This window comes from Patiriisocius sp. 208BN25-11 (assembly GCF_058147145.1).
Genome location: NZ_JBYVJY010000015.1, coordinates 1 through 57,671 on the forward strand (window position 1 = coordinate 1; position 57,671 = coordinate 57,671).

Below are 57,671 nucleotides of genomic sequence, written 5' to 3' on the forward strand. Positions count from 1 at the left end.
TAAATATATTCATATCCATTATTTTAATCTAAAATACAAAATAATTATCAATTATGAGTGTTTACGGACAATCAAAATTTTAATACCGATTTAAAGCAAAAAAGCAAAACAAGCTTAGTTTTCGCTTAAAAACACATAAATACGATTAAAGTCGTATTCAAATTAAATTTTTCGACAAAAGAGATGTTTTTTTAACATTTACAAGACAATATATTTCTATTCTACATCAAAAAACAATTAAAAAAGTAAGTGCGTACACGTATAAAGTATACACCTTCATTTTTTCTAAACTCTAAAATTTCAGAAGAGAAAAAAAGAAGCAAAAAATGATAGCTAACAAAAAACAAAAATTACAATAAGACGATTTTAGAATAATTTTACTGAAAACATACTATAACACATTAATTTAAATTAAATCCCTTAAAACCTCTTAAAACAATTATTTTTTAATAGTTTAATATTATTAAAAGATAAAAAATGATCATAATTTCTTATAGTAATAAATTTTAGAAATCTCCAAAAATTTCCACAAAAAGCGCTTTGTACTTTCTATAAATGTTTTATTTTTGCATCCGCTTCTAGTAAGAAATCATCTTACAAAAAGCAATGTATTGACATATTGAAAAAGAATATTGCGAAAACACTATTCTTAAACTACGCGAAAATAGCTCAGCTGGTAGAGCGCCACCTTGCCAAGGTGGAGGTCGCGGGTTCAAATCCCGTTTTTCGCTCTATATAACATACCAATGCTGATCCCGATAGCTATCGGGAGTAGTAGCAATCTCTAAACTGCTGAAGTGGTGGAATTGGTAGACACGCTGGACTTAAAATCCAGTGGACAGTAATGTCCGTACGGGTTCAAGTCCCGTCTTCAGTACTAAGCCTCATCTTATCATGAGGCTTTTTTTGTTTAAAAAAATCCAAAGGACAGCAATATCAGTAAAGGTTCATCCCGATAGCTATCGGGACCCGTCTTCAGTACTAAGCCTCATCTTATCATGAGGCTTTTTTTGTTTAAAAAAAACCAATAGACAGCAATATCAGTAAAGGTTCATCCCGATAGCTATCGGGACCCGTCTTCAGTACTAAGCCTCATCTTATCATGAGGCTTTTTTTGTTTTATAAAATTAAATTTTTCAAAACAAAAAAACATCTCCCCCCGAAGTAAATGCGGGGCAGGCTCTAACCCCTCTTCAAAGTGGGGAACTATTGAAAAAAGCTTACCACTGCCCTAAAGGGTGGCTTTTTATCACATCAACACTTCGACTTCGATTTCAGATTTCTCCCGAAGCTTCGGGATCGATTTCATAGCGCCCTCACCCCTAGCCCCTCTCCCAGATACATGTATTGATATTTTATGAGACTATTGTTTGGGAGAGGGGGATTTTTGTTTTGTGTTTACAATAAAGTAATGGAAGGGAACATCCCTCTAAATCTCCCTTGCGCCACCGCTATAGCTTGAACGCACGCGGTCAAAGGGAGACTTCTTGAAGAAAAAATAAAAAAAGCTTTACTCCTCCCGAAGCTTCGGGACTAAAGGGTGGCTTTCTATCACATCAACACTTCGACTTCGATTTCAGATTTCTCCCGAAGCTTCGGGATCGATTTCATAGCGCCCTCACCCCTAGCCCTCCCGTTTTGATAACGGGACAGGCTCTTCAAAGGGGGAATCCGATTTTTATTTGAAATTGGTTTTACTTCTTCGCTTTCACAGTGGCAGTTCGCTGCAACATGCGCTTCATTTCATTGAGCTTCATTAAAGCTTCAACTGGCGTAAGGGTGTCGATGTCTACTTCTAGAATTTCATCGCGCAGTTCTTCTAAGAGAGGGTCGTCTAGCTTAAAGAAACTTAATTGCATCTCATCTTCCGAAAGCTGTTTCATTTGGTCACTTAACTCTTCGCTGGAATGACTTTTTTCTAAACGCTTTAAAATTTTGTTGGCTCTTTGCAATACCGCTTTTGGCATCCCTGCCATCTTTGCTACGTGGATTCCGAAGGAATGATGCGATCCACCCGGTATCAATTTCCGAAGAAACAATACATCATCTTGTAGCTCTTTTACCGAAACATTGTAGTTTTTAATCCTACCAAAGGTCTCTGTCATTTCATTGATCTCATGATAATGGGTCGCAAATAACACTTTGGCTTTGCTCGGATGCTCATGCAAATACTCGCTTATCGCCCAAGCAATTGAAATTCCATCGTAAGTACTGGTACCCCGACCAATTTCATCAAGCAAGACCAGACTGCGTTCAGAAATGTTATTTAAGATACTCGCCGTTTCGTTCATCTCTACCATAAAGGTGGACTCGCCCATAGAAATGTTATCACTCGCGCCTACCCGCGTAAAAATTTTGTCTACCGTACCCATACGCACCGATCCTGCTGGAACAAAACTTCCCATTTGCGCCAACAATACAATTAAAGCAGTCTGCCTCAATATGGCACTTTTACCACTCATGTTAGGCCCCGTAATCATGATAATTTGTTGGTTCTCGCGATCCAAAAACACATCGTTACTTATAAAAGGAGCATCTGGGGGTAATTGTTTTTCTATCACAGGATGCCGGCCTTCTTTGATATCTAGATCGGTACTATCATCAAAAACGGGTCTGGTATACTTTGAAGTTTTAGCATGACTCGCAAAAGAACATAGACAATCTAAGGTTGCAATTTGCTGGGCATTTTGTTGCACCGGTGCAATGTATTGTAACATCCATTGCACGAGTTTGGCAAAAATATCTTGCTCTAAGGCGGCAATTTTTTCTTCGGCACCTAGAATTTTAGCCTCGTACTCTTTTAGTTCTTCTGTAATGTAACGCTCTGCGCTCACCAAGGTCTGCTTGCGTATCCACTCCTCAGGTACTTTATCTTTATGGGTATTACGCACCTCTATATAATAACCAAATACATTATTGCTCGCAATCTTTAAGGAGCTAATCCCCGTGCGTTCTGTTTCTCGCGCTAGCATTTGGTCTAGATACTCTTTCCCTCCTGTAGCAATGGCGCGTAACTCGTCTAATTCTGGATGAAATCCAACCGCTATTGCATTTCCTTTTGCAATATTTACAGGGGCTTCTTCATTAATAGTCTCTTTTATTTTAGCACGCAATACTTCACATTCTTGCAACTGTTCTCCAAGTACACGAAGTGATTCGTTATTACTTTTTTCTGAAATACCCTTCACCGGCACAATAGCCTCTAAGGAATTTTTTAACTGAATGACTTCTCTCGGACTAATCTTACCCGTAGCCACCTTCGAAATTAAACGCTCCAAATCGCCAATGCGTTTTATGTTGGTCTGTATTTTTTCTAGCTCAACTATATTTTCCAATAAATAACTTACCACCTCATGACGACGAATAATCGCATCCTTATTTTTTAGCGGCAATGCCATCCAACGCTTTAGCATACGCCCACCCATAGGAGAAATGGTTTGGTCTATTACATCTAATAAGGTCACCGCATTTTGTTGATTGCTATGGTAGAGTTCTAAATTACGAATGGTAAAACGATCCATCCAAACATATTGATCTTCTGCAATACGCGATATCTTGGTAATGTGTTCTAGTTTGTTGTGTTGGGTCTCGCCTAGATAGTGTAACGCTGCTCCACTGGCAATAACACCTTGTTCCATATGGTCTACACCAAAACCTTTTAAGTTTTTAGTGCCAAATTGTTTGTGCAAGGTTTCTATTGCATAATCTTTCTGGAACACCCAATCTTCGAGATGAAACACATGAAAATTATCACCAAAGGTATCCGAAAACAGGTTTCTTTTTTGCTTGCTAAATAATACCTCACTCGGATTAAAATTCTGCAATAATTTATCGATGTATTCTGCACTCCCTTCCGAAGTCAAGAACTCACCCGTAGAGATATCTAAGAAGCTAACACCAATCGTTGCAGGTTTCGAACCTTTAACATTTCCGAAGTGCACCGCAGCCAAAAAGTTATTAGAAGTCGCTTTTAAAATATCATCATTCAACGCCACCCCAGGTGTCACTAATTCTGTAACACCACGTTTCACGATAGTCTTAGTTTGTTTGGGGTCTTCAAGCTGGTCGCAAATTGCCACACGACAGCCTGCCATAACCAATTTTGGTAAGTAGGTATTTAAAGAATGATGCGGAAACCCAGCCAATTCTATATTGTCGCCTCCATTGTTTCTCGCGGTCAAAGTAATGTTTAAAATTCCCGCTGCTTTTACAGCATCTGCTCCAAAGGTTTCATAAAAATCTCCTACTCTAAATAATAACAAGGCATCAGGATACTTTGCCTTGATGGTATTATACTGCTTCATTAAAGGGGTTACCTTTTTTGCTTTTGACATCTACTTCGGAAATTTTAATGCTCGTAAAAATAGCCATTAATTGAATATTTCAGAAGAAATGATCCCTAAGAGTTATGCACTTTTTGATAGCCAAAACTGGGATTTATTAACAACGCCCTTCGACAAGCTCAGGGTGACAGTAAATTACAACCACAATATTGAAAAACACGTTGTCAGTCTGAGCCTGTCGAAGACCAATCCTCCCTAACTAATCAAAACCATCATAAAATGCCCTTCAACAAGCTCAGGCTGACAAGGAATATATTCCAAACCCATAACATTTCCGAAGTTTAAAAAAGCCTTCTGGCAATGGCGGCGATGTTATCACTTTTTCCCATAGAATAATAATGCATTACTGGCACACCTGCTGCGATTAATTCTTTGCTTTGTTGCACACACCACTCCACCCCTACTTGACGTACTGCTTTGTTGTCTTTGCATTTCACCACCTCCATGATTAAGTCGTCTGGGAGTTCTACACTAAAGCGATGTGGGATTAAATTCAACTGTTTCTTTGTGGCCACTGGTTTTAATCCTGGAATAATGGGTACGGTAATTCCAGCAGCACGACATTTATCTACAAAAGCAAAATACCTACTATTATCAAAAAACAATTGTGTGACGATGTAGGTAGCTCCATTTTTAATTTTCTGCTTTAAAAAATGAATATCGCTATCCAAACTAGGGGCTTCTATATGTTTTTCTGGATAGCCCGCTACGCCAATACAAAAATCTGTAGCCGTACAATTTTGAATTTCATCATCCAAATAGATGCCTTTGTTTAAATCTGAAATTTGCTGCACCAGTTCACTTGCATAGCGATGTCCCTCTTGCTCTGGAGTAAAATAGGTTTCATTTTTAACGGCATCACCACGTAATGCTACTACATTATCAATACCCAAAAACCCAAGATCTATCAAGAAGTTTTCTGTGTCCTCTTTGGTAAATCCTCCGCATAAAATATGTGGTATGGCATCTACATTATACTTGTTTTGTATGGCTGCGCAGATCCCAACAGTTCCAGGACGCTTACGTACCACTTTCTTTTGCAATAAACCATTTTCCAATTCTTTGTATATATGTTCTTCTCGATGATAGGTAACATCAATAAAAGGTGGTTTAAACTCCATCAACGGATCTATGCTTTCAAATATCTCGTTGATATTTTGTCCTTTTAAAGGCGGTAATATTTCAAATGAGAATTGTGTGTTTCCGTTGGCATTTTGTATGTGATCTGTTACTTTCATGAATTCCCGCGTAGGCGGGAATCTCACCCAACTACTCATTTAATTTTAATAGTATATTTTAAAATAATCCTTCTTAAACCTACAAGGATCGTCGTGCATCCTCAAACCTTGCTGGTTTTACACCCTTACGTCTAGAAGGTTTTGTCAAAAAAAATTAAACTCTTGCTTAAACCTACAAGGAGGCCTGCGGCAACACCTTGCAGGTTGAGTTAAAAACATCCCTCTAAATCTCACTTGCTCCACCGCTAAAGCTTTAGCGCACGCGGTCAAAGGGAGACTTCTTTCTCTACCTACAAGGATCGTCGTGCCTCCTCATACTTTGCTGGTTTTTTTCTTCAATCTCCTTAGCTACTTGTGAGATCCCTGCCTACGCAGGGATATTGGGCGCGAGCCACTTGATTGCTTTTTCTTCTGAAATTCCCTTGCGTTGCGCATAGTCCTTTACTTGATCTTCTTTTATTTTTCCGAGTCCAAAATAGCGTGCTTCAGGATTTCCGAAATAATATCCAGATACTGAAGCTGCCGGCCACATGGCCAATCCATCAGTTAATTCAACTCCAATGGTTTCCTTTACATTTAAAAGCTCCCAAATGGTTTCTTTTTCGAGATGATCTGGACAGGCTGGATAGCCAGGTGCGGGTCTAATTCCTTTATAGCTTTCATTTATTAAATCATCATTGCTTAGATTTTCATTTGCTGCATAGCCCCAGTGTTTGGTTCGGACTTCTTTATGTAAATATTCGGCAAAGGCTTCTGCCAATCTATCTGCTAGGGCTTTTACCATGATGCTGTTATAATCATCATTTTCTGCTTCGTATTGTTCAGCTAATTCTTTGGTGCCAAAACCAGTACTCACACAAAAACAACCCATGTAATCTTGAATATTGGTTTCTTTTGGTGCAATAAAATCTGCTAAGGCAATGTTAGGTCTTCCTGCTGCTTTTTTTGATTGTTGGCGGAGGGTTCGGAAAATAAAATTGTTATTGGGTTTCCCTCTCTGCCCTGCGGGCATCTCTCCCAGAGGGAGAGAATCAACCGTTATTTGAATGTCATCATCGTCAATTGTATTGGCCTCAAACAAGCCAAAAACAGCCTTGGCTGTCAAGAGCTTTTCAGAAATAATTTTATCCAGAATCACCTTGGCATCTGCAAATAATTCGGTGGCTTGGGTTCCTACTACTTCGTCTTCTAATATCTTCGGAAATTTTCCGTGCAAGTCCCAACTTCTAAAAAAAGGAGACCAGTCTATATATTCACGTATTATTGCAATATCAAAATTAGTAATGATCTGTTTCCCTAATTGGTTGGGCTTTAAAATTTCCGAAGCACTCCAATCTACATTAAACTTATTGGCTCTAGCATCTTTAATTGACAAATACTCTTTGGTTCTTTGCCTGCCTAAAAACTTATCTCTAAAAACTAAATATTCCTCTTTTAAGTCATTTTTATAGGCTTCTTTCTTTTCTTTTTGCAACAAATCGCCCACTACTGTTACCGCTCTTGAAGCATCATTTACATGAACCACAGCGTGTTTGTATTGCGGATCTATTTTTACTGCTGTATGTGCTTTACTTGTAGTAGCACCACCAATCATAAGCGGTACCGCAAAATTTTGGCGCTGCATTTCTTTGGCTAAAAAAACCATCTCATCTAAAGACGGCGTAATTAAGCCACTCAAACCAATAATATCAACTTGCTGTGCTTTGGCTTCTGCAATAATTTTTTCTGGCGGCACCATCACACCCAAATCAATAATATCGTAATTATTACATGCCAGCACCACCGATACAATATTTTTACCTATATCATGTACGTCACCTTTCACGGTTGCCATCAATATTTTACCAGCCCCTTGTTGTTGGACTACTGCATCTTTGTCTGTGAGTAAATTTTGTTGGTGTTGTTTTTGTTTTTCTTCTTCAATATATGGTTCTAAGTATGCCACAGCCTTTTTCATAACACGGGCACTTTTTACTACTTGGGGCAAGAACATTTTACCGCTTCCAAAAAGGTCACCTACCACATTCATTCCCGTCATTAAATGCCCTTCAATCACTTCAATAGGGGCATCAGCTTCTTGTCGAGCTTGTTCCACATCTTCTATGATATATTGATCGATTCCTTTTACAAGGGCACGTGTAACTCTATCTTGAAGTGGAGCTTCACGCCAGCTTAGATCTACTTTGCCCTCTTTTGCTTTTCCTACAACTGTTTCTGCAAAGGCAAGCAAACGCTCGGTGGCATCGGCGTTTTTATCTAGAATAACATCTTCAACATGCACAAGCAAATCATTGGGAATATCATCATATACCTCAAGCATGGTTGGGTTTACAATTCCAATGTTCATACCTGCATTTATAGCATGGTACAAAAACACGGAATGCATGGCTTCTCGAACGGTATTATTACCTCGAAAGCTAAAACTCACATTACTCACCCCACCACTTACGCTACAGTAGGGTAAATTCTCTTTCACCCAACGAGTAGCTTCTATAAAATCGATGGCATTTTTGCGGTGTGCTGACATGCCCGTTGCTACTGGGAAAATGTTTAAATCGAAAATGATGTCTTCTGGAGCAAAATTTACTTTTTCAACGAGTACATCATAAGAACGTTTGGCTATTTCACATCTACGGGTATAGTTGTCTGCCTGTCCTACCTCATCAAAAGCCATGACGATAACAGCGGCACCATATCTTTTTATCAAAGTAGCCTGTTGTATAAATTCTGCTTCTCCTTCTTTTAAGCTAATAGAATTCACCACACATTTACCCTGCACTACCTGCAAGCCAGCCTCAATGATTTCCCATTTAGAACTATCAATCATAATAGGCACTCGTGCAATATCTGGTTCTGCCATGATTAGGTTTAAAAAGGTCACCATGGCTTCTTTGCCATCAATCAAACCATCGTCCATATTGATGTCGATGATTTGAGCGCCCCCTTCTACTTGATGTCTTGCAACAGATAAGGCCTCTTCAAATTTTCGTTCTTTTATAAGTTGTAAAAACTTTTTGGACCCCGCCACATTGGTGCGTTCACCAACATTAATAAAATTACTATCTGGTGTAATAACGAGTGGTTCGAGTCCTGATAATTTCAAGACTCGAGTACTCGCTGGGAAAGGCACCAAGTGTGTTGTTTCTTTCATGAATTTATTTAAAAGTTAGCTGTAGTAAGGCAATTTCATTGGATAACACTCTTGGTGAGTAGGTAGCTGCAATCTTAGCAATTGCTGCTATGTGAGTTGGTGTGGTGCCACAACATCCTCCAATAATATTTATTAATTTTTTGTCTAAGTATTCTTTAATTTGGCTTGCCATGTGCTCTGGACTTTCATCATATTCACCAAATGCATTGGGCAATCCAGCATTGGGGTATGCCGAAATTGCCGCATTTGTTTTGTTTGCGATGGCTTCAAGATGCGGTGTTAATTGCTTTGCTCCTAAGGCGCAATTAAACCCTACACTCAATAGAGGAATATGAGATATAGCGATTAAAAACGCCTCGGCTGTTTGACCAGACAATGTTCTTCCAGAAGCATCTGTAATGGTTCCGCTTATCATGATGGGCACATCAATCGAGCGTTCTGCCTTTACTTCTTCTATGGCGAACAATGCAGCTTTAGCATTTAAGGTATCAAAAATGGTTTCTACCAGCAATACATCTACACCTCCATCCAATAAGGCTTCTGCTTGTTGTTTGTAGGCAATACGCAAAGCATCAAAAGTGATGGCTCTATAGCCAGGGTCATTTACATCTGGAGACATACTAGCTGTTTTATTTGTAGGTCCCATAGCACCTGCAACAAATCTTGGTTTATGAGGCTCTTTTGCCGTAAAAACATCTGCCACTTCTCTAGCAATTTTAGCGCTTTCATAGTTGAGTTCATAGACCAAATCTTCCATATCATAATCTGCCATGGCAATGTTAGTTCCTGAAAAGGTATTGGTTTCTACAATATCTGCACCTGCTTCAAAATACTTGGCATGTACTTCGGCAATGGCTTTGGGTTGGGTGATGCTCAACAAATCATTATTTCCCTGAACAGGTTTATGAAAATCTTTAAATCTATCTCCTCTAAAATCTGCTTCAGTAAATTGATAGCGCTGCAACATGGTACCCATAGCACCATCTAGTACTAAGATTCTTTTTTGTAATGCTTGATGTATTGTTTCTTTATGTTTCATTTTATTTCTTTCCCTCACCCCTTGCCCCTCTCCCTCTGAGAGGGGATGTTATCCTAATATCTTATTTGTTCGCATAGTCTTAGCACGTCTCCAAAGACTCCTCTGGCTGTAACGGCTGCGCCAGCGCCAGCGCCTTGGATTACAATTGGATTTTTACCATAATTTTCTGTATGAATCTCGAAAATAGTATCACTTCCTTTTAACTGACCCATGACAGAATTCTTTGGCACTTGCTCTAGTTTTACTGAAAGTTTAGCACCATCATGCCTAGATACGTCACCTGATAATTGGGCAACGTATTGTAGGACATATTCTGGCTTGCAATTTTTCTTTTTGATATTAAAAGGGATGTCCAAGTCTGATAAATGACTAAGAAAATCTTCTTTGGTTCCTGCTCTTAGAGACTTGGGGATTAAATTTTCTACATGGACATCTTCTAACTCATTATGTAAGTCTAATTCTCTTGCCAGTATTAACAACTTTCTTGCTACATCATTTCCACATAAATCCTCTCTAGGATCGGGTTCGGTATACCCTTTAGCTATGGCACTTTGTAATACATCACTAAATGGAACTTCTTTTTCAGAAAAGGTGTTAAACAAGTAACTTAAAGAGCCTGAAAAGACGCCTTTTATTTTTGTGATATTCTCTCCTGATGCATGCAATAACGCTATGGTATCAATAAGCGGTAACCCAGCTCCTACATTGGTTTCATAGAGATACTTTTTATTGTTTTTGTGCAATGTTTCTCGCAAGCTTTTGTAAAATGCTAAGGATTGGGTATTTCCTTTTTTGTTAGAAGACACTAGATGAAATCCGTGCTCGACCAAGGTCTCATAATAGGTGACAAAGTGAACATCGGCTGTATTATCGATGGCTATTAAATGTTCAAATTCGTTGTCACGCACAAAGTCAAGGATGCTTGCTATAGTATAACTTGCACCAAAGGTTTCTTTGGCTGTTTCCCAGTTTTTAGTAATACCGTGTTTATTTAAAAGTACCTGTGTTGAATTAGCCACAGCGATAATATTGATATCTAGATCTTTTTCATCATAGAGCTTTGCTTTCTTATCAAGAATTTGATGAATTAATGTATTCCCTACCAAACCATGACCAAAAATAACTAGATTGACTTTTGTTTTCTGTAAGACCTCAATATCAATGCGCGCAGTTTTTATTGTTGTTGTTTCTGTATTCATGTGTTCAATTATATAGCCTCGACAGCTTGATTTGTATTAACCTTAGCAAAGGTTTCTTGAAGATCTTGAATTAAATCCTGTGCTTCTTCAATTCCACAACTTAAGCGTATTAAAGAATCTTTAATACCTGCTTGTAATCGTTTTTCGCGAGGCACTGAGGCATGTGTCATTTGTGGTGGATGGCACAGCAAACTTTTTACACCCCCTAAACTTTCCGCTAACTTAAAATAGCGCGTACTCGTCACAAAAGCATTTGCCGCTTCGACCGTATTTTCTTTTAGTGTAAAAGACACAATACCGCCAAACAATCTGTTTTGTTGTTGCTTTGCTATTTCATGATTTTTATGGCTTTCAAGTCCTGGAAAATAGACTTCATCAACCGCTTCGTGCGCTGCTAAAAAGTAGGCTACTTTATAAGCATTTTCACATTGTTTTTTATAGCGAAGATCTAGCGTTTCTATGCCGCGAATGGTTAAAAAACAGTCCCACGGACCTAAGATCCCGCCACTTGCATTTTGAACAAACTTGATTTTTTCTGAAAGCTCCTGTGTTTTAGTTACCACCAATCCTGCTACCAAATCGCTATGCCCTCCAATGTATTTGGTACCGCTATGAATGACAATATCTGCCCCTAAGGCTAGGGGCTGCTGTGCAATTGGGCTTGCAAAAGTGTTATCTACTACCAACAAAGCATTGATACTTTGCGCAATCTTTGCAACGGCAGCAATGTCTGTTACTTTAAGCGTTGGATTTGTAGGCGACTCAATCCAGATATACTTCGTCTTGCTACTCACCGCATTGGCTACATTTTCAACATCGGTAGTATCAACATATTTAATATTGATACCTAATTTTTCATATACATGTGTAAATAATCGATAAGCACCTCCGTAGATATCATCTACAGCTACAATTTCATCGCCAGCAGATAATGTTTTTAATACCGCATCGATAGCAGCCAATCCTGTTGCAAAAGCAAAAGCACCATGACCGCCCTCTAATCCAGCTACCACATCTTCTAATGCTTTGCGGGTTGGGTTGTTACTGCGGGCATAATCGTAGCCTTTGTTTACGCCAGGAGCGTCTTGGATAAACGTTGATGTTTGGTACACCGGTACCGAAATAGCACCCGTTAACGGATCGCTAGGAATAGAATGAATAATGTTTGTTGCACTCATTTTTCTAAATTTTTTTAGAGTTAATTGTTAATTAATTCGTGTTTCAAAAAATGAAATGAACTTTGAAGTTTTGTTCCGATAGCTATCGGAAGCGCTCAACCAGACAATATTACATTTCAAAAAAGAAACTCAATAGAAAAATGTTATAAGAAATTGACGTCAACACACAGAATGTGTATTGGGTTGTCGTTATCTATCTCCAATAAATATTGGTGTAGAATGTAGCACCTTCTGGTACCGCTATGCAGCGGTATGACACCAGGGTTGCTAAGGCTTCAAAGGGTCTAATCCCTCCACCTTTCTTGATAACATTTCAATAAAGCTTTGAACTTTGTGTGGACAAATATTGTGAAAAAAAAAGTACACTTCCAAATAAAAAAGAATATTTTTCTAAAAAAAGTTGTTATTTTTTATAATTCGGAAATATTATCACTTAAAAACATTAGCTTAGATTATATTTCTATAACATTTCCGAAGCAAAGAAAATGAGTAGCTCAAGAAAAAAAGTATTTTTGTAGCATGAAAAATAGGAAGCTAAAAAATAGTGAATTGGGCAGACTCGATACCGATTCTTTTAAAATTTCAGAAAAAACCCCACTCATTATCATTCTAGATAATATTAGAAGTCTTAATAATATTGGATCTGTATTTAGAACTGCCGATGCTTTCTTGATCGAAAAAATATACCTCTGTGGTATTACGGCACAACCTCCGCACAAAGACATTCAAAAAACTGCTTTAGGCGCTACCGATAGTGTGGCTTGGGAATATGCCGAAAACACGTTGGACGTCATCAACTCCTTAAAAGAAGAAGGCGTTTTTGTTGCGAGTATCGAACAAACAGAAGATGCTATTTCTCTAGAGAATTTTGACACCCAACCCGATCAAAAATACGCTATTGTACTGGGCCATGAAGTAAAAGGGGTGCAACAAGACGTGGTAAGCGCCAGTGATGCCGTGATTGAAATCCCGCAGTATGGCACGAAGCATTCTTTAAATATTTCGGTGAGTTGCGGTGTGGTTGTTTGGGACTTGTTTTGTAAGATGAGCCGTTAGTCTTTGGTCTTTCGACGTTAGTTTGTAGTTGGTAGGACGCGCTTCGCACTTGGAGTTGATTGGTTTTAACCAGAAAATAGGACTTTAAATCCCTCACCCCTCCCGAAGCTTCGGGGCTCTCCAGCTGAGAGACGATTTCCTATAATCTGGCAATAACAAATTTGTTGTCGTGAATTTTCATTTTCCCCGCCTTCCGCGTGTCGCAGGAGCTTTAGCGGAGGCGCAAAGGGTGAGAAAATTCACTGAATTAAGAAAAAATCACCCTTTATTCCCGAAGCTTCGGGAGGAGAAAAGTTTTGCTAAGATTTTTGCCACTAACTGAGAAATCGCTCGCTTAGAGGGAGTTTTTTATTTTTAAACTATGGTCTCAAAAACACAAACTAACTAAGAATCTGATCTAAAATAGTGAGGTAGTCTTTCCTATTTTTTACGAAATCGAGTTCAGAAATATCGATGATTTTAATACTGTCATCGTGTTGGTTTTTGATAAACTCTAGATAGCCTTCGTTTATTTTTTGAAGATAACTGGCTTCAATACCTTTTTCAAAATTACGTCCGCGTTTTTTAATATTTTCTAAGAGGCGTTCTGTGTTTTGGTATAGATAGACATACACATCTGGCTTTGGCAGCTCTTTATGCATGAGGTGGAATAATTTTTTATATAAATTATATTCTTCCTCTTGCAGTGTTACCTTGGCAAAAATGAGCGATTTATAGGCGTCATAATCGGCTATCACACATTCTTTAAACAAATCGAATTGGGTAATATCTTCCAATAGTTGTTGGTAACGATCTGCCAAAAAAGACATTTCTAATGGAAAAGCATAGCGCGCTTGGTCTTCATAAAACTTAGGTAAAAACGGATTGTCTTTAAAGCGTTCTAAAATAAGCTTGGCATTAAAATCTGTTGCCAACATATGACTCAAACTAGTCTTCCCCGCACCAATATTTCCTTCAATAGCGATATAGTTGATTTTTGAGAAGTCGTAATCCTTTTGTGGGTTTCGCAACCACTTAGATTGTTTGCTAATGACACTGTCGTCTTTGGTAATCTCTAACAGCGCTTCTATGCTTTTTTGAAGTATAGGATGTAGGGTGTCTGGAGCCACTTCGGCTAAGGGTTGCAGCACAAATTTTCGATGTTCCATTTCTGGATGAGGCACTTGTAAACGCTTTTTATCAATTATTTCATCGTTATAAAGCAATATATCTATATCAATTGAACGTGATGCATATCCATTGGTGTCGGGACGCTGTCTTCCTAACTTCTTTTCGATGTTTAAAATTTCAGTTAAAACAGCATGCGAAGTACTATAGGTTTGTACCGCTATGACACAGTTTAAAAAAGGAGCACCGTCAAAACCAATTGCTGGCGTTTCATATACCGCAGAAATCTTTGACACAGCACCTACTTGCCTAAAAATAGCATTGATGGCATCTTGTAAATGCTCGAATCTATTCCCGAGGTTACTCCCTAAACCTAAATATACAGTGTGTGCGTTTTCGATGACAGTCTTTATTTTTATGACGAATTTAATGAAAAGAAAACGACTTGCAATTATCTTTGTTAACAGAGAGACCCATTGTGAAAAACCTATCAATCAAAGATCAATTAGCAGCGCAGCGCATCTACCTCATTCTAGGAGGTTTATTTATTGCGTCACTGGTAGTGTCTAATTTAATATTTCAGAAATTTTTTTATTGGGATTTTTTTGGGCTATACACTTTTGAAATATCGGTTGGTATTTTACCCTATCCTATTACCTTTTTAATTACCGATATTATTAGTGAGATTTACGGAAAACGAAAAGCCAACCAAATAGTCACCACAGGGATTTTCGCTTCGCTTTTCTCTTTGCTCATTGTCTATGTTGCCAACGCTGTGCCTGCAACAGATTGGAGTCCGGTGAATGATTCCTTATTCAATAAAGTATTTGGCGCCACCTCTATTGCCGTATTTGCATCGATGATGGCATACTTATTGGCGCAGTATATAGACATTCAGATTTTTCATTTCTGGAAACGCCTTACCAAAGGGAAACATTTGTGGTTACGGAATAACTTTTCTACGTTTTTATCGCAATTTGTAGACACCTTTACAGTTTTAGTATTGTTGTGTAGCTTCGGAAAGATTAAATGGGAACTCTTTGGCGGTTTATTATTAGGTGGTTTCTTGTTCAAAATTTTGGTGGCTGCTCTAGATACACCCTTATTGTATTTGTTTGTAGGTGTGTTTAGAAAACGATTTGGATTGGCTGTTGGGGAGGAATTGAGTGATGACGGGTGACGGGTGACGGTTGACGGTTGTAAAGTTTTGAGTTTTGAGTTTTGAGTGAAATTTAAAAACTTTTAAACTTTGTCACTTTGAACCTTTGTTTCTTTGCAACTTTGATATTTACTTCTATCAATGAACAAAGTAAATGGTCTAACTTCTAGCAGCGAAGCGGTCTAAAAAAATATTTGATATGAAAAAAATTAGTAAAATTATTGGGATTGTACTTGTACTAATAGTGATAGCACTTTTTGCAGCTCCTTATCTTTTTAAAGGATCTCTAGAGAAGTTATTGATGGAAAACATTAATAAGAACCTCAACGCCACAGTTGCCTGGAGTGACTTTGATCTTACCCTCATGAAGAACTTCCCAAAAGCTACCTTAGTGCTCAACGATTTTAGTGTTGTAAATAATGCTCCTTTCTTGGGAGAAACCCTTGCTAGTGGAAAACAATTACAACTTGAAATGGGACTCAAACAGTTGTTAAAAGGAGCCGAAGACGCTATAAAAATAGATGCCTTGTCCATAGATGAAGCTTTTATTAATATACAAGTAAACAAAGAAGGGAAAGCTAATTACGATATTGCTAAAAAGACTCCCAAAGAACTTGTAACAGAACAACCAGAAACGAAGGAACCATCAAGTGGTTTTGCATTTGACCTAACCCATTATGAGCTTACAAATTCCAGAATTAATTATCATGATGACAGCACTACCAATTACCTCACCATAAGCAACCTGGACCACGAGGGTAATGGCGATTTTTCGTTAGCAACCTCGCAGTTAGATACCAAAACAAATGGGATCATCACTTTTAAATCGGGAGATACCGAATACCTAAGTACCACAAAAATAGCATTAGATGCTTTATTTGATTTGGACTTAGAGAACCAAAAATATACTTTTCTAGAAAACAAGGGCACCATTAATGAGCTACCCCTAACCTTCAACGGATTTGTAAAAATTAACGAAACAAACACCAACCTCGATCTTAGTTTTAAGACCCCTTCTTCAGATTTCAAAAACTTTTTGGCAGTGATTCCAAAGACCTATGTTAAAAACTTGGACGGAGTGACCACCACAGGAAATTTCAGCATAGACGGACAACTAAAAGGCATCGTAGATGACACTAAAATACCTACTATGGACATAAAAGTGCGCAGTGAAAATGCTTCTTTTAAATACGAAAGTTTACCAAAAGCAGTAGAAAATATTGCTATAAACATAGACCTCATTAATGAAACAGGATTAGCACCAGACACCTATTTGAATATAGGTGGTGTTACCTTTAAAATTGATGATGAGATTTTTACCGCAAGCGGAAATATTAAAAACTTCACCCAAAATATGTTGGTGAATCTCGCACTAAACGGAACCTTAGATTTAGCCAATATTGACAAAGTACTTCCTATAGATTTGGATCAAGATCTCACAGGAATTTTTAATGCCGATGTCACTACAAATTTTGATATGAATTCGATTGACGCAGAGCAATATCAAAACATTAGAACCAACGGAACGGCTAGTATTGTAAACTTTACCTATAGTGATGAAGCTTTTCAAAACCCGATTACCATAAAAAATGCTTCTATAAAAATGAGTCCGGGAAATATTGCCTTAGAAGACATGAACGCTACCACGGGAGACACCGACTTAAATGCAAAGGGAAACATCCAGAATCTTATTCCTTGGATTATGGCAAAACAAGATTTAAAAGGGCGTTTTACAGTAGTTTCTGATACGTTTAATGTAAATGACTTCATGGCAGCAGAGACAACCAATACAAAAACAGCTAGCGGGAATAAGCCTCAAACACTTTCTACAGAAACGGGTGTCAAAATTCCAGATTTCTTGGATGCTACCCTAGATTTTACAGCCAAAAATGTAATTTATGATGACATTACACTAAACAACACCAAAGGAAGTGTTACCATTAAAAACGAAGTGGCAAATCTTAGCAATGTAACCTCCAAAATATTAGGTGGCGATGTTGCCTTGCAAGGAAATGTTTCTACCAAAGAAACTACCCCAACCTTTGCTATGGACCTTGACCTTAGTAAGATTGACATCGACCAATCTTTTAAACAACTTCCTATCTTAAAATTTTTAGCACCCATCGCAAAAGCTTTACAAGGAACCATGGACACTAAGTTTAAGCTTTCTGGAAACCTAAGTAAAGAACTTACACCCGATCTCAACACCCTTGGCGGAACCGCATTTGCACAAATTGTTACGGCAGAAGTAGATGCCAATCAGGCTCCCTTATTATCACAGTTAGGGCAGCAATTATCTTTTTTAAACATAGACCAATTAAGTCTGCAAAACGTAGGAACCAATCTTACGTTTAATAACGGAAATATTGTCGTAACGCCTTTCGACTTTGAAGTAGAAAGTGTAAAAATCACAGCTGGTGGCTCGCATGGCATTAATCAAAATATGAATTACAATATAAAAATGGATGTTCCTGCGAGGTATATGGGAAGCGAGGTGACGAGTCTTTTATCTAAATTAGATCCGCAAGACGCAGCTACCATGACCGTAGGATTACCAGTTGGCATTACTGGCACCTTTACAGATCCAAAAATTAAATTAAATACGCAAGCAGCAGTAACAGATTTGACCAACCGCATTCTTGAAAAACAAAAAGATGCCCTCATAGACAAAGGAACAGACACCATTAAGGATATCATAAATAATAATACCGGAGGCGATGTTGGAAACACGGTGGGCGATATTCTTGATGACATCATAAAACCAAAAGATGGCACCAATACTACGGGAGATACCAATACAGACACTACTCAAAAAGAAACTAAAGATGTGGTGAAAGATATCTTCGGAAATATTTTTGGAAACAAAAAGAAGGACTCTACAGGTATAAAAAAAGGAAATTAATTCACTATCTCTGTAAGTTTTCTAAAACTACACCAACTAATGGGCTATGATTTTAGCATATAGTTTTATTGGTTTGGCATTAGCAGGAATTGGAGGCGCAGCTCCAGGAGCTTCAAATATTGCAGTACTTACAACTACCTCAAAACACTCTTTACAAAAAGGGATGCGTGTTGCCATAGGCGCCGGAATTGGAGAATTAGTACTGTCAGTATTAGCACTTTGTTATAGTACCTTTTTCATCCATTTTTTTGAAATGAACCTCTGGACACAGATTGTTTTTACAAGTATATTTTTTATCGTTGGAATCTCATTCTATTCCTTAAAAAATTTACGTTTTTTAAGCACACTTCCCAGAAATAATAGCATTTCAAATTCAGGCCTTTTAAAAGGTTTTTTATTAAGTCTTATCAACCCGCCTGTGTTACTATTCTGGATCCTAGGCATCTCCTTAACTCAGCAATATCTATTACCCTTAACTGATATGAGTCCTTCGGAAATATTAGTGCTCTTTTTTATGGGCGTTTTCATGGGCAAAGTAGCTATCCTGTATGGCTATGCAAAACTGGGGAAAGGGCTGCAAGAACGAAAGAAAACAAACGCGTCTCAAATGAATAAGACTATAGGCATTACATTTATACTACTTGCACTTGTGCAGGGAGTACGACTATTTTTCTAAAAGTATTTTTATTGAATGCTGTTGTAGAGTTTTTCTTTTACACGATCAAACCATTCTTCTTTCAAAATACTTAACACAATACTATCTCTTCTTTTGTCACCAATCACGAAGTTGCTACGAAGAATCCCTTCCACCTTGCAGCCAATGCTCTTCATGGCTCCAATACTTCTAGCATTATTAACATCTGCTCTAAATTCTATACGTTCAAAACCCAAGGTTTCAAAAGCATGAGATAGCAATAAGTACTTAACATTTTTATTTAATCCAGTGCCCTGAAATGCTTTACCATACCAAGTATAGCCGATCATAGCTGTTTTATGATACGTGTCGATATTGTAAAAACGAGTACATCCAGCATAGGCTTGGCTTCGTTTATCGAATACTATTAAAGGATATATCACTTTTTTTGAATGCCCCTCTAAGGCAACACGAATATAGGTGCTAAGATCTTGTGCTGTTCTAAGTTGTTTTAAAGAATAGATCCAAATTTCAGGTTCTTTTTCAACAAAAGGAAGCAAATGGGTCACATCATTTTCGGTTAAAAGACGTACGGATGCGACATCATTTTGTAGTGTACTCTTTTTTGAAAAATCCATATTACATTGTTATAGAAACTACTACTCCTTCATTACTTCGGACATTAAAAACGGTTTCGTCTTCAAAAATGAGGTATTGCCCTTTAATTCCTTTTAATATGCCTGTATATTCTGGGGTTTTACTAAGGTTTAATGTTTTAAGCTTGGTTGGATATTGTAATACTGGAAACTCTAAGTTTGTTTCGGTGTTATGTTCTAGAAAATAGGGCAATGCTTCTACTGGAATGTATTGTTTTAAGGTATCACGCCAAGACAATAGATCTTCATCTTTAATATCGTTTTTAAGCATGGTTCGCCAATTGGTTTTGTCGCCTACATGATCTTTTAAGGCAACTTCAGTAATTCCTGCTAGATATCTGTTAGGCACCTCTACAATCTCGATAGCCTCATGTGCCCCTTGATCTATCCAACGGGTGGGTACTTGCGTTTTGCGGGTAACACCTACTTTTATATTACTACTATTTGCTAGATATACAATGTGTGGTTTTAATTGCACAGATTTTTCATATTCCAAATCGCGATCTTCGATACCTAGGTGTGCTTTGCTTAATTCGGGTTTCATAATCCAATCTGCAGCCTGGGGAATTTCAAAAAAACAATTTTTACAAAACCCTTGTCTGTAAATCATGCGTTCTCGCTTGCAGTTAATACACTGATAGCCAACAAAAGAGATCTTCATCTTTTTATCGAGCAATTGATTGACGTGCAAGAAGTCGTTTTCGAAGACTAAATAGTATTGAATAGGGCTTCCTATTTCGGTTTGCATTTTTGTTAAAGTGCCTTGGAATTGCATAAAATAAAATTGTACATTTAAGACCTTAAAGATAGTTCAAAAATATGCCAATACCCATAGTAAATTCTATTGCATCCTGGTTTTTAAAGAAACGCTTTCATCAAATAGAGCTGTTCCTTAAATACCCTGTCGATGTGCAGAATGAACTACTTGAACACCTACTTCACACTGCAAAAAACACCGAAATAGGAAAACAATACGATTTTGCCTCTATTAAAACCTACCGAGAATTTGCAGCTCGAGTTCCGATATCAAACTACGAGGATTCTAGTAGTATGATTGAACGTTCTCGTCGTGGAGAAACAAATATTTTTTGGCCATCACCTATAAAGTGGTTTGCAAAATCTAGCGGAACTACCAATGCTAAAAGCAAGTTTATCCCAGTAAGTAATGAATCATTAGAATACTGTCACTATGCTGCAAGTAAAGATTTACTATGTATGTATCTTAACAATAATGAAGATGCCAAGTTATTTGTAGGGAAGAGTTTGCGTTTGGGAGGCAGTAAAGAATTATACGAAGAAAACGGAACTGTTTTTGGAGATTTATCTGCCATACTAATTGACAACATGCCCTTTTGGGCCGAATTTAGCAGCACTCCTAGCAATGAAATTTCGCTTATGGGGGATTGGGAAGTGAAAATGCAAGCTATTGTTGACGAAACCATTAATGAAAACGTAACTAGTATTTTAGGAGTTCCATCCTGGATGTTAGTATTGCTGAACAACGTTATTAAAACGACTGGAAAAGATAACTTATTTGACGTTTGGCCCAACCTTGAAGTATATTTTCACGGAGGAGTAAGCTTTGATCCTTATATAGAGCAATACAATAAAATTTTACCAAAAGACAATTTCAGGTATTATGAAATCTATAATGCCAGCGAAGGGTTCTTTGCCATACAAGACCGAAATGCTAACAAAGAGTTACTATTAATGCTAGACTATGGGATTTTCTATGAGTTTATAGAAATGACATCTTATGGAACAGAAGCAGAAAAAGTTGTTTCTTTAGCCGATGTAGAAGTAGGTAAAAACTACGCTATTGTTATTACCACCAATGCTGGATTATGGCGTTACAAAGTTGGAGACACCATTCGCTTTACTTCTGTGAGCCCGCACCGGATTAAAGTGACGGGGCGTACGAAGCATCATATAAATGTATTTGGAGAGGAACTAATTATTGAAAATGCCGAAGCAGCTTTAAAAGAAGCCTCGAAATGCACACAATGCGAAATTGTAGATTATACTGCTGCGCCTGTATTTATGAAAGACAAAGAAAAAGGAGCACATGAGTGGATAATTGAATTTAAAAATCCGCCACAAGATTTTACTGCCTTTGCAAACACCTTAGACAAAGCACTCATGAATGTGAATAGCGATTATGAAGCAAAGCGATTTAATAATACAACGCTCAATCCACCAAAAGTTCATATTGCCCGCGAAAAGCTATTTTACGATTGGCTCAAAGAAAAAGACAAATTAGGGGGGCAACATAAAGTACCTAGACTATCTAATACACGTGATTTTTTAGAAGAATTATTAAATTTAAATAGCTAAGTAAAAAAACTTCTCGATTAAAAACACATTCTAATCGACTAAACACACGCTGTAAATCGCTGTTTTTATGCACTTTACCGAAGTTTATATTTTTTTTGCATTTCAACGAATTTCTACTGTTTTTTAGCTAATATTTTTTGTAGTCCTTTTCTCTCAATATATGTTTGTCCCGAACAAGTGATTCAAACACACCATGAAAAAAGTAGTTTTTATTTTAGCAGCGATTGTTTTAACAAGTACATTTACCTCTTGTGGAACAACTTCTTCGATTCAAAAGAACGATGCAGAATTAGCTGGATATACCTTAAAAAGTAAAACTGAGTTACTTGAACAGAAAATAGCAAACACACAATCTAAAAAAGTGATTGTGAAACCATAAAACACCTAACAAGAATTAACCTTAAAAAAACTCCTATCCCCTTAGGAGTTTTTTTTATGCTACTATTAAAAGTATATACTTTTGTCAATTCTTCCTTTTATGTTTTGAGTTTATAACATCATTCTCGACAAAAAACATTTTTCACAGACTAAAAACACGTCGTAAATCCTTGTTTTTAGGCACTTTACCGAGAATCACTATTTCGAGTGCACTTCAACGAATTTCTATTGGAGTTTACCTAATTTCTTTGGTAGTACTTTTCTTACGCACTAGGTTTGTTGTGTACAAATAATGTAACACACACCATGAAAAAGTTTATTTTTATATTTGCAGCAGTAATTTTAACAAGTACCTTTGCGTCTTGTGGAAGTACTTCTTCAATTCAAAAAAACGATGCTGAACTAGCTGGATATACTTTGAAAAGTAAGACTGAATTAATGGAACAAAAAATATTGAGCACGCAATCTAAGAAAGTGATTGTAACGCCCTAACAAGTAAGTTTAAGTAAGTTAAGTTAAAAGACTCCTAATTGTAATGATTAGGGGTTTTTTTATGGGTTCTGTTTTCAAAGGGACAAAGTAAGATTTTAAAAAATATGATCGTATACATTATTAAACACAGAAACTTCTAAACTACTTTTAACATTTCAGCAGAAAAAAAGCCCCAAACATATTGCTTGGGGCTTTCTAATGTATGCTTATTTAATACTAAGAAACCGCTTTTAATTTCTTAATCGTTGATTTATTCAATTTCTCTGCTGCGTATTCTTGTGTAATGCTCAATTGTTTCTCTTCTGTTCCAGGAAGTTCAAACATAGCATCTGTTAGAATCGCCTCACAAAGAGATCTAAGGCCTCTAGCACCAAGTTTATATACAATAGCTTGTTCTACTATAAAGTCTAATGCTTCTGAGGTCATGATAAGCTCTATTCCGTCCATTTCAAACAACTTCTTATATTGTTTCACTATGGCATTTTTAGGCTCTGTTAGAATGGCTCTAAGCGTTCCTTTATCCAGTGGGTTCATATATGTTAGCACAGGCAAACGTCCAATGATCTCTGGAATTAAACCGAAATCTTTTAAATCTCTTGGAATAATATAACGAAGCATATGATCTTTTTCTAAAGTGTTTTCATTTTTAGAAGCACTAAAACCAACTGCTTGCATATTTAAACGCTTTGAAATATGGCGTTCTATACCGTCAAAGGCTCCTCCTGCAATAAATAAGATATTCTCCGTATTTACTTCAATAAACTTTTGATCTGGGTGTTTTCTTCCTCCCTTTGGTGGCACATTTACAACGGTTCCTTCCAATAACTTCAATAAGGCTTGTTGTACTCCTTCTCCACTTACATCTCTGGTTATAGAAGGGTTATCACTTTTACGTGCAATCTTGTCGATCTCATCGATAAAAACAATACCATTTTGCGCTTTTTCTAAGTTGTAATCTGCTGCTTGTAGCAAACGGGTTAAAATACTCTCTACGTCTTCTCCAACGTATCCTGCTTCTGTTAGCACCGTTGCATCCACAATTGCCAAGGGTACATTTAGCATCCTTGCAATGGTTTTTGCTACCAACGTTTTACCAGTACCTGTTTGTCCAACAATAATGATATTACTTTTTTGAATATCGATATCGTCTTCTGTTTTTGGCTGTAACAATCGCTTGTAATGATTGTATACCGCAACAGACATGACTCTTTTGGTATGTTCTTGTCCAATAACATAGTCATCTAAAAAAGCTTTGATGCTCTTTGGCTTTTTCAGCATCACATCTTTGCTCAACTCTTCATTACCAGCATGTACTGCTTCTTCTACAACAATCCCGTGGGCTTGTTCGATACAACGATCGCAAATATGAGCGTCTAACCCTGCAATAAGCAAGCTAGTATCTGCCTTTTTACGACCACAGAAAGAACATTCTAAAACTTCTTTTGACATGGCTATACGTTTTGTATTATCCTCTTTTTAATATTTCGTCAATCATACCGTATTCCAGGGCTTTATCTGCTTTCATCCAGTAATCTCTATCACTATCTTCATATACTTTATCATAGGTCTGACCACTATGGTTGGCGATGATATTGTATAATTCTTCTTTTAAGGTAAGGATTTCGCGTGCAGTAATTTCTATATCACTCGCTTGTCCTTGTGCACCTCCTAAAGGTTGGTGGATCATTACTCTTGAGTGTGTTAATCCGCTACGCTTTCCTTTTTCACCAGCGCACAATAAAACTGCTCCCATAGAGGCAGCCATTCCTGTACAGATGGTTGCAACATCAGGTTTGATAAATTGCATGGTATCGTAAATTCCTAATCCAGCATACACACTTCCTCCTGGAGAGTTGATGTAAATCTGAATATCTTTTGATGCATCTACACTTTCTAAAAAGAGTAATTGTGCTTGCACTATATTGGCTACTTGATCATTGATTCCTGTACCCAAAAAGATAATTCTGTCCATCATTAAACGAGAAAAGACATCAAAAATGGCGATGTTCATTTGGCGTTCTTCAATAATGTTAGGAGTAAGCCCAACTGGGTACATACTACTCATTATCTTTTCATAATAGGTACTACTAATACCTTGATCTTTAATAGCGTATTTTTTAAATTCGTCTCCGTAATTCATAAAACTTTTTATTCTTTAAATTTTAGTAAGTACTCTGTACCAATATTATATGGATTTCGATTATGCTCGAAGTGACAAGAATAATGGTAGCTTAAATTTCAAATAACATTTCAAAAAAGATACCGAGAACGTTGCAGTGCCAAATTGGCTTATACGCTACGCATAATTTGTGGCGGTATTTCTTGAAACCTTAGATAAAAATAGGGCGCTTTATTAGTACTAATAAAGCGCCCTAAAGATACCTAAATTTTTAAAGATTTATGCGTATGCTTCTTTAATGAATTTATCATAGGTTACTTCTTTGGTTTTAAGCTTTGCTTTTTCCTTGAAGAAGTCTAATAATTTGTTGGTATTTAACTGCTCACTTAAGCGCTTTACCTCTTCTTGATTTGATAAAATACGTGCTGCAATATTGTCTAGTTCCTCTTCGCTAGGATTAGTTTGACCAAACTGCGCCATTTGTCCTTTAATCATTTCGCGACTGTAAGCTTTTAACTCGTCGAAGCTTACTTGCAAGTTGTTCTCTGCTCTTAGCTTTCCTTCGATTAATTGGTAACGCAATCCTTTTTCACTACGCTCGTATTCTGCTTTTGCTTCCGCTTCTGTCATTGGGGTCTCACCAGAAACCTGAATCCAACGCTCTAAGAAATCTTTTGGCAAGTCAAATTTTGTGTTTTCAATTAAAGACTCTACTACATCGTTCAACATTTTTTGATCACTCTGTTGTGCAAATTGCTTTTCTGCGTCTTCTTTAATTTTTTCTTTCAATGTTTCTTCTGAAGTAACCACTCCTTCACCAAATAACTTGTCGAATAACTCTTGGTTAAGTTCTGCCATTTCGCGTGTGTTCACTTCTTCTATTTTAAAAGAAACCTCAACAGCCAAACCTTTTGCATCTTCTGGAGTTACTCCAAAATGCTTTTGGTTTTCATGCTCTTCAGCAAACATTCCTTTTGTTTTTAGTGTAACAACATCTCCTACCTTAGCACCTGTAAGTGCTTTTATTTGAGTTTTCCCTTTTAAAGTGTCTAACTCAATGGTAGTGCTTTTGTCAATCCCTTTTTCTTCATTGGTAAAAGTTCCAGTAATCTCATCACCTTTAGCAACTGTATCTTTAGCAACTAATTTACCATACTGCTTGCGAATGCTTTTAACCTGGTTGTCTAACATATCGTTATCTGCAACAATCTTATACGCTGTTACTGCTTTTTTAGCAACATCAACCTCAAAAGAAGGGGCTAAACCTAAGTCAAACTCAAAGGTAAAATCTTCGTTATTCCAGTTTATTTCAGCTTCGTTTTTTGGAAGTGGATTTCCTAAAACGTCTAATTTTTCTTCAGTTAAAAAGTTGTGTAATCCGTCTTGAAGTAATTTGTTTACCTCTTCAACCAAAACAGCTTTTCCGTATTGTTTCTTTACCATTCCCATTGGGATATGTCCTTTTCTGAAACCAGGAATGTTAGCTGTTTTTCTGTAGTCATTTAATACTTTAGTTACTTTGTCTTGGTAATCATCTTTTGTGATTGCTACAGTAACTACTGCATTTAATGCATCAACGTCTTTCTTTTTAATATCCATTGTACTATAAATTTTGTTTTAAATAGCTCATTAATAAAGAGATATAGCCTCTTTTTATGAGCGTGCAAAGATACACCATATTACTAGATATACAAAGGGATTTTTATAAGTTAATTGTTGGGTGACCGATGACGGATGAATTAATTCTAAAATGGGATGATTTGAAGATGTAGCTTTGGTTATGAGTTATTGGGGCACTAGCTTACTGAGTTATTTGGGGAGTTTTTTTAAATGATCCATGAAAACTAAAACAGTTTCTTTTACCACTAAAATTTCCGAAGTAAAAAAAAGTATGCAGTGAGCATTAGCAGTGGGCAGAAAGATGATTTGAAAATTATCTTTGCATTTTTGATTCTTTACTTCTCTTAAATTAGGAGATACCCCTCCCGAAGCTTCGGGACTAAAGGGTGCCATAACATTCTAAAAAAACCTTCCTACTTTGTCCCTTTTCATCTTTGATTCTTTGATTCTTTGGACCTTTCGTCTTGGCTCTTGGCTCTAAAAAAGAAAAAAGCTGCTACACCTAGATGCAACAGCTTTATAATTTAAAGTATTTAAAAGACTTATTTAGCCTTCTTCTTAATGGTCTTTGCTAATGTTTTAGCCAATTTCGCATAGGCTTCAGATATTCGATACCCAGAATCATAGTCGTTACCCATGGCTCCGTATCCTTCAGCTTTGGTATAACGAACTTGGAAGATCACATTGTCAGGAGCCCCCTTTTTATAGACCGACACTATTGCATTAATTTTAGAGTTTTGACGCATCACACCTACATTATATCCTGCATACATCATGGTTGTATGGACCTTCATAACATACTCGGCGCTATCTAAATCCATCCCTACTCTTACTTTATTATCATCAAAACGCTTGTTAAATGATTCGATAAATTTTGGCTCGTAGCGCTCTTCTCTATCATTAAACCAAGATTCTTTAAACTTTTCTCCAGAACCTGGGTTTTTCTTTTCTCTCTTTTGCATTTTGTCTGCTAAGAACTCTTCTTCGCTATCGTATTTAGGAATTTCTAAGTCAGAATAATCAAAGACAAGAGAGAATTCTGTTATACCCTTTAAATCTTTAAAGCTTCCTTCTAGTACTTTTGCTTTTTGTGCAAAGGTGGCTGCTGTAATAAACAGCACGGCAAGTAATGTAATTTGTTTTTTCATGAGTGATACTAAATTAGTTATTGAAATTTTATGTTCTTTTTAAAGATAGGTTAACACCTTTCTATAGGTTACAATCCACTAAACAAGAACCTTGCCTTTTTTTGGCAAAGCCGAAATATTAGTAGTCCAAAAATAGTATAATTTATGAAACAAGGCTTTAGGGCAGCTGTCGTATCTTTTTGTTGTACAAAAAAAGCTTCTCATTTCTGAGAAGCTTCGTGCGGATGACAGGAATCCCCGCAACACGTGCGGGATACACTTACAATTCCTATCATAAAATCATTATTTAAAATAAAAATTATTCGCCCAAAATTTTATTTACTGTTGGCATCAGGACATTTTCCCAAAATTCTAAATTTGCTTGTTTGAGATTTTCAAAATCTAAATTTGTATTAAATTCATCAACATTTTTGTAGCCTTTAAAAGTAGCTTTTAGTAAATAATAGTATGAGGCAGAATTAATATCCTTATGTTTACACAACGATATAGCTCTAGCTGCTTCAACATAATCTTCAGCATCAGTATAGCCATCAGATTTTAGAGCAATTATATAGAAGTTTGCTGCTTCTAAATAATTTTCGTCTAACATTGCTTTTTTAGCTTTTTCAATATTAATGTTATAAGAGTTTTCAAATGCTTTGGCTCTTTTTATAGCTTCTTGTTCTGAAGGTACTCTATAATCGAAATTTAATGATAATGCGTAGTCTTCAATATGCTGTTCAATATTCATTTTTTCTCTACGTTCTTGAACTCTAGATTCATCTACAATAGGTTGAAAATAAGTTTTCTCATCATTAAGGTTATGATTTGTAGAACTTTGAGTAGCATAAAGCTGTTTCTCTCCTTTTGCTAGTTGTACACGGTCATATAGGTACGCATAGTTACTTCGATTTGCCAAACCGTTGTCAATAGCTTCTTTTAATAGCTTCAGGCACTTTTCTTGAAAGAAAGGATTTCTATCTGCATGTTGTACAATTAACCAAGCCACATTACTAGCTTCTTCTCCAACCTTATCAAATGTTGGCCAGCCATGTTTATTAACAATCTCTTCCATTCTAGAAGTATTGCTACTGTCAATTTTTATTAATTTTTCTACTACTTTGTCATATTTATCGGTACCACTTTTACCTTTGTTATGCAATTCAATGTATTTCATTCTATATTTCTGATCGTTTTTACGAAGCGAAATAATTTCTTTCCTAATTTTTGGAAGTGTTATTTTTTTTCCTTGCCATTTTGGTTGGCAACTGCAACTCATAGAAAACAGAAGAAATAAAATGAATAAGCGTGGAATTTGTTTTTTTGATTTCATTTTTTTGGCGTTTAAATATCTAATGTTAGTACAATTTTTTCTGTAAAATTATTTTATTTAGTAAGCGGCTGGGATTTATTTGTGAGTGGTATTTAAAAATCAAAAAAGAGTTTAACCATCTTCAGGAAATCTTCCTTTTTATTTCTTGAGATTGGAATAATTTTATCGTTTTTCAACACAATAGAAAAGTTTTCTTTTTTTTCTAATTTTCTCATAAAATTTATATTTACTATATAAGACCTATGAGTTCTATAAAAAATAGATTTTTTAGATAATTGATCCGCGAAATATTTAAGTGTTTTACTGATTAACTCTGTTTTTCCATTTCGCAAATAAAATTTTGAATAAACACCATCAGCCTCAAAATAAATAACATCATTATAAGAGACAAACATTAGACCCATAGGGATTTCTATCGCCAATCGGTTAAAAGCAATATGCTCTACTGTTTTTTTCAACTCTTGTTAACGCTTGCTTTAATTCTTCTTCATTCATAAGTGACAATAAATAATAATTTCGGTTATGTTCATCTTTACTAAAATTCAACTAATTGAGACCCAAAAAGCAAAAAACTAATCTAGAAGAGAGTCTATTTTTGATATTTAAACTAACATAAAACTGGTCGTGTTATAGTACCAGAAGTAATGTTAAAACACCTTCGCTTCTAGGTTAGTTAATTATCACTTAATTTATTACTGGAGTAACAGTATAACCTGCTTTCACAAGTAGATTTATAACGCCTCTTTTGCTCCCAAGATGCCCTGAACCAACAGCATAAAACGTGGGTTTGTCTTTAGAAAAAACACCTACTTTAGGAACCCAGTCTTCATTTCGTTGAAATAATATTTTTTCTTTAAGTTCAATATCATCCTCGAAATACTCATTGAGAATATTATGAAGATGTTCAATATCTTTCGTCTTATAAGCTGTAACAATTTTGTCAAAATAACCATCTATATCTCCTTCTTCTTTCAGCATATCAATGATATCATCAATTTGCTCTTCATAAGGAATATCTTTGAACAAGCCCATTTGAAATGCGATGGTTTCAAAACCATTAACCTCTTTTTCTTGTTCTTTTGCCATAGCAGATAGTGTATGCTCATAACTAGCTAAGTTTTCCCCTAAATGCACAACCATCGCCGTTGATGATACTACAAAAGGTTTCATCTTATTAAAGCTAGACATTCCTACACCCATTTTCTCAATAAAATATTCATCGAGTATTTTATACTCCGCTTGAGTCATATAATTCTGTAATGAATCATTATCTTGAATCATAGCCACTGCCATATACTCTGCTTCTGCGTTGGGACTATTAATGTCTGCTTCCATAACAAGTTGTTCACTTAATGCAAAAGCCTTTTTTACCTTGTCTTCTAAAAGAAAATCCTCTTTTGGCAACATATGTATTGTCCCAAAAACATAGGATGTTTTAATACCATTACCTTCCACTTTGTACAATAAGGTTTTGTCTTGTGCATAACTATTTGTAATAAATAGAAATGCTACGAAGGCCTTTAATAGTGTTTTTAAATTTTTCATAATATTTGATTTTAAATTTATTTATTATTAATAATTTTTTTAACTCATAATAAAAAGAGTGAATTCTATTAGTAGGCTTATAATTGTTACCATAATGTTCTGTTTTCATCGCATTAGCGATATGATTAAATAAATTGTTATACAAGTAATAATTCCGATTCCGAATTTTATTAATTTGATTTTTTTTGATGTATTACTTTTTATAGACTTCACGATTCCTTTTTTTTTGTTTTCCAGATATCTTAGAATACATATGTTTGACAAGACAAATATTCAAGATGATTGAAAATAAAAAAAAAAGGAGTACCTGATTTTTAAAAAAATGAGGCAGCAACTAAAGTTCACAAAGCATTGTGTTTACTGGGGATGTCTCATGATTTTTAAAAATCTATGAGTCTGTAAAAAGGAAAAACTCAAATTTATAAATTTGAGTTACAGAATGGTATTTTATGTGATATTTTTGATGTTCTTAATATAAAAAGAAGGGTTTAAACCAGTATCTTTTTTAAAATACTTAGTAAAAGAATTCGCACTTTTATATCCTAATTCTTCCGCCATTGATTGTATTGAATATGCTCTAAAAAACACATCATCTTTAATACGGATAATAGCATAGTTGATACGCAAATCATTAATATAAGTATTGAAATTTTTGTCGTAATAAGAATTAACAACTTTGGATAAATATGATGTATTAGTACCAGTTTTCTTAGCAACGTTATACAAATTGCATTCCTGGTTAAGAAAGTATTGTTTTGACTCCAACATCTTAAGTTTATCAATAATTTTTAATTTAATTTCTTCGGGAACTTCATTTTTGTTCGCTGCATCTGCAACACCATCTTTAGAATTAATAATTTTTTCAGGGTTTTTAGCAGTCTCTATTTTTGATAGTAAAATCTTAAACTTCTTCTCATTCTCTTTCTTTATTAAAAAAACCTTGAGTAGTGCTAATAACAAGCCGAGAATAATTATCAAACTAATGAGAGAAAAATATCTGAGATATGTTTGATTCCGATTTTTTTGAAAATTCAACTCAGAAAGATCTAATTCAAACTCTCTGATTTCTTGGTTTTGAAATGAGTTATTAATTGTGTCATCTATCTTTTTTCTAGTTTGAAGTGTATTTACATACTTCTCAAAATAGAAGTTTGCTTTTTCTAGATTACCTTCTTCTTTATAGCATATGGCAGCAACTTTGTATATGTCGTCCATAAACCCTTCCTCATTTTCTGAAAGATTGTATCGGCTAAAAGCTTTTTCAAATTCTTTAATTGCTAGCTTATAATTTTTTTTGGCAGCATATACTTTACCAATATAGCATCCTACGGTTAAACTATCAAGGCTTGTAAAAGGCACGCAATGTTTCATTGAAGTTTCAAAACTTATTTTTGCATTATCATATTCATTTTTAAGTAACTCTGCATTCCCTTTAAGCCAGTATAAATCTTTCAGTACGCAAGGGTTATTAATTTCGAGGCCCTTTTTCAAGACAATATCACTATAGTAATATGCCGAATCTGAGTTTTTTGCCTTAACATAAGTATCAGCAATACTTACTTGACTTACAAATATGAGTTGTTCCTTAAGTGGCGCAGATAATTGAGCCGATGTATCTATTAGTTGAATTGTATTAATTAATTCGCGTTGCGTTTGTATTGCCCCATTGTAATTTCCCCCCGTGGATTTTAGTAATGTTAGCAAGTAAGAAACTGCTTGTATTTTTTCTATTTGATTATCTTTTTTAGCAAACACCAATGCTTTATTAAAAAACTCCAAAGCTACCTCGAGTTTATTCTTTCCCATATACATCCTTCCTATTGCCATGTGTGTTTCATAACCAAATCTATCCAGTCCATGTCGTTCAAAAAAACTCAGTGTAGAATCTGCATATTTAAAAGCAACATCATATTTATTCGAGTTTCTATATAAATTGGTAAAAGAAACATATCCTCTCCACTGCTTTTCAATATCATTTTCTTTTTTCGCCTTTTCTAAATATATTTTGCAAATAGGAATGGCTTTACCTGGTGTTATTTGCCCATATTCTTCTATTAGTTGAGCTAATTCTTCAAATGACTTAGTTTTAAGCGAGTCTGTTTGGGTCATTCCAGACCATGTAATAAAAAAAATGAATAAAATTGGCAGGATATCAAGTCTCATAAACGGTGATTTAACTAACATTATTTATTTCAAACATACCCGTATTTAAATTATTTTAACGTCTAAAGGTTTTCAAATTAATTGCAATTAAATAAAAACTAAACCACAATACATGGTTAATTTACAGAATTTTAATAAACATCAGCTGTCGTTAAACTTAAAAATTAGAATTGGAATCTCTTTAGATAACATCTAAAAATATGAAATTAAAAAGAGTAAAACTTTGCAGCTAAAATTGCACAAAAACAAAAAAGCTTCCCATTTCAGAGAAGCTTTGTGCGGATGACAGGAATCCCCGCAACACGTGCGGGATAAACTTCAATTCCTGTCATAAAAACATATTCATAAAAAAAGCCCTACATCGAAATGAGGGCTTCTTATTGTTGTGCGGATGACAGGAATCGAACCTGCACGCCTTGCGGCACTAGATCCTAAGTCTAGCATGTCTACCAGTTCCACCACATCCGCGGACCTGTACAAAAGCTATATCCTAGCTTTCGGACGGCAAATATACATAATTGTTATAATTAACAAACAATCTTTTTTAAGAAATAATGCTTTTACCTACCTTTATCTTTTTGAGAGAAAAATAGACATCTATTAAGATTTCCGCTTTCGCGGAAATGATAAATAATTTTATTTATGAAAAGTGCCAAACCCTATATACAAGAACACAAAGACCGCTTTTTAAATGAACTACTCGACTTGCTAAAAGTCCCAAGTATTTCTGCAGATTCTGCCTACAAAGATGATGTGATAAAAACTGCTGGAATCATTAAAGAAAGTTTAGAAAAAGCAGGATGTGACTATGTAGAAATTTGTGAAACCCCAGGGTATCCTATTGTATACGGAGAAAAAATAATCGACAAAAACCTACCTACTATTTTAGTATACGGGCATTACGATGTGCAACCGCCAGATCCAGTTGAATTATGGGACAGTCCACCATTCGAACCTGTGATTAAGAAAACGGAACTCCATCCAGAAGGTGCTATTTTTGCACGTGGAAGTTGTGATGACAAAGGGCAAATGTACATGCACGTAAAGGCGCTAGAATATATGACCAGCACTAATCAACTGCCTTGTAATGTCAAATTCATGATAGAGGGCGAAGAAGAAGTGGGAAGCGAAAGCTTAGGTTGGTTTGTAGAGCGCAACCAAGAGAAACTAGCCAACGATGTGATTCTTATTAGTGATACTGGCATGATAGCCAACGATATTCCAAGCATTACCACTGGACTTAGAGGTTTAAGTTATGTTGAAGTTGAAGTTACGGGTCCCAATAGAGATTTACACAGTGGTTTGTATGGAGGTGCGGTTGCAAACCCTATAAATGTATTGACTAAAATGATTGCTTCGTTGCATGATGATAACAACCATATCACCATTCCGGGCTTTTATGATGCTGTGGAAGAACTTAGCAAAGAAGAACGTGCAAAAATGGCCGAAGCACCTTTTAGCAAAGAAGCCTACTGCAAAGCATTAGACATTGCAGACACCTATGGTGAAGCAGGATATACCACCAATGAACGGAATAGCATACGCCCTACTTTAGATGTCAATGGAATTTGGGGAGGATATACTGGCGAAGGTGCTAAAACAGTAATAGCAAGCCAAGCATTTGCTAAAATATCAATGCGTTTGGTACCCGATCAAAACTGGGAAACGATTACCGAATTATTCCAAAAACATTTTGAAAGCATTGCACCCAAAGGAGTAACCGTAAAAGTGAATCCGCATCACGGCGGACAAGCATACGTGACACCCATAGATAGTCTAGGCTATCAAGCAGCGAGCAAAGCATATGAAAGTACCTTTGGCAAAACACCCATACCGCAACGCAGTGGTGGAAGTATTCCAATTGTAGCCTTGTTTGAAAAAGAACTAAAAAGCAAAACTATTTTAATGGGCTTTGGTCTGGATAGTGACGCCATTCATTCTCCAAACGAGCATTTTGGTATTTGGAACTACTTAAAAGGAATTGAAACCATCCCGCAGTTTTATCATTATTTTACGGAGATGAAGAAGTAAGCCTATTGTCATGCTGAGCCTGTCTAAGCATCTTGTTTATGCAAAGCCCTTCAACAAGCTCAGGGTGACATTTTTAACTAAAAAATCATATCTTCTTAACATACTCCGTAATAATCACAATCTGAATCCCATCAACTTTACCTTCAATATAGGTCTCGTTTTCATGATCTAGAGAAATACGACGTACTGCGGTGCCTTGTTTGGCAACCATGCTGCTCCCTTTTACTTTTAAATCTTTAATCAGCACCACATTATCTCCAGCCTTTAAGACTACACCATTGGCATCTCTATGCACCAAAGCATCACTCTTGTCTTCGGCATCTCCTTCGGCAGCCGCCCAGGCTAGTTGCTGTTCTTCCATATACATCATATCTAACAAATCTTGAGACCAGCCAAAAGATTTTAAACGATGTAACATGCGCCACGCCATAACCTGCACAGGAGCAGCAGTGCTCCACATACTATCATTTAAACAACGCCAGTGATTTTCATCTCGTTCTTCACTATCAAATTGAGAGGTACAAGTAGTACATACCTGCAATCCAGTATCGGCACCATCAATATATTCTGGGGTTTTAGGCACCTCGTATAAACTCAAGTTTTCAGGTTCTGCATGTCCGCATAATTCGCAGGCTCCATCTGCTCTTTTTTTAATTTCTCTTTCAGTATCTGAATTCATAGATAAGTACGCAAAGCGGAAATATTAGTCCTCGAAGCGATTTTTGTTTGATTTACATTGATAAAGCGGCAAAGGTAAGGAATTTGGTGACAGGTGACGGGTGACCGATGATGGATGATGGATGATGGATGATGGATGATAAAATTAAATAATTTGAAGATGAGTCAATTTGAAAATGGAATAAAAAAACCCGCAAGGAGTTGCCGAAGACCTCCTTGTAGGTTTAGCAATAAATTACATGTACTATTTTCCAAAAAAGTAAACAGTGCTCAGTAGCAGTTGGCAGGGAGATGATTTGAAGATTGAATAGGTACTAATAAGCTTTGAAACTTTGCACCCCTTGCACCCTTTGCTACTTTGCTACTTTGTTACTTTGCTACTTTCTTACTTTCTTACTTTCTTACTTTGAAACTTTGCCTCTTTGCCACTACAATAGACCCCAGCCCCATAAACTTTTTTATCCTCTACACTTGTAGAATTAAAAAAGTATAACTACATTTGTAGAACACATTTTAAATCTGTAGCAATATGTCACTTAGTAATGCCGAAGAAACACTTATGGAAATTCTCTGGAATCAAGAACGTGCTTTTATGAAAGACATTATAGAAGCCTATCCAGATCCTAAACCTGCAACGACTACAGTGGCCACCTTACTAAAACGAATGCAAGACAAAAATTTTGTAGGGTACACACAGTTTGGGCGTTCTAGAGAATATCACCCACTAGTAAAGAAGAAAGACTATTTCTCAAAACATGTGCATGGGCTCATTAAAAATTTCTTTAACAACAGCGCCTCACAATTTGCCTCTTTTTTTACCGAGGATACCAATCTTAGCAAAGAAGAACTTCAAGAATTAAAGAGTTTAATTGACAACCAAATTAAAAACAAATAGTATGGAACTGTATCTTTTAAAATCGACAGCATGTTTGGCTATTTCTTTTATTTTTTACAAAATATTTTTAGAAAAAACATCACTGCATATTTGGAAACGGATCTATTTGCTTGTAACACTAGCAGCTTCGTTTATCATCCCACTACTTACATTTACGGTTTACATAGATCCCTATCCTGTAGTTACTGATGTTGCAGATATGACACTAGTACCTTCGGAAATGTTAGTTGTCGAACAGGAAGTTAGGTACATCCCGAAAACTTTCGGGAGGACACTTCTTTGGTTTGTATACGGATTGGGCGCAACGCTATTCGGATTCCGATTTCTGTTCCATTTATTTAAAATTTCAGAAAAAATATACCGTAATCCAAAACAAAAACAGGATAATATTACCAATGTACTTGTATCACAAAACATTACGCCACACACCTTCTTGAACTACATTTTCTTTAATAAAACCAAATTTGAAACAGGTGCTATTCCTAATGAAGTATTGTTACATGAGCAAACCCATGCCAAACAAAAACACAGTATCGATATCTTAGGTATTGAAATCCTGCAGGTCATTTTCTGGTTCAACCCTTTGTTTTATTTCATGAAGCGCGCTATTAAATTAAACCATGAATTTTTAGCGGATCAAGAGGTATTAAAGCAAGGTGTAGCACTTACTAAATATCAAAACATATTACTTGCGTTCTCATCAAACGCAGCAACGCCACAGTTGGCACATTCTATTCATTATTCATCTATCAAAAAACGATTTACAGTTATGAAAACAAAGACATCAAAAACCGCTGCAAGGCTAAAAATGCTGCTCATTGTACCCCTATTGGCAGTATTAGTTTACGGATTTAGCACCACACAAGAAATTGAAAAAGAAAACAACTTTGACGCAATAGAACAATCCTCTTTAGCTCCAGAAGAACGCCTTACCGCTCGTAGTATCTCTATTGAAATTTTAGAAAATCAACAACTGTTAGTGGAGGGAATTAAAACAACAAAACAACAACTGTATAGCACATTAGGGTCACTACATACAGACATCACCAAACAACAAAGAGACAAAATTATAAACATCCACGTTTCTTCAAAAGGCGCTATTGCTTATGAAGATTTGGTAAACATACAAAAGGTTGCAAGGGCTTATGGTTACCATCGTATTGTAACGCCTAACGAAGAGATCATTCGTTCTAAAGGTAATGTGCCGGCTGCTACTGAAACAGTAAAAAGAACCTATGAAAATTATGCTAAGGAATTTATTTTGGGAGCAGAAAAAAATAACAAAAAAGCATTTGTCCTTATGATTTCTGTAGATGAAATTATGATTGATGGCAGAAAATCATCATTACGCACTTTTGCAAAAGATTTAAATCGTGTCACCAAAGATTGGGAAGAAACTGACTACACGAGCGCAACACCTTCCATTTTAATTGCGAGTATGCGAAAAGAATTCTTAAGCCTAGCCGATAGGGAGTTTAAAAAAACGCATTACTCAAAAGCTAATGAAGGGCTAAGTTTGTTTAGTTATGCACCACCTCCGCCTCCAAAGGCAGCTAAAAACAAAGCGCAATTACCACCTCCGCCACCACCACCTTCAAAATCATTAGGTGATGTCACCCAAAAATACAAATACAGTGTAGTGTTGTATGTAAATGGCAGGGATATCTATGTACAGGGAAAAAAAACATCGCTTAAATCTTTTGCTAAAACCTTAGATGCACATACCCAAGATTGGCCAGATAAGGCTTATAAGTTTTATGGGGTAAGTGTGAAATTAGATAACATTTCTAAAGGCTTTGCAGATCAAATTAACCAAGAATACAGAAAGACCAAATTGGCACGTATGTCTTCCAGCAAAAACCCATACATTATTGGACCTGAAGATGTCCCACCTCCGCCACCACCTTCTCCTAAAGTATTAAAAGGCAAAGCTTCAAATATTCCACCGCCTCCACCACCGCCAAGTAAACTAGACCACATTATAGCGATGGCTAAAAAAGGAGCTACTTTTTATTATGAGGGAACTACCATTACATCAGACAAGGCGATCGATTTGGTAAAAAACAACCAAAACCTCAACATAAATTCTCAAAACAACAACGGAGTAGCAACGGTTCATTTATCAAAAAATGGGAGCACGGTTATAAATAACCAACAAGTAAACAATGCAGATTGTATCTCTATACAGGAGCTTAAAAAATTAAAAGCAGACACTCAAATAACGGGTTGCGTTACCATTAATAAAACCTCACATTATTACCTAAAACAAGGGAACAACATTAGCTATTATAACAAATGGGGAAATAAAGTAAATGAACAAGGAGAAAAACTATAATTTTTTTAAATTTCACCATACATTTCTTAACCCGTAAAGATTAATTACCATAATCTTTATGGGTTTTTTCAATTAATCTACTTTTTATGTAACAAATATCGGTATTCTGCGTTCTAACTATCTCATTCATCCTTCAAAATCAACCCTTTATGTTACAACGCTTTTTTATTTTCTGTTCAGGATCAGACACCCAAATTTTAAACGAATGTGCTCCAGGTGAGCAAACCAAATACGCAGGGATTGGTGCTACAGTCTTCTTTACCGCAATTATGGCAGCCATTGCAGGATCGTATGCCTTATATACGGTATTTGACAATGTGCTAACCGCCATCTTCTTTGGCCTTATTTGGGGCTTACTCATCTTTAACCTTGATAGGTTTATAGTCTCTACCATAAAAAAACGTCATGACTTTTTTGCTGAAATCATCCAAGCATCTCCCCGCATTCTGTTGGCAATTATTATTGCTATTGTGATTTCAAAACCATTAGAACTAAAAATCTTTGAAAAAGAAATCAACCAAGTGCTGTTGGAAGAAAAAAACCAAATGACACTTGACAATAAAGAACAATTAGCACTACAGTTTACTCCACAACAAACAGCGCTGTCTACTGAAATTTCTAAGCTCAAACAAGAGATTATCGATAAAGAAACCGCTGTAAATGCCTTGTACGATACCTACATCGCCGAAGCCGAAGGTACAGCGGGTACAGAAAAATTAGGAAAAGGGCCTGTCTACAAAGAGAAGAGAGAAAAACACGATGCAGAGCTAGCCGCCTTACAAGAACTTAAAACAATAAACAACGAGAAAATTTCAGTCCTAGAATCGCAATTAAGTACACTGGGAGCTGCCTATGAAGACAAAGTTGCAGAAACCCAACCCGTCATTGAAGGATTTGATGGTTTAATGGCTCGAGTTGAAGCCTTAAATAAATTACCTTGGCTTCCTTCTTTCTTTATATTTTTATTATTTCTGGCTATAGAAACCTCACCTATTATTGCTAAATTATTATCGCCTAAAGGGCCTTACGATTATAAACTAGCTACACAAGAAGGCGCTATAAAATCTTGGGCTGCTCAGCAAAAAGCACAGCGTGATATTGTAGCCCAGACTGAAAAAGAAATCAATCATAAAGTGTATGGAGATTTAGCAGACGAGCAAGAATTATATAATTACAAACGTAAAAAAGCAAAAGAGTTAATGGAACAACAAGCCAATGCTTTTTATGAGCGACAGAAGAGTATTCTTTAATTTTTTAGACTAATCAATATTTTAAAATTTTAGATTCTTTGGTTATTTATTTTGCTAGCTTTGATAGTCTAATGTTTTCAACTCATGACTGCAATTTCTCCCTCTGAAGCAACTAGCATTTTAATTAATCAATACACCATAACAGCTACAATAACAAGGCTTCCTGGTGACGAAGACTTTAATTTTAAAATTAAAACAGCAACTAACGCTGTATATCTTCTTAAAATTTCCGAAGGAAACACCTCAAAAGAAACAGTTGTTTTTCAGAATGAAATGCTAGCTTATCTTTCTCAACAAGAGCTCCCTTTTCAAGTTCCTAAAGTACTTCCCAACAAAGATGGGAAGATGCTTTCTATAGCAACCATTGATGGTAAAGAATACTTTGTGCGCCTCATTAGTTTTGTAAAAGGTAGAATCTGGAAAGATTGCAATCCAAAAACCAGTATTCTTAGAGAAGACCTTGGTGAAAAAACCGGAATACTTACAAAAACGTTACAGGATTTCTCATACAATATATCCCCAAGTACCTCCGACTGGAATCTAGCAAATGTAGCTTGGACGCGCGATTACATTTCTTTATTTTCAGATAAAAAAGCCCAAGTTGTCACAAAATTTCAAGCGCTATTTACGAGCATTGAAAGTACCTTTCATAAACTACCCAAAAGCATCATTCATGGAGACATCAACGATCAAAATATTGTGGTCTCTAACAATCTAAACAATCATGAAGTAGCGGGTATTTTCGATTTTGGAGATGCTACATATACACAAACAATAAACGAACTTGCAATTACTATTGCCTATGCCATTATGGAGGTTGCAGATCCATTAGAAGCTGCACTAGATGTGCTTAGAGGCTATGCAAATCAGCACACTCTTTCTACACATGAAATAGCGTGTCTCTATACGCTTGTAGCCATGAGGCTTTTAACCACTGTTACAAAAACAGCGATTAGAAAAAAAGAGGGAGTGGCAACACAGTATCATCTTATCAGTGAACAACCTGCTTGGAATGCTCTAGAAAAATGGAGTGAAGTTCATCCAGATTTTGCCGAGTATAGTTTCCGAAATATTATTGGTTTTGAAGCGCATCCTAACAAAACCAAATTTGAAGCTTGGGCAGCAGAACATACGGTTAATTTTTCTGAATTATTTCCTTCGGAAATATTAAAAAATGATATTTATTTATTGGACCTAAAACTCTCCAGCACTTGGATTGGCAGCAGGCATGAATTTAACGATTTAGAGCTGTTTGAATTTAAAATCAATCAGCTTCAAAAAGAACATCCTACAAAATTCATCGCCGATGGTTATTTAGAGCCTCGCCCAATTTATACCTCAACAGCATACGACAAAGAAGGAAATTCTGGAACCGAAAGTAGAACCGTACATCTTGGTGTCGATTTTTGGTTGCCCGCTGGAACGCCTGTGCATAGTTTGTTTGATGCAGAAGTAGTCACTGCCATAAATGATACAGGATATAAAGAATACGGAGGCCTCATCATTTTAAAACATATCGAAGCTGAGATTCCTTTTTATACCTTGTATGGGCATCTCTCTGCTGAGAGTCCATTGGCATTTCAAGTTGGGGATCGTATAAAAAAGGGAGCTAAAATTGGGGAGTTGGGTATTCCACAAGAAAATGGAGAATGGTCACCGCATTTGCATTTTCAGATCATGCTTACCATGTTCGATTATAAAATAGATTTCCCAGGAGTTTGTTTTCCAAAACAAATGGATGTTTGGAAAAGTATCTGCCCCGACCCAAACCTGTTCTTTAAAAACCCAAAGCTAGTAACCGAATATGATACACCAGCTTCGGACATCTTACATTTCCGAAGAAAACACCTAGGAAAAAGCTTGAGTATTTCCTACAAAGAACCCTTGCATATTGTGCGTGGAGATGGAGCTTATTTGATAGATACTTGGGGTACAAAATATTTAGACACGGTAAACAACGTAGCGCATGTTGGGCATGAACATCCAGACGTTGTAAAAGCAGCACAAGCACAAATGGCAGTTCTAAATACCAATACTCGCTATTTAAATGCATCTATTATTGAGTATACAAAAGCCTTGTTAGAGAAACTTCCTCCTGAACTTTCGGTGTTGCACTTTGTAAACTCTGGAAGTGAAGCTACAGAACTTGCCCTAAGAATGGCGAGAACCATTACCAAACAAAAAGAAATACTAGCCATCGAAGTAGGCTACCACGGCAATACCAATGCCGCCATGGAAGTGAGTTCGTATAAATTTGATAGCACAGGTGGTGGTGGAAAGCCAGAACATACGCATATTTTACCTTTGCCAGACCCATTTAGAGGAAGGCATGCAGATTGGGGAAATATGGGCAGTAAATATGCTAACTATGCGCAACGCCACATAGACCATCTTGCTTTGATAGATGAAAGTATTGCAGGCTTTATTGGGGAATCTATTTTAAGTTGTGGCGGCCAAATTGTGCCTCCAGAAGGCTATTTAAAAGAGATCTACAAGACTGTTCGCGCTGCTGGAGGACTTTGTATTGCAGATGAAGTACAAACTGGTTTTGGTCGCATAGGATCACATTTTTGGGCCTTTGAAATGCATGATGTTGTTCCAGATATAGTGACCATGGGCAAACCTGCTGGGAATGGGCATCCTCTAGCCATTGTAGCTTGTACAGAAGAAGTTGCCAATGCCTTTGCCAATGGTCTAGAGTTCTTTAACACCTTTGGCGGCAACCCTGTAAGCTGTAGTATTGGAAAAGCGGTGCTTGATGTTATTGAAACAGAACAACTGCAACAAAATGCCAAAGAGGTGGGTGATTTTTTACTTTCTGAATTGAAAAAATTACAACAACATTCTAATTGTATTGGAGATGTTCGCGGAAGTGGATTCTTTTTGGGCATCGAATTAACAGATTCTTCAAAAAAGCCATTACCAGAGCTGACTTCTTATTTAGCAAATAGAATGAAAGACTTCAACATTTTAATGAGTACCGATGGCCCAGATCATAATGTGCTTAAAATAAAACCACCAATGGTTTTTAGCTTAGAAAACGCAAAAGAACTTATCTTTAGACTTCAACAAGTGCTTCAAGAAGATTTTATGACGCACCATTAATCAATTTATAATGAAACTACTATACTCCTTTCTTATTGTAATACTATTATGTAGCTGTAATGAAAAAATTATAAATGAAACAAATACGCCCAAAACATCACAAGTAACAAGCACCGAAGCAGAAGACAAAGCGGCTATTTTAAAAGTAATGAAAGACCAAGAAATTGCTTGGAGTAAAAATGACTTGGAGGGATTTATGCAAGGGTATATTAAAAGTGATTCACTGAAATTTTATGGTAAAAGTGGCCTCACAAAAGGGTGGCGACAAACTCTGGACAACTATAAAAAAGGCTATCCCACTAAAGAACACAGTGGCACTCTTACTTTTAAAGTAAATGACATTTCAAAAATTGAAACCAACAGTTATTGGGTGATGGGCCAATACTTTTTATCGAGACCCGTTGGAGATGCAGAAGGGGTTTTTATGATCATCTTCAAAAAGATAAACAGAGACTGGAAGATTGTAGCAGATATGAGTTGTGGGTGATGTTAGTTGTTAGCGAGTAGCTTTTAGGACGCTTCGCTAGGAGTTCAATTCCCCTTAATGCGCTCCCATAAATCTCCTAGCAAATTTGCGGCATCTGCAGGTCGCTTTTCATTTTCGGTAATGGTTAGTTGTTCTCCTGTTCCTTCTAATAGAAAACTAAAGACATAAGCTTGTTTGGTTACATCTGTACTTAATAACCCAAAACGAAGGTCATTAAGGTATAGTTTTCCATCAACAATAGAAACAGTATACCAGCCCTTGGTAAGTTTGATGAGTCGTTTTACTTTATCATGGTCTGCCAAATCACCCAATAAATGATGGTTTTTAGGATGTTTCCCAAAACGTATAGGTTGGGAATCGAACAAAGAATAATCACCAATTAAAAATTGATCTTTTGTGTCTACGTTTGCCAACCACAGGGCCGTATTTAAAGGAGCTGGTTTTGTTTTTACTTCGGTATAAACTATGTCTTGATCTGTGAGTGCCTCTTTAAACTTAAAATATGTGATGCCTTTTATTAGGAGCGTTAGTGCTAAGTAGCTTGTGCTTATGATGAGTCCGATGTTGTTTATTTTTCTTCTTTTTGGGTTGTCTCGTTTTTTAAACAGCACCAAGATACAACACAATAAAAAGGGCAGTGTATACAATGGATCTACCACAAAAATATTTTTATACGCCAAACGCAGATCGAAAGGCCAAAACAATTGTGTGCCCCATGTGGTATGCGCATCTAATAACGGATGGGTAATAAAACCAAAAAAGAATAACCAAGACCACTGTCGCCAGGAAGCACTTTTCTCCCATCTGGAAACAAGCCAACCAAATACAGGTGCAAAGAGTATCGAGAAGACAATAGAATGTGTAAATCCGCGATGGTATTCCAAAGCAGTTACTGTATCAACAAAGCTTCTGGAAATCACATCCAAATCTGGAATGGTACCTGCTATGGCACCATACAACAGAGCTTTATTCCCTACTTTTCTTCCTAATACAGCTTCTCCAACTGCAGCGCCTAATACTATTTGTGTTAATGAATCCATGTTAATCTACAATCCCCATTTTTTTTAATAAAAAAGAGGCATTCATGTTTTGGCAAATTCCTTTTTTAAAGGTGTAATCAAAATACAATTCGTCATTTTCTATTTGGGCATCAAAATAATAATTTTCTACTTGGTCATGGGTAGTTGCTGTTTCACACAAACTTAAATCATGGGTAGCAATGATACCTGTTGCTTTACTTTGGACTAATTTTTCAATAAATTTCTTAGATCCTTTTGCTTTATCCTCACTGTTAGTTCCTTTTAAAATTTCATCTAGAATAATAAAATAGGTATCGTTTGCTATAGCATCTACAATATACTTCAAGCGCTGCAGTTCACTAAAAAAGTACGAAGCATCCTCAGTCAAATTATCTGTGGTACGCATGCTTGTAATCAACTTGATAGGATGATACTGCGATGTTTTTGCACTGGTAGGCAACCCAACATTTGCCATCACAATTTGCAAACCTACGGTTCTAAGAAACGTACTTTTACCAGCCATGTTCGCTCCAGTAATAATATAAAATTGTCCGGCATCTATCTGCATGCTATTCGCTATGGCACGCGAGGGGTCCAGCAAAGGATGCGCAGCTTCTTCCATATCTAGTACTGCTTGGTTTTCTGTTATAACAGGATAGCTTTGCGTTGGATGATTAAAGGCATAGGCTCCTAGGGAGTTATAGGCATCAAAAAAATGAATGACTTCAAACCAATATCCAACGTCTTCTTTATGGGTTGCTATCCATTGTTCTATGTAATAGCTCACACGCATATCACGAAGCATGAACCCATTGGCTAAAATGCCAATTAAGATATTATTTCGTTGATCTAAACTGCTCAAATGCCTAGAAAATTTCCGAAGAGCAACAGACGCTTTTTCTTTAGAAATTCCAATCTTCTCTTTTTGTTCTTGTAAGAGCGGCGACTGAAAGTCCTGAGTTTCAATCTGCGTAATTAATTTATAATACTGCTCAAATGTGCTTTGAATTTGTGCCGTATGCATGGATAAGTCGTTCACTTTCTTGAGGTATTTTCCAGAAATGAAGAGCCCAATTAAAAACCAACCCGATAGCATATACCCATTAATGACATCAAAATAATAGGCTACAATACACCCTAAAGAAATCTTCGAAAAAATAGTGCTCAATAACGGTGTTTGCTTTGGTATAAAAGAGCCATATTTAGACAACCAAGCTAAGACCGTTTTGGTTTTTGTTTTAGTTGCTACCATGGCTGCTACTGCTGCAAACTCTTGTCGCCAGAGTGGCAAATCAGCAAGTTCTTTGACTGCTGCTTGCTTTTTGGGTATTTCTGAAATATGATTGCTAGTAAGCATTGCTGCAAAAGCATCGGTACCACTTTGCAAACTTGTCCTATTAGCATATTGAAAAAAGCTACCAACACCAAACAAATCAATATCATGACTGTAGGCATGAGTAGAATCTTGATAATCACCACCCGCATCGAAATGATGAAAATTTCGATCTAAAACTTCTAGCTCTTTTTGATTGATTGCTCTTTTTTTCTTGGCGAGATCTCGTTTGTATTTAACGTCTTGATGTCTTGAAATTAAAAACAAGAAGAATGCAAATCCGAGTACTAAAACAAGGGCAATGGCTTTCCCATTTCCGAAGAAAAAATACGCCCCAAATCCCATCGCTATAAATACGATAAGACGTAACATACTTGATACTAAAAGCTGCTTTTGTAATGTTGCCACCTGTGTCGTTAAGGCTTCAATTTGTTGCGTGTAAAATGTTTTTGGATCTGTCATAAGGCAGCCCATTCGGCTTTTAGTTTTTTGGTGAATTTTGAAACCACCAAATCATAGGAATGGTCAATTAATTCTGTGATAAGTGCTGGCGGTAATTGGTCTTCTATCAATACCGTGTTCCAATGCAACTTACTCATGTGATATCCAGGTAAAATACGTCCGTCATATTGCGCTCTGAGTTCAACACTCCTATCTGGATTGCATTTTAAGTTAACGCGAGAAGGTATGTGTTCTAGACCACACAAAGCAAACATTTTTCCCATCACTTTAAAGACAAGTGTTTTCTCATCGAATGGGAAGGACTCTGTAACCCCTTTTTTTGCGATGCAATAGTTTCTGAAATGTTCTATATCCATATTACTTTATAATATATCCCAGTACGGGAGCATCATCAATATAAATGAGTAAAGTTTCTGCCCCCAAAAGTAATGGAATACGAAACAAAACAAACGCTTCATCTGTCTCAATATTGGTCACTGCCTCTTTTTTTCCATCATAGGCATAGGCGATGTTTTTGGAACTTGTTTGCATACCAAACGCTAGCATGGCTTCCACTTGCAGGCTATTAATGACACCCACTTTTGAAGTTGTATAATCTGCAAGCTCCAAGGTAGGATCTATGTAAATAGGCTGTTGTAAAAAGGTTTCTTTTGAAATTTTCGATTCCACAAAAGCATCTTCAAACTGAGCTGGGTAATGGGTTTTTATAAGCGCCGTTGGTGTTGTTTTATAGTAATAATACGAAGGATCCTTTATAAAACTATCGGTGTATTTTCCTGCGCCCCAGGTTGGGTCAAACAAATAATAGACGCCATCTATTTGTGCGACATTCCACATGTGGTTGTTGCCAAACTCCCTTCCAATGTCTTTAAAATGTGTTTTGGTATCGCCGCGTACCAAGTAACTTGAAATACCTTGTAACTGACACAATTTCTCGAAGGTCATGGCATAGCCTTCGCATACTGCTTTTCCTGTTTGCAGGGTTGTTTTTATAATATTGGCTCTTGCCTTAGCTTCCTTTTTATTGCCCTCCCTATAGGTTGCGAAACTATAATCGAAAGATTTGTACTGCTCTGGATCGTAGGCCACATTTTGAATGAGCCAGCCATAAATAGCCCGCACTTTTGCTTCTTCTGTTTTAAAATCTCTAGAGATAAAGTAAGACAAGTCTTCTGCGGTCTCAACGGTGTTTGGATATAGCTGTATGGTAGCATCTACTTGTGCATGGTCCTGACCAAAAAGTAGGTTGGTAAGACAAAAAAACACGATATATAATACACTACTTCGCATCTTTTTCTAGTAGCAAATTATTGGAGTTTCCTTCTGGAAGTTGTAGCGCACTATAATCAACATTCCATTGTATGGTAGCGGCCAGTTGATCAATTAACTGAAGGGTTTCTTGGGCTTGTTTTGCAGCCTCTAGATACAAACCACTACTAGGAATTTTATCTATGATATGTTTTTTAGCTTCGTTGGTAACCTCAGTAAGATCTGATGCTGTGAAAGGATTTGCCCAACCCTCTTTTTTATCGTAGTACCTAAAATCTGTGTCTACAGATAGAAGCTCTGGTTCTGGGAAAGAAGAAATTGTAATTGTTTTGGTAAGGTCATTGGCTTCCATTTTAATTTGGGTGAGGTCAAAACCTACATGCGCTTTGGCGTCTATTAAAATGAGGGCTTTCTTTTTGCCTGTAAATAGATTGAGCCACTTTTTCTGCACATTTTCATAGTGATAGATTTCAGAAAAATCGCCTTCGACTGTGATGAATTTACAAACGCTTCGTATTTTTTCTAGTAAGATCACCGACTGTGTATTTGAAATGCCACGTTTGGTTCCCCCAGAAAATTTCCGAAATAAAAAAAAGGATCCTATCGCTCCAAGTGCTACACCAAGTAATAATAATTCCATTGTTTCTTTAAGATTAGTAAGTCGCTATGTACCAAAAGTGTGCCGTTTTATGATAGCATTTCATACAATACAGGCCTACTTGGGGATGCATCATTATGAAAAGGAGCTACTTGCAAGTTCAACAAATAAGTTCCATCTAGCACCTGGTCTGGCACATAAATAAACTCTGTAATGGTTGCATCTGTTCTTGGTGCCTCAGGAATATTCCAAAACGCTCTATGCGCGGCTAAAGCACCCTCATCTTTTTCTTTATCTACCGATGGCAAGTCTATTAATAAATGCTGCACCCCTAGCTCTCTGAGAAATGTGGCAGCCTTATGATCTAGATACGGCCAATTGGTATGATTGTACTGTTTTGTTTTTTTTGTGGGCGTATTAGGTACAGTTCGAATGATTATTGCTTGCGGGTTTTTTCCTTTGAGTTGTTCTGAAATATCCTGCAACGTAAGTATCGCGTCTTCACCAACTAATGTAGGGGTGATGGTTATTATTTCGGAAACAAAAAAAAAGTTTGTGAATGCATCATTTACGGAATGAAATTCTTTGGTAATGTGCCCTAAACATTCGGTATGGGTGCCATGTGCATGTGGATTAAAATAAATATTATTAAAATTTACCGAAGCCCCTTCGCTTACCTTCCCTACCCAATCATCTAGCTGAACAGGAGTAATTTTTGGAGCATCAATATACCAAGCCAAAGGATTTTTAGCATTCCCAGATAAGACCATAGAAATATCTATAGGTTTTGAAAGGTCAATCGTGAAGGTGGTATTATTTACAGAAATGGTAGCCAGCATAATATGTATTTGCTGTTTCAATATACAACTCTCTCTTCTTTTAAAAAAGCATTAATTTACTAATACCCCAGGAGCAACCGTAAGCAATGCTTCTAGCAAACGATCTATTTGCATAGGCTTTCTTAAAAAACCATTAAACAAATGGGCATAGTCATCGCTTCCTAATGCTGTGATATCTGCGGTAAGGGCATAAATAGGCGTTAGGCTATTGATATTTGATATATTTCTTATTTGTTTGGTTGCTTCAAAACCATTCATCACAGGCATGTGGATGTCCATTAAAATAGCATCTACTTTTTGGGAGGTGGTTTTTTGTAATGCTTCGGCGCCATTTTTGGCACGAAGTACTTTAATGCCCCAACGTTGTAGAATTTTAGTGACAACCATGGCATTAATTTCATTGTCTTCTGCCAAAATAACTTCTTTTCCATCTAGAGATGCCACAGATGCTTTTCTAAGTTGCGTTGGTGCTTTGGATCTTTCCAGTTTTAATACAAATGAGAATTCAGACCCTTCTCCTTTTTCACTGTTTATGGTTATGGTACTTCCGTGTAGTGCAACTAGTTTTTCAACAATGGCTAACCCTAGTCCGGTACCCCCTAAACTTCGGGTTGTGATAGCGCGTGGCATGTAGAAACTTTCAAACAAACGTGCTTGATCTGCTTTAGAAATTCCAACACCCGTATCGGTCACTTTGAACAATAATGCATCCTTGTGTTTGTATACTTTTTTAAGAGATATGGCTACAGTGACTGTTCCTTTCTCTGTATATTTTATGGCATTACTTAGTAAATTACCAAGAATTTGAAACAATTTGGTCTCATCTAATCTATAAGCTCCTGCGACATTAGGATCTACCTCAACTTTTAATTTTAGCCCTTTTTCTTTTGCCATACCAATATAGGTTTGACGGGTATTTTCTATCAACTTCCTAAAATAAGTAGGATGGGGTTCTAATTGCATTTTATTAGATTCTAACTTAGAAAAATCTAGGATATCATCTATAATTCTAAGCAGGTTTTTTGATGAAAATCGTAGTGATGTTAGCAATTGTTTTTCACTTTCACTAGAACGCTCTTCTAGTAATGAAATAATACTTGTAACAGCATTTAAAGGCGTACGAATTTCATGACTCATGGCTGATAAAAACTCTTGTTTTATCACAGCACTTTGTTCGGCTCGTTGTTTACTAACTTCAATCTCAGCTTTCTCTAACTCTAAGCGTGCTTCACGTTCAGATCTTTTGATTTTCGCTGCAGCTTCATAATTCTCAATCACTTTAATGATTTGAGAACTTGTAGCTCTTTCTTTAATTTTTACATATTTTTCTAAATATGAAAGTGCATTTTCACTATCGCCTTCTTCTCTGTAAGCCTTGTACATATGCTGATAGCTCTTAATCTTAAAAATGAGAATATTATTCTCTTCACAATAGGCTATTGTCTTTTTAAGTAATGCTTTAGCTTCAGCACCTTTATTGGTAGCATGCAGTAATTGTGCTATTTTGATCTGGGTCATGGTCATACCCAACTGATCATTAAATTTTAAATGTGTTTTGAGTGCAGCTTTGAAGTCTTTGTCAGCTTTAGCATACTCTTTATTGAAAAGACGTACTTTTCCTCTGCCATAGACAGCGAATGCCTCTCCTCTTACATCCCCAGTTTCTTGTTTCATGGCAATAGACAAGGCTATAAGTTCCATGGCTTTTTTTGGCTTACCTAACTTTAATAATAATCCAGAAAGTGGATTATATACATTAGATTCTAAGTTTTTATCTACTGCTAGTTTTGCTGCTTTTACAGCACTTTCATAAGCATCTTTTGCATTGGGTTGATCTCCTAAAAACTCGTAAATTGTTCCTAAAGACTTTAAGGTTCTTGACTCATTATGATAGTCTTTGTATTTCCGGAATGTCATTAAACAATCCAGTAAATACACCATCCCTAAATGGTAATTATTTGTTTTATAATGAATCCCAGCAATGCTATAATTTACATTGGCAATCCCTCTTTCATCATCAATTTCTTTATAGATTTCTATGGCCTCTAGAGATAGTTTCAAAGAAGTATCTGATGCCCCTTGAATCATGTTATACAAGGACAATCTACTTAAACTGTTCGCAATAAGTGATGGAATGTTATGTGTTCGACTTAGGGCAAGTGCTTCTTCTGTGAGCGCAATACTTTGAGAAAGATTAGAAACACGAATTTCGTATGCTTTTTCAAGCAATACTTCGATGTCGGTTTGTATTGTTGTAGTTGTTTGTTTCATTCAATGAAATGGGGACGTTTTGAAACGCAGCCAATTACAGCTACACAAATATAGTAAATTACCTACAAAAAAATACAGATTAACGATTAAACCATCTTTTTAAAGATAATTTGAAGGGGTTTTCGATGAACGTTAACATTCTAAAGTTCATTGTATTCTTATAATGTGATCATAAATAAATCTGCAGCAATACCATCACTTAAAAACTTTCCTTTTTTTGTGACTTTGATGTATGTGTCATCTTCAAATAATAAATGTTGATCGATATGTTGTTGCATATGTAGCTTTAGGTAGCTAAGATAAGACTGACCAAAAAACGTTTCGATTTCTTGTAGCGAAATACCATTGGCAGTGCGTAATCGGGTCATTACATATTCGTTGTATTTGTCTTTTTTACTGAGCTGTTCTCGCTCAAGCGGAAGTACATCTGCTTCGATATCCTTGAGATACAATGCATTGTTTGAAATATTCCAGCTTCTAGAGTTTCCATCATAACTATGGGCAGAAGGACCTATTCCTAAATAGGGTTTTCCTTGCCAATAGGCCGTGTTGTTTTTTGATTCCCATTCTGGAATACAAAAATTAGAAAATTCGTAATTATGATATCCAGCGGTCACTGTCTTTTCTATTAAAATACTGTGATGCTCTTGTGCCACAGCATCCTCTACTGGAGGAACGATTCCTTTCTTAATAAAGTTTTCTAAGGCCGTTTTGGGCTCCACCGTTAAGGCGTAACAAGATAGGTGTGGAATTTGTAATGCCAAGGCTTTTTCTATGTTTTCTATCCATCGTGCATTTGTCATACCTGGAACCCCGTAAATGAGGTCTATGCTTATGTTTTTAAAATACTGCTTTGCTTTTTCTATGCAATCCAAAGCCTCTTCTGCATTATGGGCTCTGTTCATGAGTTTAAGGTCTTTTTCAAAAAAAGACTGCACGCCTATAGACAACCTGTTAATTTTTGAGGTATATAAAGACGCCAGCACAGCATCTGTAAGATCATCTGGATTGGCTTCTAAGGTAATCTCGGGTGTATCTGAAACATTGAAATGCGCATACACCGTTTCAATAATTTGATCTATTTCTGGTTGTGTAAGCAAACTAGGAGTCCCTCCCCCAAAATAAATGGTATTAATGGTTGTGGAGAGCTCATATTTCCGAAGCACTAGTTCTTTACAAATGGCAGCCACCATAGCATCTCTTTTCTTTAAAGAAGTAGAAAAGTGGAAGTCACAATAGTGACAGGCTTGCTTGCAAAAAGGGATGTGGATGTATATTCCTGACATAGCAGTTAGCAGTTAGCAGTTAGCAATTAGCAATTAGCAATTAGCAAAGTTATTTTTTGATTCTCGTTTTCTTTAATATTGAAAACATTATTTTTGAATGTAAATCAACATCTTTATATAAAGGTGTAAACTTATCTTGGGAAATATAACCTGCATCTTTTAGAAGTGACAACCAATATTTTGTTTCTAGACTTTCTTTATATGATATCGATATTTTAGCTGAAAAATCGGCACTTGAAATAGCTCCATTTGCTTCAGTTACATTTACTCCAATTGATGTACCACATCGCAACAACTGTTTTGACAAAACATACTCCTTTTCATCACGCGTCAAAAATTTATAGAGTGAAATAATTTTCAAAGCAAACGAATAGGATTTATCTTTCAATGGGTTTTCTGTATTCATGATACATTGTTTATTGTTCACTGTTAATTGAAAACTGCTCACTTTTTAATACGTTTTTCATTTTGCGTTACAAAACTTGACCAGCCGGAGTAGCTTTTACCATCTCCCACAGTCTTACCACTGTTATAGAAATGACACACTGCGGCCGCCAGACCATCGGTGCTATCTAGGTTTTTGGGCAATTCTTTTAGGTTTAAAATGCTTTTTAGCATTCTTGCTACTTGTTCTTTGGAAGCATTTCCATTACCTGTGATGGCCATTTTTATTTTCTTTGGCGCATATTCTGTAATCGCAATTTCTCTGGACAAACCAGCCGCCATGGCCACTCCTTGGGCGCGACCCAATTTTAACATGGACTGTACATTTTTACCAAAGAAAGGTGCCTCGATAGCAATCTCGTCTGGATGAAAGGTGTCGATTAGTTCGATGGTGCGATCAAAAATAAGCTTTAGGCGCTTGTAATGGTCGTCATATTTTGAAAGTTGCAGCTCATTTAATTGTAAAAACTCCATTTTCTTCCCTACCACTTTAATGAGTCCAAAACCCATAATGGTTGTCCCTGGATCAATCCCTAAAATTATTTTTTCTGTGGTACTCAAAGTTTAGTTTAGTGTTTATTAGGTTAAAAGTATCGAATTTTCATTTTCCCCGCCCTAAAGGGAGACTTTTCATTACATTAGAGAATTTTCACTCCCTTTAGGGCTGGGGAAATGCTTTTACAGTTAATTTCTTAAAATAAAACTTGCATTACTTGTTTGCATGTAACAATTTTAAAACAACTTTTTCAGCAAAGATGTAGCAATTTTTATTACTATTTTAGCCTTGTGGTATCCCTTTCTTACAAATCTAAACAATATCTTCTCGGCTCCCTAAAGGTTTTGATACTTGCATGGGCATTTTGGTATCTCTACACCAAAATAAATGAGATAAGTGTTCAAGAATGGAGCTATGTAAAAAACACCATAAAGGAAACCTCTAATGCTTGGTTGTATTGCTTCTTTTTTGTGGGATTAGCTATTTTAAATTGGGGCTTAGAAATTCTAAAATGGAAAACACTTGCATCGCACCTTAGCCCAATATCCATAGCTACTGCTGCAAAAGAGAGCCTAGCTTCTTTTACGGTTTCAATACTAACACCCAACCGCATTGGCGAATACGGTGCCAAAGCCATGTATTATCCCTCAAACAAAAGAAAAAAAGTCTTGGCACTCAACCTTTTCGGAAACCTTTCACAACTAGTTTCAACCCTATTTTTTGGCAGTATTAGCTTGTATTATATTGCTATAAAACAGCATCTTACATTTTCAAAAAGCAATGCTTTGCTAGGCATTTTTGTTTTTCTGGCTTTTATACTTTTGGGGTATCTTTTGCGAAAAAAAACTTGGTTAGTACAAGGTCTTTCACTGCAAAAAATATGGGACTATATGGCAACCGTTTCAATATCTAAAAAAATTCTTGTCTTTTCTTTAGCCTTCTTGCGTTACTTGGTATTTAGCCTCCTCTTTTATGCTATTTTATATTTCTTTGAAGAAATATCCTTACTTTTTTTTGAAACAATGATACTCATTTTTAGTATGTATTTATTAATCTCTTTGCTGCCAACTCTTGCAATCTTTGATATTGCTGTAAAAGGAAGTGTTGCAATTTGGGTATTTAATGAAATAGGCATTTCTGAAATTTCTGTGTTATGCACTGTATTAATCATGTGGATTCTTAATACTATGTTTCCTGCCATTATTGGAAGTTTTTTTGTGGCCAACTTTAAAACTTCGGCGGTATGATGTTAGCGTTTACCTTTTTATTATTGTGTTACTTGCTTTTACTTCTGAAATTTTATAAGGGGTATCAAACATTAGTTACACAAAATAAGGATCTTGCAACAGAACAAACACAGCCCTCAAAGACTACTTTTACCATTATCATTCCGTATAGAAATGAAGCCGAACATTTACCCAAATTATTGGAAAGCTTGGCTAACCTCAACTACCCGATCTCACTTTTTGAAATCATTATGGTAAACGACGAAAGTGACGATGCTTCTCAAAAATTAGTGCAGGAAAAAGGTCTTGAAAACCTGCAAAATATCCAAAACAAAAGAAACTCGGCCTCTCCAAAAAAGGATGCCATTACCACTGCCATTACCCTAGCAAAAAGCGATTGGATGGTCACAACAGATGCAGATTGTATGGTTCCTAAAAATTGGTTGCTAGCACTTGATTCCTGTATTCAAAAAACAGATCCTAGTATGATTTGTGGCCCTGTATTGTATGCCAGTGACACCAGTTTCTTGCAAGACTTTCAGCAATTGGATGGGTTGAGTTTGCAGGGTATTACTATGGGGAGTTTTGGAAATCAAAATCCGCTTTTAAGCAATGGTGCCCATATTGCGTACAAGAAAGCTACGTTTATGGCACTAAATGGCTTTCAAGGCAATGACCATGTGGCGAGTGGCGACGATATTTTTATGCTAGAAAAAGTCAAAGCTCATGATCCAGAGGGTTTGCAATACCTGTTTTCAAAAGATATCATAGTTCAAACGCATCCAGAAACCTCATGGCAAGCCCTTATTTCACAACGTGTGCGTTGGGCGTCTAAAACATCGAAAACAAAAAACAAAACTTCGGTTTTGATAGGTTTGCTGGTTTTTATCATTAATTGCATTGCCATTTTACTGCCTGTCATTTCTATTTTGATTCCTTCTTTTTGGGGTTTCACGGTACTCTTTTGGGCTGTTAAAATTTCCGCAGATATTCTTTTTATACAACAGCTACAGTCATTTTTTAGTACGAATATTTCAGCACTAAGAATGCTTCAATGTGGCCTAATCTATCCTTTTATATCGTGCTGGGTGGTACTACAATCTATTTCTGGAAACTATACTTGGAAAGGCCGCCCCCATAAAAAATAAGCATGTCGATTTTTTTTATACCTTTAAATTTCCAAATCCCTTTTTTATGAAAACCCTACAACGTCTCCTATTAGCTGTTTTATTGCTATGTATCACTTTTAGTTCTGCTCAAGAACAGTACACTATAGACGGAACTACCTACACCCTCAACAAAGAAGCTGAAGGTACCATCACGCTATTGTGGAATACTATTGACGGCCAATACCGCTTCTTTTCAAAAAATGGAGCTACCATAGAAGAATTAGTCAATACCAAAGTAAATGGTGACTATCAAGAAGAATACAAAGCGGTGCTAGAAAATCAAACAGGGGTAGATGCAAGCAAGGTAAAACTTACCCTTGGCTCTTTACGTGATTATTATGATGCCTACAACACCAGTAAAGATGCCAATTATCAGGAAACCCCAAAAGTAAAATTAAAAACCCGTCTCGGACTCTTTGCGGGCCTCACCAATAATGTCTATTTCGAAAACCCCAATAATGCCATACAACCTAAAATAGGACTAGAATTTGAGCTTATTGATGCTGCCAAACTAAAAAGACACGGTATTGTTTTTAGACTTAGCCAGACCTTTGAAAGTGATGACCAAAAAGTAAATGCTACACAGTTTTCTTTGAACTACAGATTTAAGTTCATCAAAAAAGAAATGGTTGATGTCTATGTAAATACTAAAGTTGCCACCTACAATTACAATTCTTCAGAAGTTTTGGTTCCAGCAACAGATACTGCTCCAGCACGCATCGAAGAAACAAGCAGCAATGGTCTTGACGCACCCCTTGCCTTTGGTTTGGGAGCCGATTTTAAAGTCGGTCCTGGTTATATTATTGTAAGTTACAATGACATTGTAGCCATTACCCAAGACAACAATGGCGAGTTCCCTGTAGATTTCTCTGTGGGGTATAAACTAGGGTTGTAGTTTGTGGTCTTTGGTCTTTGGTCTTTGGTCTTTGGTCTTTGGTCTTTGGTAATTTAAATATTTACAAATAAACCTTGCGAGTAATCACTCTGTTTTTAAGACTACGGGTAACTGTAATGACACCCTAACAGGAACGCCTCTTTTGTGCGCGGGTGCCATGGCAGGAATGCTATCGATGCTTTGTTGTATCCATGTAGATAGCTTCGGAAATGTTAGTCTCGTAATGCTATCCATTTCAATGTCCTTTAAAGCAATATTCCCTTGATCTGAAACCTCAATTCCAACCCATAAGGTATCTGAAATAGCACGAGTACTCACAAAGTGTTTTGAGCTAAAACCAGCTTGTATTTTTGAAAGTAAGGTCGTTTCGAAACACCTTTTACTCGCTTCTTTTTCTGAAATTTCCTCACAAGAAGTAAAGGTGGGAAATTGATCAACATCTTGCCAAGAGATCGTTTTTAATTCTTCTTCATAAAAGGTATCTGATGAAATCTTATCTGTTTCAAAGTACTGGCAGGAAGCCATACTTAACAGTAAAAATACATAGCATACATTTTTCATAATCACGGAATTTAGCTTCCAAAGACGAAAAATACAACTTTTGTAGCTTTTTTAGGTATTTATTCTTTACCCTCCATGTGTTGCTTGGTTTTAAGATCTCGCAATCGCTGGCTTGCCAGTTCACTATATCGCCCTTTAGGAAATCTATCTAAGTACACTTGATAATATCGAATAATGCTTTCTGTATCTTTAAAATAAGTATCGGCAGCTATGGCTTGTTGATATCTTAAAAGCTCGCTTTCTGGGTTT

General features: G+C 36.4%; 46 protein-coding genes, 3 tRNA genes and 1 riboswitch (1 of these 50 running past the window's edge). Of the genes, 18 read left to right on the plus strand and 31 right to left on the minus strand.

Translation table 11 applies throughout. The annotated features are described in order from the left end of the window. The first annotated feature begins 658 nt into the window (after positions 1-658). Positions 659-731, plus strand: a tRNA-Gly gene (locus tag ACY2RS_RS13945). 60 nt (positions 732-791) lie between these two features. Then, positions 792-877 (plus strand) — tRNA-Leu (locus ACY2RS_RS13950). Positions 878-1,694: 817 nt separating this feature from the next. Here the strand turns inward: ACY2RS_RS13950 and mutS are convergent. The 6 genes from mutS to ACY2RS_RS13980 all read right to left on the minus strand — a co-directional run bounded on the left by mutS (position 1,695) and on the right by ACY2RS_RS13980 (position 12,148). Next, on the minus strand, positions 1,695-4,334 hold the full coding sequence (gene mutS, locus ACY2RS_RS13955; protein ID WP_490099282.1) for a DNA mismatch repair protein MutS: 2,640 nt from the start codon (positions 4,332-4,334) through the stop codon (positions 1,695-1,697). 290 nt (positions 4,335-4,624) lie between these two features. Beyond that, complete coding sequence (metF, locus tag ACY2RS_RS13960; protein WP_490099283.1) at positions 4,625-5,581, minus strand: methylenetetrahydrofolate reductase [NAD(P)H]; 957 nt, start codon at positions 5,579-5,581, stop codon at positions 4,625-4,627. Positions 5,582-5,948: 367 nt separating this feature from the next. Continuing rightward, a complete protein-coding gene (metH, locus tag ACY2RS_RS13965) occupies positions 5,949-8,732 on the minus strand; it encodes a methionine synthase (protein ID WP_490099284.1) in 2,784 nt (927 codons plus the stop codon). A gap of 4 nt (positions 8,733-8,736) precedes the next feature. Next, the gene (locus ACY2RS_RS13970) at positions 8,737-9,771 is read right to left on the minus strand and encodes a homocysteine S-methyltransferase family protein (RefSeq protein WP_490099285.1); all 1,035 of its coding nucleotides are present in this window, start codon (positions 9,769-9,771) and stop codon (positions 8,737-8,739) included. 53 nt (positions 9,772-9,824) lie between these two features. Beyond that, positions 9,825-10,970 (minus strand): homoserine dehydrogenase family protein, encoded by a 1,146-nt coding sequence (locus ACY2RS_RS13975; protein ID WP_490099286.1) that lies wholly within the window; start codon positions 10,968-10,970, stop codon positions 9,825-9,827. 8 nt (positions 10,971-10,978) lie between these two features. Then, positions 10,979-12,148: a trans-sulfuration enzyme family protein gene (locus ACY2RS_RS13980; protein ID WP_490099287.1), complete on the minus strand. Its 1,170-nt coding sequence runs from the start codon at positions 12,146-12,148 to the stop codon at positions 10,979-10,981. 186 nt (positions 12,149-12,334) lie between these two features. After that, positions 12,335-12,460, minus strand: a riboswitch (SAM riboswitch). Positions 12,461-12,667: 207 nt separating this feature from the next. Here ACY2RS_RS13980 and ACY2RS_RS13985 point away from each other — a divergent pair. Next, positions 12,668-13,204, plus strand: a complete 537-nt coding sequence (locus ACY2RS_RS13985) for an RNA methyltransferase (protein ID WP_490099288.1) — start codon at positions 12,668-12,670, stop codon at positions 13,202-13,204. Positions 13,205-13,584: 380 nt separating this feature from the next. Here the strand turns inward: ACY2RS_RS13985 and folK are convergent, their stop codons facing one another. Then, positions 13,585-14,712, minus strand: coding sequence for a 2-amino-4-hydroxy-6-hydroxymethyldihydropteridine diphosphokinase (folK, locus tag ACY2RS_RS13990; protein WP_490099348.1), 1,128 nt, complete (start codon positions 14,710-14,712; stop codon positions 13,585-13,587). Positions 14,713-14,789: 77 nt separating this feature from the next. On the opposite strand from folK, the gene ACY2RS_RS13995 reads away from it, so the two are divergent. The 3 genes from ACY2RS_RS13995 to ACY2RS_RS14005 all read left to right on the plus strand — a co-directional run bounded on the left by ACY2RS_RS13995 (position 14,790) and on the right by ACY2RS_RS14005 (position 19,048). Then, positions 14,790-15,491 carry a queuosine precursor transporter gene (locus tag ACY2RS_RS13995; RefSeq protein WP_490099289.1) on the plus strand — a complete coding sequence of 234 codons (702 nt, stop codon included), beginning with the start codon at positions 14,790-14,792 and terminating at the stop codon, positions 15,489-15,491. Between the two features lie 178 nt (positions 15,492-15,669). Continuing rightward, on the plus strand, positions 15,670-18,372 hold the full coding sequence (locus tag ACY2RS_RS14000) for an AsmA family protein (protein ID WP_490099290.1): 2,703 nt from the start codon (positions 15,670-15,672) through the stop codon (positions 18,370-18,372). Between the two features lie 46 nt (positions 18,373-18,418). Continuing rightward, positions 18,419-19,048, plus strand: a complete 630-nt coding sequence (locus ACY2RS_RS14005; protein WP_490099291.1) for a LysE family transporter — start codon at positions 18,419-18,421, stop codon at positions 19,046-19,048. Positions 19,049-19,056: 8 nt separating this feature from the next. On the opposite strand, the gene ACY2RS_RS14010 is transcribed toward ACY2RS_RS14005, so the two are convergent. Both ACY2RS_RS14010 and ACY2RS_RS14015 read right to left on the minus strand, forming a co-directional pair. Next, positions 19,057-19,644: a GNAT family N-acetyltransferase gene (locus tag ACY2RS_RS14010; RefSeq protein ID WP_490099292.1), complete on the minus strand. Its 588-nt coding sequence runs from the start codon at positions 19,642-19,644 to the stop codon at positions 19,057-19,059. Between the two features lies 1 nt (position 19,645). Further along, on the minus strand, positions 19,646-20,437 hold the full coding sequence (locus ACY2RS_RS14015; RefSeq protein WP_490099293.1) for a DUF2797 domain-containing protein: 792 nt from the start codon (positions 20,435-20,437) through the stop codon (positions 19,646-19,648). A 44-nt stretch (positions 20,438-20,481) separates the two neighbouring features. Between ACY2RS_RS14015 and ACY2RS_RS14020 the strand changes: the two genes are divergently transcribed. From ACY2RS_RS14020 to ACY2RS_RS14030, 3 genes are all read left to right on the plus strand, one after another. Then, positions 20,482-21,996 (plus strand): GH3 auxin-responsive promoter family protein, encoded by a 1,515-nt coding sequence (locus ACY2RS_RS14020; RefSeq protein WP_490099294.1) that lies wholly within the window; start codon positions 20,482-20,484, stop codon positions 21,994-21,996. A 193-nt stretch (positions 21,997-22,189) separates the two neighbouring features. Beyond that, on the plus strand, positions 22,190-22,375 hold the full coding sequence (locus ACY2RS_RS14025) for a hypothetical protein (protein WP_490099295.1): 186 nt from the start codon (positions 22,190-22,192) through the stop codon (positions 22,373-22,375). Between the two features lie 305 nt (positions 22,376-22,680). Next, entirely contained in the window at positions 22,681-22,866 is a 186-nt protein-coding gene (locus tag ACY2RS_RS14030) for a hypothetical protein (protein WP_490099296.1), read from the plus strand. 216 nt (positions 22,867-23,082) lie between these two features. Here ACY2RS_RS14030 and clpX read toward each other — a convergent pair whose 3' ends face one another. The 9 genes from clpX to ACY2RS_RS14075 form a co-directional block, all read right to left on the minus strand. Then, on the minus strand, positions 23,083-24,315 hold the full coding sequence (gene clpX, locus ACY2RS_RS14035; RefSeq protein ID WP_490099297.1) for an ATP-dependent Clp protease ATP-binding subunit ClpX: 1,233 nt from the start codon (positions 24,313-24,315) through the stop codon (positions 23,083-23,085). 16 nt (positions 24,316-24,331) lie between these two features. Next, positions 24,332-25,006, minus strand: a complete 675-nt coding sequence (gene clpP, locus ACY2RS_RS14040) for an ATP-dependent Clp endopeptidase proteolytic subunit ClpP (protein WP_490099298.1) — start codon at positions 25,004-25,006, stop codon at positions 24,332-24,334. Between the two features lie 258 nt (positions 25,007-25,264). Beyond that, positions 25,265-26,584 (minus strand): trigger factor, encoded by a 1,320-nt coding sequence (tig, locus tag ACY2RS_RS14045; protein WP_490099299.1) that lies wholly within the window; start codon positions 26,582-26,584, stop codon positions 25,265-25,267. A 563-nt stretch (positions 26,585-27,147) separates the two neighbouring features. Then, a complete protein-coding gene (locus ACY2RS_RS14050) occupies positions 27,148-27,753 on the minus strand; it encodes a hypothetical protein (protein WP_490099300.1) in 606 nt (201 codons plus the stop codon). A 298-nt stretch (positions 27,754-28,051) separates the two neighbouring features. Further along, positions 28,052-29,065 (minus strand): DUF6624 domain-containing protein, encoded by a 1,014-nt coding sequence (locus ACY2RS_RS14055; RefSeq protein WP_490099301.1) that lies wholly within the window; start codon positions 29,063-29,065, stop codon positions 28,052-28,054. Between the two features lie 92 nt (positions 29,066-29,157). Then, positions 29,158-29,523: a LytR/AlgR family response regulator transcription factor gene (locus ACY2RS_RS14060; RefSeq protein WP_490099302.1), complete on the minus strand. Its 366-nt coding sequence runs from the start codon at positions 29,521-29,523 to the stop codon at positions 29,158-29,160. Between the two features lie 226 nt (positions 29,524-29,749). Beyond that, positions 29,750-30,610 carry a TraB/GumN family protein gene (locus ACY2RS_RS14065; protein ID WP_490099303.1) on the minus strand — a complete coding sequence of 287 codons (861 nt, stop codon included), beginning with the start codon at positions 30,608-30,610 and terminating at the stop codon, positions 29,750-29,752. 447 nt (positions 30,611-31,057) lie between these two features. After that, on the minus strand, positions 31,058-32,773 hold the full coding sequence (locus ACY2RS_RS14070) for a helix-turn-helix domain-containing protein (RefSeq protein ID WP_490099304.1): 1,716 nt from the start codon (positions 32,771-32,773) through the stop codon (positions 31,058-31,060). Positions 32,774-33,159: 386 nt separating this feature from the next. Continuing rightward, positions 33,160-33,241: transfer RNA gene (locus tag ACY2RS_RS14075), tRNA-Leu, on the minus strand. Between the two features lie 174 nt (positions 33,242-33,415). Between ACY2RS_RS14075 and ACY2RS_RS14080 the strand changes: the two genes are divergently transcribed. Beyond that, positions 33,416-34,804, plus strand: a complete 1,389-nt coding sequence (locus ACY2RS_RS14080; protein WP_490099305.1) for a dipeptidase — start codon at positions 33,416-33,418, stop codon at positions 34,802-34,804. A gap of 85 nt (positions 34,805-34,889) precedes the next feature. Here the strand turns inward: ACY2RS_RS14080 and ACY2RS_RS14085 are convergent, their stop codons facing one another. Next, positions 34,890-35,483, minus strand: coding sequence for a PhnA domain-containing protein (locus tag ACY2RS_RS14085; protein WP_490099306.1), 594 nt, complete (start codon positions 35,481-35,483; stop codon positions 34,890-34,892). A 528-nt stretch (positions 35,484-36,011) separates the two neighbouring features. Between ACY2RS_RS14085 and ACY2RS_RS14090 the strand changes: the two genes are divergently transcribed. The 5 genes from ACY2RS_RS14090 (at position 36,012) to ACY2RS_RS14110 (ending at position 43,554) form a co-directional block, all read left to right on the plus strand. Next, positions 36,012-36,377: a BlaI/MecI/CopY family transcriptional regulator gene (locus ACY2RS_RS14090; protein WP_490099307.1), complete on the plus strand. Its 366-nt coding sequence runs from the start codon at positions 36,012-36,014 to the stop codon at positions 36,375-36,377. A gap of 1 nt (position 36,378) precedes the next feature. Then, positions 36,379-38,712: a M56 family metallopeptidase gene (locus ACY2RS_RS14095; protein WP_490099308.1), complete on the plus strand. Its 2,334-nt coding sequence runs from the start codon at positions 36,379-36,381 to the stop codon at positions 38,710-38,712. 149 nt (positions 38,713-38,861) lie between these two features. Beyond that, positions 38,862-39,962 (plus strand): DUF4407 domain-containing protein, encoded by a 1,101-nt coding sequence (locus ACY2RS_RS14100; RefSeq protein WP_490099309.1) that lies wholly within the window; start codon positions 38,862-38,864, stop codon positions 39,960-39,962. A gap of 84 nt (positions 39,963-40,046) precedes the next feature. Further along, complete coding sequence (locus tag ACY2RS_RS14105) at positions 40,047-43,067, plus strand: aminotransferase class III-fold pyridoxal phosphate-dependent enzyme (protein WP_490099310.1); 3,021 nt, start codon at positions 40,047-40,049, stop codon at positions 43,065-43,067. Positions 43,068-43,077: 10 nt separating this feature from the next. Next, positions 43,078-43,554, plus strand: coding sequence for a YybH family protein (locus ACY2RS_RS14110; protein WP_490099311.1), 477 nt, complete (start codon positions 43,078-43,080; stop codon positions 43,552-43,554). 44 nt (positions 43,555-43,598) lie between these two features. Here ACY2RS_RS14110 and ACY2RS_RS14115 read toward each other — a convergent pair whose 3' ends face one another. The 10 genes from ACY2RS_RS14115 to ruvC all read right to left on the minus strand — a co-directional run bounded on the left by ACY2RS_RS14115 (position 43,599) and on the right by ruvC (position 53,636). Further along, the gene (locus ACY2RS_RS14115; protein ID WP_490099312.1) at positions 43,599-44,594 is read right to left on the minus strand and encodes a metal-dependent hydrolase; all 996 of its coding nucleotides are present in this window, start codon (positions 44,592-44,594) and stop codon (positions 43,599-43,601) included. Position 44,595: 1 nt separating this feature from the next. Continuing rightward, on the minus strand, positions 44,596-46,380 hold the full coding sequence (locus ACY2RS_RS14120; protein ID WP_490099313.1) for a MutS-related protein: 1,785 nt from the start codon (positions 46,378-46,380) through the stop codon (positions 44,596-44,598). After that, on the minus strand, positions 46,365-46,724 hold the full coding sequence (locus ACY2RS_RS14125; RefSeq protein WP_490099314.1) for an MmcQ/YjbR family DNA-binding protein: 360 nt from the start codon (positions 46,722-46,724) through the stop codon (positions 46,365-46,367). The genes ACY2RS_RS14120 and ACY2RS_RS14125 overlap by 16 nt, the downstream gene beginning before the upstream one ends. Position 46,725: 1 nt before the next feature. Beyond that, a complete protein-coding gene (locus ACY2RS_RS14130; protein WP_490099315.1) occupies positions 46,726-47,658 on the minus strand; it encodes a transglutaminase domain-containing protein in 933 nt (310 codons plus the stop codon). Beyond that, entirely contained in the window at positions 47,648-48,277 is a 630-nt protein-coding gene (locus ACY2RS_RS14135) for a DUF4230 domain-containing protein (RefSeq protein WP_490099316.1), read from the minus strand. The genes ACY2RS_RS14130 and ACY2RS_RS14135 overlap by 11 nt, the downstream gene beginning before the upstream one ends. A 47-nt stretch (positions 48,278-48,324) precedes the next feature. Next, positions 48,325-49,095, minus strand: a complete 771-nt coding sequence (locus ACY2RS_RS14140) for a cyclase family protein (protein WP_490099317.1) — start codon at positions 49,093-49,095, stop codon at positions 48,325-48,327. 30 nt (positions 49,096-49,125) lie between these two features. Then, positions 49,126-51,345, minus strand: a complete 2,220-nt coding sequence (locus tag ACY2RS_RS14145; protein WP_490099318.1) for a tetratricopeptide repeat-containing hybrid sensor histidine kinase/response regulator — start codon at positions 51,343-51,345, stop codon at positions 49,126-49,128. A gap of 158 nt (positions 51,346-51,503) precedes the next feature. Continuing rightward, positions 51,504-52,631 carry a radical SAM family heme chaperone HemW gene (gene hemW, locus ACY2RS_RS14150; RefSeq protein ID WP_490099319.1) on the minus strand — a complete coding sequence of 376 codons (1,128 nt, stop codon included), beginning with the start codon at positions 52,629-52,631 and terminating at the stop codon, positions 51,504-51,506. Positions 52,632-52,680: 49 nt separating this feature from the next. Then, positions 52,681-53,037, minus strand: a complete 357-nt coding sequence (locus ACY2RS_RS14155; RefSeq protein WP_490099320.1) for a four helix bundle protein — start codon at positions 53,035-53,037, stop codon at positions 52,681-52,683. Between the two features lie 38 nt (positions 53,038-53,075). Then, the gene (gene ruvC, locus ACY2RS_RS14160) at positions 53,076-53,636 is read right to left on the minus strand and encodes a crossover junction endodeoxyribonuclease RuvC (protein WP_490099321.1); all 561 of its coding nucleotides are present in this window, start codon (positions 53,634-53,636) and stop codon (positions 53,076-53,078) included. A 279-nt stretch (positions 53,637-53,915) separates the two neighbouring features. On the opposite strand from ruvC, the gene ACY2RS_RS14165 reads away from it, so the two are divergent. The 3 genes from ACY2RS_RS14165 to ACY2RS_RS14175 are packed head-to-tail and all read left to right on the plus strand — an operon-like array spanning position 53,916 to position 56,861. Continuing rightward, positions 53,916-54,818: a hypothetical protein gene (locus tag ACY2RS_RS14165; RefSeq protein WP_490099322.1), complete on the plus strand. Its 903-nt coding sequence runs from the start codon at positions 53,916-53,918 to the stop codon at positions 54,816-54,818. Continuing rightward, the gene (locus ACY2RS_RS14170; protein ID WP_490099323.1) at positions 54,815-55,945 is read left to right on the plus strand and encodes a glycosyltransferase family 2 protein; all 1,131 of its coding nucleotides are present in this window, start codon (positions 54,815-54,817) and stop codon (positions 55,943-55,945) included. The genes ACY2RS_RS14165 and ACY2RS_RS14170 overlap by 4 nt, the downstream gene beginning before the upstream one ends. 46 nt (positions 55,946-55,991) lie before the next feature. Continuing rightward, a complete protein-coding gene (locus ACY2RS_RS14175) occupies positions 55,992-56,861 on the plus strand; it encodes a hypothetical protein (protein WP_490099324.1) in 870 nt (289 codons plus the stop codon). An 84-nt stretch (positions 56,862-56,945) separates the two neighbouring features. On the opposite strand, the gene ACY2RS_RS14180 is transcribed toward ACY2RS_RS14175, so the two are convergent. Together ACY2RS_RS14180 and ACY2RS_RS14185 are read right to left on the minus strand one after the other, a co-directional pair. Then, complete coding sequence (locus ACY2RS_RS14180; protein ID WP_490099325.1) at positions 56,946-57,422, minus strand: hypothetical protein; 477 nt, start codon at positions 57,420-57,422, stop codon at positions 56,946-56,948. Between the two features lie 59 nt (positions 57,423-57,481). Continuing rightward, on the minus strand, positions 57,482-57,671 hold the 3' portion of the coding sequence (locus ACY2RS_RS14185; protein WP_490099326.1) for a tetratricopeptide repeat protein. 881 nt of this gene lie beyond the right edge of the window; only the last 190 of its 1,071 coding nucleotides appear in the window; the start codon falls outside the window, past its right edge; the stop codon is at positions 57,482-57,484.

Coding starts and splice junctions, on each gene's coding strand:
- ACY2RS_RS14030 (WP_490099296.1), top strand. CDS start 22,681: ATGAAAAAGTTTATTTTTATATTTGCAGCAGTAATTTTAACAAGTACC.
- mutS (WP_490099282.1), bottom strand. CDS start 4,334: ATGTCAAAAGCAAAAAAGGTAACCCCTTTAATGAAGCAGTATAATACC.
- ACY2RS_RS13980 (WP_490099287.1), bottom strand. CDS start 12,148: ATGAGTGCAACAAACATTATTCATTCTATTCCTAGCGATCCGTTAACG.
- ACY2RS_RS14110 (WP_490099311.1), top strand. CDS start 43,078: ATGAAACTACTATACTCCTTTCTTATTGTAATACTATTATGTAGCTGT.
- metH (WP_490099284.1), bottom strand. CDS start 8,732: ATGAAAGAAACAACACACTTGGTGCCTTTCCCAGCGAGTACTCGAGTC.
- ACY2RS_RS14050 (WP_490099300.1), bottom strand. CDS start 27,753: ATGAAAAAACAAATTACATTACTTGCCGTGCTGTTTATTACAGCAGCC.
- ACY2RS_RS14180 (WP_490099325.1), bottom strand. CDS start 57,422: ATGAAAAATGTATGCTATGTATTTTTACTGTTAAGTATGGCTTCCTGC.
- metF (WP_490099283.1), bottom strand. CDS start 5,581: ATGAAAGTAACAGATCACATACAAAATGCCAACGGAAACACACAATTC.
- ACY2RS_RS14000 (WP_490099290.1), top strand. CDS start 15,670: ATGAAAAAAATTAGTAAAATTATTGGGATTGTACTTGTACTAATAGTG.
- hemW (WP_490099319.1), bottom strand. CDS start 52,631: ATGTCAGGAATATACATCCACATCCCTTTTTGCAAGCAAGCCTGTCAC.
- ACY2RS_RS14145 (WP_490099318.1), bottom strand. CDS start 51,345: ATGAAACAAACAACTACAACAATACAAACCGACATCGAAGTATTGCTT.
- ACY2RS_RS14020 (WP_490099294.1), top strand. CDS start 20,482: ATGCCAATACCCATAGTAAATTCTATTGCATCCTGGTTTTTAAAGAAA.
- ACY2RS_RS14170 (WP_490099323.1), top strand. CDS start 54,815: ATGATGTTAGCGTTTACCTTTTTATTATTGTGTTACTTGCTTTTACTT.
- tig (WP_490099299.1), bottom strand. CDS start 26,584: ATGGATATTAAAAAGAAAGACGTTGATGCATTAAATGCAGTAGTTACT.
- ACY2RS_RS14055 (WP_490099301.1), bottom strand. CDS start 29,065: ATGAAATCAAAAAAACAAATTCCACGCTTATTCATTTTATTTCTTCTG.
- ACY2RS_RS14015 (WP_490099293.1), bottom strand. CDS start 20,437: ATGCAATTCCAAGGCACTTTAACAAAAATGCAAACCGAAATAGGAAGC.
- clpX (WP_490099297.1), bottom strand. CDS start 24,315: ATGTCAAAAGAAGTTTTAGAATGTTCTTTCTGTGGTCGTAAAAAGGCA.
- ACY2RS_RS14115 (WP_490099312.1), bottom strand. CDS start 44,594: ATGGATTCATTAACACAAATAGTATTAGGCGCTGCAGTTGGAGAAGCT.
- ACY2RS_RS14125 (WP_490099314.1), bottom strand. CDS start 46,724: ATGGATATAGAACATTTCAGAAACTATTGCATCGCAAAAAAAGGGGTT.
- ACY2RS_RS14095 (WP_490099308.1), top strand. CDS start 36,379: ATGGAACTGTATCTTTTAAAATCGACAGCATGTTTGGCTATTTCTTTT.
- ACY2RS_RS14080 (WP_490099305.1), top strand. CDS start 33,416: ATGAAAAGTGCCAAACCCTATATACAAGAACACAAAGACCGCTTTTTA.
- ACY2RS_RS13985 (WP_490099288.1), top strand. CDS start 12,668: ATGAAAAATAGGAAGCTAAAAAATAGTGAATTGGGCAGACTCGATACC.
- ACY2RS_RS14175 (WP_490099324.1), top strand. CDS start 55,992: ATGAAAACCCTACAACGTCTCCTATTAGCTGTTTTATTGCTATGTATC.
- ACY2RS_RS14120 (WP_490099313.1), bottom strand. CDS start 46,380: ATGGGCTGCCTTATGACAGATCCAAAAACATTTTACACGCAACAAATT.
- ACY2RS_RS14070 (WP_490099304.1), bottom strand. CDS start 32,773: ATGAGACTTGATATCCTGCCAATTTTATTCATTTTTTTTATTACATGG.
- ACY2RS_RS14090 (WP_490099307.1), top strand. CDS start 36,012: ATGTCACTTAGTAATGCCGAAGAAACACTTATGGAAATTCTCTGGAAT.
- ACY2RS_RS14005 (WP_490099291.1), top strand. CDS start 18,419: ATGATTTTAGCATATAGTTTTATTGGTTTGGCATTAGCAGGAATTGGA.
- ACY2RS_RS14085 (WP_490099306.1), bottom strand. CDS start 35,483: ATGAATTCAGATACTGAAAGAGAAATTAAAAAAAGAGCAGATGGAGCC.
- ACY2RS_RS14105 (WP_490099310.1), top strand. CDS start 40,047: ATGACTGCAATTTCTCCCTCTGAAGCAACTAGCATTTTAATTAATCAA.
- ACY2RS_RS14100 (WP_490099309.1), top strand. CDS start 38,862: ATGTTACAACGCTTTTTTATTTTCTGTTCAGGATCAGACACCCAAATT.
- ACY2RS_RS13975 (WP_490099286.1), bottom strand. CDS start 10,970: ATGAATACAGAAACAACAACAATAAAAACTGCGCGCATTGATATTGAG.
- ACY2RS_RS14135 (WP_490099316.1), bottom strand. CDS start 48,277: ATGGAATTATTATTACTTGGTGTAGCACTTGGAGCGATAGGATCCTTT.
- ACY2RS_RS14065 (WP_490099303.1), bottom strand. CDS start 30,610: ATGAAAAATTTAAAAACACTATTAAAGGCCTTCGTAGCATTTCTATTT.
- ACY2RS_RS14130 (WP_490099315.1), bottom strand. CDS start 47,658: ATGCGAAGTAGTGTATTATATATCGTGTTTTTTTGTCTTACCAACCTA.
- ACY2RS_RS14155 (WP_490099320.1), bottom strand. CDS start 53,037: ATGAATACAGAAAACCCATTGAAAGATAAATCCTATTCGTTTGCTTTG.
- clpP (WP_490099298.1), bottom strand. CDS start 25,006: ATGAATTACGGAGACGAATTTAAAAAATACGCTATTAAAGATCAAGGT.
- ACY2RS_RS13970 (WP_490099285.1), bottom strand. CDS start 9,771: ATGAAACATAAAGAAACAATACATCAAGCATTACAAAAAAGAATCTTA.
- ACY2RS_RS14010 (WP_490099292.1), bottom strand. CDS start 19,644: ATGGATTTTTCAAAAAAGAGTACACTACAAAATGATGTCGCATCCGTA.
- ACY2RS_RS14025 (WP_490099295.1), top strand. CDS start 22,190: ATGAAAAAAGTAGTTTTTATTTTAGCAGCGATTGTTTTAACAAGTACA.